The organism is Streptomyces sp. A0642 (genome assembly GCF_004795105.1).
Classification (GTDB): Bacteria; Actinomycetota; Actinomycetes; order Streptomycetales; family Streptomycetaceae; genus Streptomyces.
Map to the genome: position 1 here is coordinate 569577 of NZ_SSBL01000002.1, position 57671 is coordinate 627247.

At 72.1% G+C, this 57671-nt stretch carries 46 protein-coding genes and 1 tRNA gene (2 of these 47 cut by a window edge); 22 read left to right on the plus strand and 25 right to left on the minus strand.

What is annotated here, in order from left to right; all coding sequences use genetic code 11:
- A protein-coding gene (locus E6R60_RS06175; protein WP_136325373.1) for a glycoside hydrolase family 3 protein crosses the window boundary here: on the plus strand, window positions 1-1454 show its 3' portion. The gene continues 397 nt to the left of window position 1, outside the view; the window shows 1454 of its 1851 coding nt (coding positions 398-1851); the start codon falls outside the window, past its left edge; the stop codon is at window positions 1452-1454.
- Window positions 1455-1511: 57 nt separating this feature from the next.
- Here E6R60_RS06175 and E6R60_RS06180 read toward each other — a convergent pair whose 3' ends face one another.
- The 6 genes from E6R60_RS06180 to speB all read right to left on the minus strand — a co-directional run bounded on the left by E6R60_RS06180 (window position 1512) and on the right by speB (window position 11508).
- Window positions 1512-2987 carry a S28 family serine protease gene (locus tag E6R60_RS06180; protein ID WP_136325374.1) on the minus strand — a complete coding sequence of 492 codons (1476 nt, stop codon included), beginning with the start codon at window positions 2985-2987 and terminating at the stop codon, window positions 1512-1514.
- A gap of 100 nt (window positions 2988-3087) precedes the next feature.
- Window positions 3088-3504: a hypothetical protein gene (locus E6R60_RS06185; protein ID WP_136325375.1), complete on the minus strand. Its 417-nt coding sequence runs from the start codon at window positions 3502-3504 to the stop codon at window positions 3088-3090.
- A 140-nt stretch (window positions 3505-3644) separates the two neighbouring features.
- Entirely contained in the window at window positions 3645-7433 is a 3789-nt protein-coding gene (locus E6R60_RS06190; protein ID WP_136325376.1) for an ABC transporter ATP-binding protein, read from the minus strand.
- Window positions 7434-7545: 112 nt separating this feature from the next.
- Window positions 7546-8547: a serine hydrolase gene (locus tag E6R60_RS06195; protein ID WP_136325377.1), complete on the minus strand. Its 1002-nt coding sequence runs from the start codon at window positions 8545-8547 to the stop codon at window positions 7546-7548.
- A gap of 265 nt (window positions 8548-8812) precedes the next feature.
- Complete coding sequence (locus tag E6R60_RS06200; protein WP_136325378.1) at window positions 8813-10501, minus strand: thiamine pyrophosphate-binding protein; 1689 nt, start codon at window positions 10499-10501, stop codon at window positions 8813-8815.
- Window positions 10498-11508, minus strand: coding sequence for an agmatinase (gene speB, locus E6R60_RS06205; protein WP_136325379.1), 1011 nt, complete (start codon window positions 11506-11508; stop codon window positions 10498-10500). The genes E6R60_RS06200 and speB overlap by 4 nt, the downstream gene beginning before the upstream one ends.
- 248 nt (window positions 11509-11756) lie before the next feature.
- On the opposite strand from speB, the gene E6R60_RS06210 reads away from it, so the two are divergent.
- The gene (locus E6R60_RS06210; protein ID WP_136325380.1) at window positions 11757-13208 is read left to right on the plus strand and encodes a PucR family transcriptional regulator; all 1452 of its coding nucleotides are present in this window, start codon (window positions 11757-11759) and stop codon (window positions 13206-13208) included.
- A gap of 305 nt (window positions 13209-13513) precedes the next feature.
- On the plus strand, window positions 13514-14473 hold the full coding sequence (locus E6R60_RS06215; protein ID WP_136325381.1) for an SDR family NAD(P)-dependent oxidoreductase: 960 nt from the start codon (window positions 13514-13516) through the stop codon (window positions 14471-14473).
- Window positions 14474-14497: 24 nt separating this feature from the next.
- Here the strand turns inward: E6R60_RS06215 and E6R60_RS06220 are convergent, their stop codons facing one another.
- Together E6R60_RS06220 and E6R60_RS06225 are read right to left on the minus strand one after the other, a co-directional pair.
- Window positions 14498-16015 (minus strand): MDR family MFS transporter, encoded by a 1518-nt coding sequence (locus tag E6R60_RS06220; protein WP_136325382.1) that lies wholly within the window; start codon window positions 16013-16015, stop codon window positions 14498-14500.
- An 18-nt stretch (window positions 16016-16033) separates the two neighbouring features.
- On the minus strand, window positions 16034-16630 hold the full coding sequence (locus tag E6R60_RS06225; protein ID WP_136325383.1) for an NAD(P)H-dependent oxidoreductase: 597 nt from the start codon (window positions 16628-16630) through the stop codon (window positions 16034-16036).
- A 125-nt stretch (window positions 16631-16755) separates the two neighbouring features.
- Between E6R60_RS06225 and E6R60_RS06230 the strand changes: the two genes are divergently transcribed.
- From E6R60_RS06230 to E6R60_RS06245, 4 genes are all read left to right on the plus strand, one after another.
- Entirely contained in the window at window positions 16756-17505 is a 750-nt protein-coding gene (locus E6R60_RS06230) for a TetR/AcrR family transcriptional regulator (protein WP_136325384.1), read from the plus strand.
- A 170-nt stretch (window positions 17506-17675) separates the two neighbouring features.
- The gene (locus E6R60_RS06235; protein WP_136325385.1) at window positions 17676-18833 is read left to right on the plus strand and encodes an acyl-CoA dehydrogenase family protein; all 1158 of its coding nucleotides are present in this window, start codon (window positions 17676-17678) and stop codon (window positions 18831-18833) included.
- Window positions 18834-18852: 19 nt separating this feature from the next.
- Complete coding sequence (locus tag E6R60_RS06240; protein ID WP_136325386.1) at window positions 18853-19740, plus strand: acyl-CoA thioesterase II; 888 nt, start codon at window positions 18853-18855, stop codon at window positions 19738-19740.
- Window positions 19741-19799: 59 nt separating this feature from the next.
- On the plus strand, window positions 19800-20876 hold the full coding sequence (locus E6R60_RS06245) for a cation diffusion facilitator family transporter (RefSeq protein ID WP_136325387.1): 1077 nt from the start codon (window positions 19800-19802) through the stop codon (window positions 20874-20876).
- A gap of 87 nt (window positions 20877-20963) precedes the next feature.
- Here E6R60_RS06245 and E6R60_RS06250 read toward each other — a convergent pair whose 3' ends face one another.
- Both E6R60_RS06250 and E6R60_RS06255 read right to left on the minus strand, forming a co-directional pair.
- Complete coding sequence (locus E6R60_RS06250) at window positions 20964-21743, minus strand: phosphatase (RefSeq protein ID WP_136325388.1); 780 nt, start codon at window positions 21741-21743, stop codon at window positions 20964-20966.
- Window positions 21744-21817: 74 nt separating this feature from the next.
- Window positions 21818-22441, minus strand: coding sequence for a TetR/AcrR family transcriptional regulator (locus tag E6R60_RS06255; protein ID WP_136325389.1), 624 nt, complete (start codon window positions 22439-22441; stop codon window positions 21818-21820).
- 132 nt (window positions 22442-22573) lie between these two features.
- Here E6R60_RS06255 and E6R60_RS06260 point away from each other — a divergent pair, with 132 nt between their 5' ends.
- The 8 genes from E6R60_RS06260 (at window position 22574) to E6R60_RS06295 (ending at window position 31515) form a co-directional block, all read left to right on the plus strand.
- The gene (locus tag E6R60_RS06260) at window positions 22574-24181 is read left to right on the plus strand and encodes a carboxyl transferase domain-containing protein (RefSeq protein ID WP_136325390.1); all 1608 of its coding nucleotides are present in this window, start codon (window positions 22574-22576) and stop codon (window positions 24179-24181) included.
- A 13-nt stretch (window positions 24182-24194) separates the two neighbouring features.
- Window positions 24195-26282, plus strand: a complete 2088-nt coding sequence (locus E6R60_RS06265; protein ID WP_136325572.1) for a biotin carboxylase N-terminal domain-containing protein — start codon at window positions 24195-24197, stop codon at window positions 26280-26282.
- Window positions 26279-27238, plus strand: a complete 960-nt coding sequence (locus E6R60_RS06270; RefSeq protein WP_136325391.1) for a hydroxymethylglutaryl-CoA lyase — start codon at window positions 26279-26281, stop codon at window positions 27236-27238. The genes E6R60_RS06265 and E6R60_RS06270 overlap by 4 nt, the downstream gene beginning before the upstream one ends.
- A 7-nt stretch (window positions 27239-27245) precedes the next feature.
- Window positions 27246-28412, plus strand: a complete 1167-nt coding sequence (locus E6R60_RS06275; RefSeq protein ID WP_136325392.1) for an acyl-CoA dehydrogenase family protein — start codon at window positions 27246-27248, stop codon at window positions 28410-28412.
- Between the two features lie 109 nt (window positions 28413-28521).
- Complete coding sequence (locus E6R60_RS06280) at window positions 28522-29163, plus strand: GNAT family protein (protein WP_206309323.1); 642 nt, start codon at window positions 28522-28524, stop codon at window positions 29161-29163.
- Complete coding sequence (locus E6R60_RS06285) at window positions 29160-29513, plus strand: hypothetical protein (protein ID WP_136325393.1); 354 nt, start codon at window positions 29160-29162, stop codon at window positions 29511-29513. The genes E6R60_RS06280 and E6R60_RS06285 overlap by 4 nt, the downstream gene beginning before the upstream one ends.
- 107 nt (window positions 29514-29620) lie before the next feature.
- Entirely contained in the window at window positions 29621-30652 is a 1032-nt protein-coding gene (locus E6R60_RS06290; RefSeq protein WP_168713547.1) for an ABC transporter substrate-binding protein, read from the plus strand.
- Window positions 30653-30654: 2 nt separating this feature from the next.
- Entirely contained in the window at window positions 30655-31515 is an 861-nt protein-coding gene (locus tag E6R60_RS06295) for a siderophore-interacting protein (RefSeq protein ID WP_136325394.1), read from the plus strand.
- A gap of 278 nt (window positions 31516-31793) precedes the next feature.
- On the opposite strand, the gene E6R60_RS06300 is transcribed toward E6R60_RS06295, so the two are convergent.
- On the minus strand, window positions 31794-33443 hold the full coding sequence (locus E6R60_RS06300) for a beta-N-acetylhexosaminidase (protein WP_136325575.1): 1650 nt from the start codon (window positions 33441-33443) through the stop codon (window positions 31794-31796).
- 341 nt (window positions 33444-33784) lie between these two features.
- Here E6R60_RS06300 and E6R60_RS06305 point away from each other — a divergent pair, with 341 nt between their 5' ends.
- A complete protein-coding gene (locus E6R60_RS06305) occupies window positions 33785-34060 on the plus strand; it encodes a hypothetical protein (RefSeq protein WP_136325395.1) in 276 nt (91 codons plus the stop codon).
- Window positions 34061-34139: 79 nt separating this feature from the next.
- Entirely contained in the window at window positions 34140-35969 is a 1830-nt protein-coding gene (glmS, locus tag E6R60_RS06310) for a glutamine--fructose-6-phosphate transaminase (isomerizing) (protein ID WP_136325396.1), read from the plus strand.
- A gap of 105 nt (window positions 35970-36074) precedes the next feature.
- On the opposite strand, the gene E6R60_RS06315 is transcribed toward glmS, so the two are convergent.
- Entirely contained in the window at window positions 36075-36647 is a 573-nt protein-coding gene (locus tag E6R60_RS06315; RefSeq protein ID WP_136325397.1) for a GPR1/FUN34/YaaH family transporter, read from the minus strand.
- Window positions 36648-37088: 441 nt separating this feature from the next.
- Window positions 37089-37610, minus strand: coding sequence for a universal stress protein (locus E6R60_RS06320; RefSeq protein WP_136325398.1), 522 nt, complete (start codon window positions 37608-37610; stop codon window positions 37089-37091).
- Window positions 37611-38711: 1101 nt separating this feature from the next.
- Here E6R60_RS06320 and E6R60_RS06330 point away from each other — a divergent pair.
- The 3 genes from E6R60_RS06330 to E6R60_RS06345 all read left to right on the plus strand — a co-directional run bounded on the left by E6R60_RS06330 (window position 38712) and on the right by E6R60_RS06345 (window position 40917).
- Complete coding sequence (locus tag E6R60_RS06330; protein ID WP_136325399.1) at window positions 38712-39944, plus strand: helix-turn-helix domain-containing protein; 1233 nt, start codon at window positions 38712-38714, stop codon at window positions 39942-39944.
- A gap of 10 nt (window positions 39945-39954) precedes the next feature.
- Window positions 39955-40557 (plus strand): oligoribonuclease, encoded by a 603-nt coding sequence (gene orn / locus E6R60_RS06335; RefSeq protein WP_136325400.1) that lies wholly within the window; start codon window positions 39955-39957, stop codon window positions 40555-40557.
- A gap of 287 nt (window positions 40558-40844) precedes the next feature.
- Window positions 40845-40917 (plus strand) — tRNA-His (locus E6R60_RS06345).
- A 487-nt stretch (window positions 40918-41404) separates the two neighbouring features.
- On the opposite strand, the gene E6R60_RS06355 is transcribed toward E6R60_RS06345, so the two are convergent.
- The 8 genes from E6R60_RS06355 to E6R60_RS06390 form a co-directional block, all read right to left on the minus strand.
- Window positions 41405-41893 carry an isochorismatase family protein gene (locus E6R60_RS06355; protein ID WP_136325401.1) on the minus strand — a complete coding sequence of 163 codons (489 nt, stop codon included), beginning with the start codon at window positions 41891-41893 and terminating at the stop codon, window positions 41405-41407.
- A gap of 106 nt (window positions 41894-41999) precedes the next feature.
- Window positions 42000-42335, minus strand: a complete 336-nt coding sequence (locus E6R60_RS06360; RefSeq protein ID WP_168713548.1) for a hypothetical protein — start codon at window positions 42333-42335, stop codon at window positions 42000-42002.
- Between the two features lie 463 nt (window positions 42336-42798).
- Window positions 42799-43830: a LacI family DNA-binding transcriptional regulator gene (locus E6R60_RS06365; protein WP_136325402.1), complete on the minus strand. Its 1032-nt coding sequence runs from the start codon at window positions 43828-43830 to the stop codon at window positions 42799-42801.
- Window positions 43831-44158: 328 nt separating this feature from the next.
- Window positions 44159-45619, minus strand: a complete 1461-nt coding sequence (locus E6R60_RS06370; RefSeq protein WP_136325403.1) for a GH1 family beta-glucosidase — start codon at window positions 45617-45619, stop codon at window positions 44159-44161.
- 128 nt (window positions 45620-45747) lie between these two features.
- Window positions 45748-46668 carry a carbohydrate ABC transporter permease gene (locus E6R60_RS06375; protein WP_136325404.1) on the minus strand — a complete coding sequence of 307 codons (921 nt, stop codon included), beginning with the start codon at window positions 46666-46668 and terminating at the stop codon, window positions 45748-45750.
- 15 nt (window positions 46669-46683) lie between these two features.
- On the minus strand, window positions 46684-47682 hold the full coding sequence (locus E6R60_RS06380; RefSeq protein ID WP_136325405.1) for a sugar ABC transporter permease: 999 nt from the start codon (window positions 47680-47682) through the stop codon (window positions 46684-46686).
- 557 nt (window positions 47683-48239) lie between these two features.
- Window positions 48240-49568 (minus strand): extracellular solute-binding protein, encoded by a 1329-nt coding sequence (locus E6R60_RS06385; protein ID WP_136325406.1) that lies wholly within the window; start codon window positions 49566-49568, stop codon window positions 48240-48242.
- Window positions 49569-50319: 751 nt separating this feature from the next.
- The gene (locus tag E6R60_RS06390) at window positions 50320-51012 is read right to left on the minus strand and encodes a FadR/GntR family transcriptional regulator (RefSeq protein ID WP_136325407.1); all 693 of its coding nucleotides are present in this window, start codon (window positions 51010-51012) and stop codon (window positions 50320-50322) included.
- A gap of 175 nt (window positions 51013-51187) precedes the next feature.
- Between E6R60_RS06390 and E6R60_RS06395 the strand changes: the two genes are divergently transcribed.
- Window positions 51188-52978, plus strand: a complete 1791-nt coding sequence (locus E6R60_RS06395; RefSeq protein ID WP_136325408.1) for a 2-isopropylmalate synthase — start codon at window positions 51188-51190, stop codon at window positions 52976-52978.
- A 173-nt stretch (window positions 52979-53151) separates the two neighbouring features.
- Here E6R60_RS06395 and E6R60_RS06400 read toward each other — a convergent pair whose 3' ends face one another.
- The 3 genes from E6R60_RS06400 to E6R60_RS06410 form a co-directional block, all read right to left on the minus strand.
- The gene (locus E6R60_RS06400) at window positions 53152-54627 is read right to left on the minus strand and encodes a cellulose binding domain-containing protein (protein ID WP_136325409.1); all 1476 of its coding nucleotides are present in this window, start codon (window positions 54625-54627) and stop codon (window positions 53152-53154) included.
- 128 nt (window positions 54628-54755) lie between these two features.
- Window positions 54756-56207, minus strand: coding sequence for a HAMP domain-containing sensor histidine kinase (locus E6R60_RS06405; protein WP_136325410.1), 1452 nt, complete (start codon window positions 56205-56207; stop codon window positions 54756-54758).
- On the minus strand, window positions 56204-56914 hold the full coding sequence (locus tag E6R60_RS06410; RefSeq protein ID WP_136325411.1) for a response regulator transcription factor: 711 nt from the start codon (window positions 56912-56914) through the stop codon (window positions 56204-56206). The genes E6R60_RS06405 and E6R60_RS06410 overlap by 4 nt, the downstream gene beginning before the upstream one ends.
- Before the next feature lie 89 nt (window positions 56915-57003).
- On the opposite strand from E6R60_RS06410, the gene E6R60_RS06415 reads away from it, so the two are divergent.
- Window positions 57004-57549 (plus strand): hypothetical protein, encoded by a 546-nt coding sequence (locus E6R60_RS06415; RefSeq protein WP_136325412.1) that lies wholly within the window; start codon window positions 57004-57006, stop codon window positions 57547-57549.
- A 25-nt stretch (window positions 57550-57574) separates the two neighbouring features.
- On the opposite strand, the gene E6R60_RS06420 is transcribed toward E6R60_RS06415, so the two are convergent.
- Window positions 57575-57671, minus strand: partial view of a fused MFS/spermidine synthase gene (locus E6R60_RS06420; RefSeq protein ID WP_240802409.1) — the end only. It continues 830 nt past the right edge of the window; the window shows 97 of its 927 coding nt (coding positions 831-927); its start codon lies off the right edge, out of view — the gene reads right to left on this strand; the stop codon is at window positions 57575-57577.

Sequence of the window (57671 nt, forward strand, 5' to 3'; positions counted from 1 at the left end):
GGGCCGGGCTCGCCGGGCCGAACTCCGTGCCGCTCCTCATCTCCACCGACCAGGAGCACGGCATCGTCTGCCGGGTCGGCGAACCCGCCACGCTGATGCCGGGTGCGATGGCTCTGGGCGCGGGGGGCTCGCGGGCCGACGCGCGCCGGGCCGGGCAGATCGCCGGCGCCGAGCTGGCCGCGATCGGCATCCGGCAGAACTACGCACCCGACGCGGACGTCAACGTCAATCCGGCCAACCCGGTGATCGGCGTCCGCTCCTTCGGCTCCGACCCGCAGTCCGTCGCCGGGATGGTCGCGGCCCAGGTGAAGGGGTATCAGAGCGCCGGGATCGCCTCCACGGCCAAGCACTTCCCCGGCCACGGCGACACCAGCACCGACAGCCACACCGGTCTGCCGGTCATCGGCCACACCCGGGAGCAGTGGGCGGAGCTGGACGCGCCGCCGTTCAAGGCCGCCATCGCCGCGGGCATCGACTCGATCATGACGGCGCACATCGTGGTGCCCGCCCTCGACCCGGCCGAGGACCCGGCGACGCTGTCCAAGCCGATCCTCACCGGCATCCTGCGCGAGGAGCTCGGTTACGACGGGGTCGTGGTCACCGACTCGCTCGGCATGGAGGGCGTGCGGACGAAGTACGGCGACGAGCGGGTGCCGGTGCTGGCGTTGCAGGCGGGCGTCGACCAGCTGCTCAACCCGCCGAGCCTCGCGGTGTCCTGGAACGCGCTGCTGGCGGCCGTCAAGAGCGGTGAGGTCAGCGAGGCGCGCCTCGACGAATCGATCCTGCGCATCCTGCGGCTGAAGACGAAGCTGGGGCTGTTCGACGACCCGTTCGTCAGCCACCGGGGTGTGGACCGCATCGTCGGCACGCGGGCGCACCTCGCCGCCGCCGACCGGATCGCCGAGCACACCACCACGCTGCTGGCCAACGACGGCGCGCTGCTGCCGCTGTCGCGCCGCTCGCACAGGAACCTGCTGGTGGTGGGGGCCGATCCGGCCTCCCCGTCCGGTACGACGGGGCCGCCGACGACCACGCTGGCCCAGGCGTTCAACGAGCTGGGCCACTCGGCCACGGCCCTGTCCACCGGTACGGCTCCGACCCGGGCGGGCATCGACGCGGCGGTGGCGGCCGCACAGGGCAAGGACGCGGTGATCGTGGGGACGTACAACGTCTCGGCGACCAGTGCGCAGCGGACGCTGGTGAGCGAACTGGCGGCGACCGGAGTCCCGGTCATCACGATCGCGATCCGCAACCCGTACGACATCGCCCGGCTCGCCGGGACCGGTTACGCGGCGAGCCTGGCCTCGTACTCGTGGACCGACGTCGAACTGCGGGCGGCCGCCCGGGTGATCGCGGGCCGGGCGGAGCCGGAGGGCAGGCTCCCGGTGCCGGTGCAGCGCGCGGACGACCCCGCGCAGGTGCTGTACCCGGTGGGTTACGGGCTGACGTACTAGACGGTTCCCGCGCCGGCGGCGGCCCTGGCAGAGGGCGGCCGCCGGCGCGGGATTCCGCTACGGGCGCCTGGTGCCGAGGCGGTGCTCGGTCGTCAGGTCCTTCTTGTCGAGCCGCGCGTCGAACTTCGCGAGCGGCTTCGCCTTCGCCGGGTCCGCCTGGACGGCGGCCGGGGCGACGCCCGCCCAGCGCAGGATGGCGGCGGTGGCGGTGGCGTTCTCCGCCGGGGCGAGACCGGCCACGTTGGATCCGTGGTTGCCGCCGGGCACCGTGAAGACGTAGCTGTCACGGGCGCCCGCGCCGAGGCGGAACCGCTCGGCGCCCCACGGGTCGTTCTGCCCGTACACGTACAGCATGTGGCGGGCGTGGTGCTTCACCCAGGTGTCGACGTCGCGCATCGCCGAGGGCTGGAACGTCATCGGGATGGAGCTGGGCACGAAGTTGCGCGGCGGCTGGTAGCCGTAGCGGCTGAGCGCGCCGAGCCAGGGCTGCTTGATGTCGGGCGAGCCGAGCTGCGTGCCGGCCTGGTAGTAGTACGGCGTGTAGTTCGCCAGGCCCTGGTCCGCGTAGGCGGAGAAGCCCGAGATCGAGTCGATCGAGTCCCAGATCGCCTGGTCCGGAGCGGTCGCGGCGTCGGCCGGGATGGTGTCGCAGTCGGCGAGCAGGCTGTACTGCCAGAACGCCCAGACGTAGTCCATGACCACGGCCTCGTAGGCCTTGTCCAGGGTGCCGACGGTGGTGAAGGTGTAGCCGTTGTCGGCGGCGTACTGCTCGTACTTCTTCTCCAGGGGCTCCCGGCGGACCAGTGCCTCGCGCTGCACGCCCTCCAGCCGGTCGCGGCACTCCTTGGTGCCGACGCCGGCGAAGAACCGGTCGTACGCCGAGTCCTCCTTGTTGACCACGTCGTTGGGCGCGACGTAGGCGACGACGCCGTCCATGTCGTTCGGGTAGAAGCGCTCGAAGTACGTGGCGGTCATGCCGCCCTTGGAACCGCCGGTGGTCAGCCAGTTCTTGGAGTAGATCTGCTTCAGCGCGGTGAAGACCCGGTGCTGGTCACTGGCGGCCTGCCAGATGTCGAGCTTGGACCAGTCGGCGGGCGACGGGCGGGACGGGGTGAAGAACCGGTACTCCAGCGAGACCTGGTTGCCGTCGATGATGCGGGTCGGCTCCGAGCGGCTGGGGTTGGTGGAGACGTTGTAGCCGCTGGTGAAGAAGACCGTGGGGCGTGAGGTGTCCTTGTGCAGCAGGGTGATGCGCTGCTGGAAGGTGCCCTTGGACGGGTGCCGGTGGTCCACCGGCTGGGTGTAGTTGAGGACGAAGTAGCGGTATCCCGCGTACGGCTTCTCCTGGATGAGACTCATGCCCGGGATGGCCAGGATGCGGTCCTTGATGTCCGTGCTCGTCCCGCTGTCGCTGACGGCGGAACGGAACGCGGCCGGTTCTGCGGCGGTGGCCGCCCCGGCCGAAGCGCCCGTCGCACTCACCGTGCCGATGAGCACGGCGAGCGACAGGAAGCCTCTGAGCGCCTTACGCATACACACCCTCCCCTGGATTCACTTCAGACGTCGTGAACCTAGCGGGGCGATACCCGTACCACCAGACCCTGTTGCCCAGGCGTGCGCTCGCGTCACCCGGTCAGCACAGGATCCAGCCCGTGGTCGCGGTCTTCCCGGCGATCGTGCCCGAGGCCCGCACGCAGCGGTTGAGCGCGTGGACGGTCACCGGTCCGGCCTGCCGGGTGAAGGAGCCGCTGTCGACGACGGGACGGCCGCCGCGGGGCTGGATCTGTACGGACATCCTGCGCCGCTTGCCGGGCTTGGCGGCGACGACGGTGGCACAGGCATAGGCGCGGGTGCGGTAGACGCGCAGCTCCCCGCCCGAGAACGGGACCGTCTTCGCGGGACGTCCGGCGCACACCGAGGCGGCGCCGGCGCTGCTCGCCTCCACGCCGCCGACGACGAGCCCGAGGGCGGTCGTCAGAGCCAGGGCGAGCAGGCGGAACCCGAGCCCGCGCCGTGTACGCCCACCGTCTCTTTCGGTTCCTCTGGTCACCAGCAGCCCCATCGCCTCATCGAACGCACGTGTCCCTGTCCGACACCTGTACGCGTACACGCGTATCTGCGTACGACGCGCGGAGGCCGTCCGGAGGTTCCACCCGGCGCGGCATCCGCGCGTGAGTGCGCGAGACCGGCTCACACCCCCGCCGGCTCGTCCTCCCCTATGAAGGTGCGCCACAGCACGGCGTAGTGCCCGTCCCGGGCGAGGAGTTCCTCGTGGGTGCCGTCCTCGACGACGCGGCCGTGGTCCATCACCACGACCCGGTCCGCGCGGGCGGCGGTGGTGAGGCGGTGGGCGACGACGAGGGTGGTGCGCCGGCCGGCGATGCGGTCGGTCGCCTGGTTGACCAGGGCCTCGCTGGCGAGGTCCAGGGACGCGGTGGCCTCGTCGAGCAGCAGGATGTCCGGGTCGACGAGCTCCGCGCGGGCGAGCGCGATCAGCTGGCGCTGGCCGGCCGAGAGGTTGCGGCCCCGTTCGGCGACCTCGTGGAGGTAGCCGCCGTCCAGGGTGGCGATCATGTCGTGCGCGCCGACCGCCCGGGCCGCGGCCTCCACCTCGGCGTCGGTGGCCTCCGGCCGCCCGTACGCGATGGCGTCCCGCACCGTGCCCGCGAAGAGGTACGCCTCCTGCGGCACGACTCCGAGCCGGTGCCGGTACGCGGTCATGTCCAGCTCCCGCAGGTCGGTGCCGTCCGCCGTGACCCGGCCGCCCGTCGGGTCGTAGAAGCGGGCGACGAGCTTGACGAGGGTGGACTTGCCCGCGCCGGTCTCGCCGACGAACGCGACCGTCTGCCCGGCCGGGATGCGCAGATCGATGCCGGTGAGTGCCGCCTCCTCGTCTCCGTACGCGAAGGACACGTCCTCGAAGGCGATGTCGCCGCGCAGCGACGGCACGTCCAGCGGCTGGTCCCCGTCGGCGGTGGACGTCGGCTCCTGGAGGAGTTCCTGGATGCGGCCGAGGGAGACCGTGGCCTGCTGGTAGCCGTCGAAGACCTGGGAGAGCTGCTGCACGGGTGCGAAGAACAGGTCGATGTAGAGCAGGTAGGCGACCAGCGCGCCCGTCGTGAGCGTGCCGTTGTCGACGCGGCCCGCGCCGACGATCAGTACGGCCGCCGCGGCCACCGACGACAGCAGCTGCACGAAGGGGAAGTACACCGAGATCAGCCACTGACCGCGGACCCGGGCCTGGCGGTAGTGGTCGCTGCGCGCGGCGAACCGGTCGGCGCCGTCGCGCTCGCGGCGGAAGGCCTGCACGATGCGGAGGCCGGAGACGGACTCCTGGAGGTCGGCGTTGACGACGCTGATGCGTTCACGGGCCAGCTCGTACGCCTTGACGCTCTTGCGGCGGAAGAAGAACGTGCCGAGGACCAGCACCGGCAGCGTCGCGAAGACGACCAGGGCCAGTTCCACGTCGAGGACCAGCAGCGCGACCATGATGCCGAAGAAGGTGACGACGGAGACGAAGGCCGTGACCAGTCCGGTCTGGAGGAACGTGGACAGGGCGTCCACGTCCGTCGTCATCCGGGTCATGATCCGGCCGGTCAGTTCGCGCTCGTAGTAGTCCAGGCCGAGGCGCTGGAGCTGGGCGAAGATCTTCAGCCGCAGGGAGTAGAGCACCCGCTCGCCGGTGCGGCCCGTCATCCGCGTCTCGCCCGTCTGGGCCGCCCACTGCACGAGGACGACGACGAGGCCGAACGCGGAGGCCGCCCAGACGGCGCCGAGCGCCATCTGGGTGACGCCGTCGTCGATGCCGTTCCTGATCAGTACGGGCAGCAGGAGGCCCGACCCGGCGTCCACGGCCACCAGCGCCAGGCTGACCAGGAGCGGCAGTCCGAAGCCGCGCAGCAGCCGGCGGAGCCCGTAGGACTCCTCGGCGTGCACGGCGCGGGCCTCGTCGATGTCCGGGGTGTCGGTCGCCGGGGGCAGCGCCTCGACCTGGGCGAGGAGCTCGGGGGTCGCGGGGGTGCCGGCCGCGTCGGTCTCGCGCGCCTCCTCCTTGCGGACCCACAGCTCGGGCGTGATGCCGCGCTCGGCGTCGAACTCGGCGTCGAGCTCCTCCTGGAGCGCGCGGTCGTCGGCGGGGCCGGCGGCGGCCGCCCTGGCCAGGTGGCCGGGCGAGGTGCCGCCCAGCTCGTCCGGGTCGGTGAGCAGGCGCCGGTAGAGGGCTGAGCGGCGCTCCAGCTCCTCGTGGGTGCCGATGTCGGCGAGCCGGCCGTTGTCCAGGACGGCGATCCGGTCGGCGAGGCCCAGGGTGGAGCGGCGGTGGGCGATGAGCAGGGTCGTGCGGCCGGCCATGACGTGGCGCAGAGCGTCGTGGATCTCGTGCTCGACGCGGGCGTCGACGGCGGAGGTGGCGTCGTCGAGGAGGAGCAGCCGGGGGTCGGTGAGGATGGCGCGTGCGAGGGCGACGCGCTGGCGCTGGCCGCCGGAGAGGGTGAGGCCGTGCTCGCCGACCGTGGTGTCGTAGCCGTCGGGCAGTGCGGCGATGAAGCGGTCGGCCTGGGCGGAGCGGGCGGCCTGTTCGATCTGTGCGTCGGTCGCGTCGGGGAGGCCGTAGGCGATGTTGGCGCGGATGGTGTCGGAGAACAGGAAGCTGTCCTCCGGCACGAGTCCGATGGCGGCCCGCATCGAGTCGAGGGTCAGTTCGCGCACGTCGTGGCCGCCGACGAGGACGGCGCCGTGCGTCACGTCGTAGAACCGGGGCAGCAGCAGCGAGACGGTGGACTTCCCGCTGCCGGACGCGCCGACGACGGCGACGGTCTCACCCGGTTCGATGGTGAGCGAGAAGCCGTCGAGGACGGGGCGGTCCCGGGCTCCGCTTCCAGGGTCTCCGTCGACGGCGGAGGCGGAGCGCAGCGGAGCATAGCCGAAGCGCACGTTCTCGAACTCGACGCGGGCGGGGGCGTCGGCGGGAAGCTCCTTGGCGCCGTCCTGGAGGGACGGTTCGGTGTCGATCAGTTCCAGTACGCGTTCCACACCCGCGCGGGCCTGCTGGCCGACGGTGAGGACCATGGCGAGCATCCGGACCGGGCCGACGAGCTGGGCGAGGTAGGTGGAGAACGCGACGAAGGTGCCGAGCGTGATCTCGCCGCGGGTGGCGAGCCAGCCGCCGAGGGCGAGCATCGCGACCTGGCCGAGGGCGGGGACGGCCTGGAGCGCGGGGGTGTAGCGGGAGTTCAGCCGGATGGTGCGCAGCCGCCCGGCGAAGAGCCTGCGCCCGACCTCGCGCAGTTTGCCGGTCTCCTGGTCCTCCTGCCCGAAGCCCTTGACGACGCGGACGCCGGAGACGGCCCCGTCGACCACTCCGGCGACGGCCGCGGCCTGCGACTGGGCGTACCAGGTGGCGGGGAAGAGGCGGGTGCGGGAACGGCGGGCGATGAACCAGAGCGCGGGTGCGACGGCGACGGCGACGAGGGTCAGCAGCGGCGAGAGCCACGCCATGATCACCAGGGAGATGAGGAAGAGCAGGACGTTCCCGATGGTCATCGGGAGCATGAAGAGCAGGCCCTGGATCAGCTGGAGGTCGCTGGTGGCGCGGCCGACGACCTGTCCGGTGGAGAGTTCGTCCTGGCGTCTGCCGTCGAGCCGGGTGATCGTCCCGTAGATCTCGGTCCGCAGGTCGTGCTGGACGTCGAGGGCGAGCCGGCCGCCGTAGTAGCGGCGGATGTAGGTGGAGACGTAGACGAGGACGGCCGCCAGGATCAGCAGGCTCGTCCAGACGGCGAGGGACCGGGTGTGGTCGACGACCACATCGTCGATGATCACCTTGGTGACCAGCGGGACCAGGGCCATCACGCCCATTCCGGCGAGCGACGAACCGAGCGCCAGCAGCACGTTGCGCCGGTAGCGCCAGGCGTAACCGCACAGCCTCCGCGCCCAGCCGTGCGGCCGCCCGCCGCTCCTCTGCTCCCCTGCGTCCGACACGCGGTGCCTCCCGATCGTCCTGCTCTACCGGAAGGCACCAACGCGGTGGGCTGCGGATTTCATCCCGCCGCAACATATACGGGACCTTGGTCGTAGGTCCCGGGACGCCCCTCTAGCGCGGGGCCACGGTGAGCATCCGGCCGGCCGGTGCCTCCGGGACCGGCGGGATCGCCTCCTGGAGGAGGGGGGCCGGGGCGGGGAGCTCTGCCCGGTGCATGGTGCGGGCGGACATCCCGTGCATGACGCGCGGTTTCTCCGGGGGCAGGTTCAGGTCCGCGTGCACGACCCGGGCGACGGCCTGGATGGTGTTGACGCCGTCCGTCATCGTGGTGTTGTCCTGGGTGAGCACGGTGAGCACGTAGTCGTGGCCCTTGCCCGTGAAGGCGCCGATGCTGTGGACCCGCCAGCCGTGGGTGGCGCGCTGCAGCCAGCCGTTCTTGACCTGCACGGTGACCGAGGCCGGGGCCCCGGCGGGCGTGCCCCAGCGCTGCCCGGAGACGACCTTGCGCATCAGCCCGAGCTCGTAGGAGCGGGCGCTGTCGGTGAGCACGGAGTTCTTCGCGGTGAGCAGTGTCAGCAGCCGCTGCTCGTCCTGGGCGGTGATCTGCGTCAGGCCCCAGTACCCGTCGGAGCCGGGCACGGTGTGCGTCATCCCGGCCGCCTTGAGGAAGCCGTTGACCTTGGTGACCCCGAGCTGCTTCCACAGGGCGCTGGTCGCGTTGTTGTCGGACTTGGTGATCATCGCGGTGCTGAGGTCGATCTCGCGCTGGGTGAGGTGGCGGCTCCGCTTGGCGTTGTCCCAGAGCAGCGTGGCCAGCACGGTCGCCTTCACGACGCTGGCGGAGTCGTACCTCGATGTCGCCCGGAGTGTGCACGTGGTCTTCGTGGTCCGGTCGTACAGCGCCACCGCGGTGGTCGACCTGCGCCCCTTGAGCGCGGCGGTGATGTCCTTCGACAGCTTGGCGGCGAGTCCGGCCCTGCCGGAGGTGCAGCTCGCCGTCGGCGTGGCGGCCGCGGCGGGTGTCGCCGCGAGCGTCACGGGTGCGAGCACGCCGACGGCGAGCGCGGCACAGAACGCGCCGCGGACGCGCCGGGATATGTGGGGTGTCGTCATGTGTATGGGTTTCCGTCCCCTGGGTCTCGTGGGCGCGCCCCCCGGCGCGCCCACTGAGTTGACTCGTGACGGGGCGGAAAGTTGTACGGGGCAGGCGTACGGGGCTCGGTGCGGGGCGGCGGTACGGGCACGCGCCCACGCGCCGGCCGTCCGGCGTTCACCGTCCGGCCGGACCGGGAGCACGCGCAGGTGAAGGCGCTGGAGGCCGCGCCGCGCTGAGACAGGGCCGTGCCCGGGCCTTCGGGGCCCCGGGCACGGGGGCGTCCTACAGGTGCGTCGGCTCGAACATCCGCAGGACCGCCGGGAGTACGACGACGGAGGGGCCGGGCTCGGCGAGGGACCGGGCCAGGTCGTCGGCGAGCGTCCGGGGGCTCGTACGGACCGCGGGGACGCCGAAGGACTCGGCGAGGGCGACGAAGTCGGGGCGGGACAGTTCCGTGGCGTCGCCGCTATCGCCGAAGGCGTCGTTCATGTACGTGCGGAGGATGCCGTAGCCGCCGTCGTCGACGATCAGCCAGGTGACCGGGAGGTTGTACTGCCGGGCGGTGGCGAGTTCCGCGAGGGAGTACATCGCGCCGCCGTCGCCCGAGACCGCGAGGACGGGTTTCGTCGGGTCGGCGGCGGCCGCGCCGAGGGCCGCCGGGAAGGCGTACCCCAGGCCGCCGGCCCCCTGGGCGGAGTGCATGGTGTTGGGGCGGCGGGCGTCGAACGCGGCCCAGGCCCAGTAGGCGAGGATCGTCATGTCCCAGAAGCTGGGCGCCGAGTCGGGCAGGGCCGTCCTGACCGCGGCGACGAGGTCCTGTTCCAGGGTGAGTTCCTGGGCGGCGATCCGGTCCCGTACCCGGCCGAGCACCGTGGCGACGCGGGCGGCGGCGTCCGGGTCCCGGCGCGGGGCGACCGCTTCGAGGAGGTCGGACAGGGCATCGCGGGCGTCGGCGTGGATGCCGAGGGCCGGGTGGTTGGCCTCCAGCTTCCCGGCGTCGGCCTCGATCTGCACGACGCGGCCGCGGGGCGCGAACGTGTAGTAGTTCGAGGAGAGTTCACCGAGGCCGGAGCCGACGACGAGCAGGACGTCGGCGTCCTCCAGGAAGTCCGTCGTGTGCCGGTCCTCGATCCAGGACTGGAGGGAGAGCGGGTGCTCCCACGGGAAGGCGCCCTTCCCGCCGTACGTGGTGACGACCGGTGCGGCGGTCTTCTCGGCGAGCGCGCGCAGCTTGCCGGACGCGTCGGACCGTACGACCCCGCCGCCCGCGATGATCGCCGGCCGTTCCGCGTGCGACAGCAGATGGGCGGCGACGGCGATCAGCTCGGGGCGGGCGTGCACCTCGCGCGGGGTGGCGTCCATCGCCGTGACGACGGGCAGGGTCGTGGGGGCGCCGAGCACGTCCTGCGGGATCTCGATCCACACCGGGCCGTGCGGGGCCGTGAGCGCGGACTCCCAGGCGGCGGCGATCGCGGACGGGATCTGCGAGGCGGTACGGACGGTGTGCACCGACTTCACGATGTCGCGGAACGACGCCTGCTGGTCGCGGAGTTCGTGCAGATAGCCGTGGCGTCCGCCGCCCAGCCCGGCGGCCGGGACCTGGCTGGAGATCGCCAGCACGGGCGCGGAGGCCGAGGCCGCCTCCTGGAGCGCGGCGAGCGAGGTGAGCGCGCCGGGCCCCGTGGACAGGAGCAGCGGGGCGACCTCGCCGGTGATGCGCCCGTAGGCGTCGGCGGCGAAGCCCGCGTTGTTCTCGACGCGCAGGCCGACGTACGTGAGGGAGGAGCGGCGCAGCGCGTCGAAGATGCCCAGGGCGTGCTGCCCGGGCAGCCCGAAGACGGTGGTCGCGCCGAGGCCCTGGAGGGTCTCGATGACGAGGTCGCCGCCGATGCGCCCGGGCGGGGGGTCCAGGGCCGCGGCGATCTGCGCGGGGGTGAGCTCGGGCCGGTCGTCGTGGTGGTCGTGGCTCACTTCTGCCGGGCCTCCGCGGTCCCGCTCGGGCCTTCCGCACTCCGGTTCCGGGCCTCCGCGATCTGGCGGGTCATGATCGTCGTCAGTTCGTACGCGGTGTGGGAGGCGGCGACGGAGGTGATCTCTGCGTGGTCGTACGCGGGGGCGACCTCGACCAGGTCGGCGGAGACCAGGTGGCAGGAGGACAGGCCGCGCACGATCTCCAGCAGTTCGCGGGAGGTGAGGCCGCCGGCCTCGGGCGTGCCGGTGCCGGGCGCGTGCGCCGGGTCCAGGACGTCGATGTCGATGGAGATGTAGAGCGGGCGGTCGCCGATGCGCTGCCGGAGCTGGTCGGTGATCTCGTCGACGCCGCGCCGCATGACGTCGGCGGAGGTGACGATGCCGAAGCCCATCTTGGCGTCGTCGGTGAGGTCCTGCTTGCCGTACAGCGGGCCGCGGGTGCCGACGTGGGAGAGCGCGGACGTGTCGAGGATGCCCTCCTCGACGGCCCGGCGGAACGGGGTGCCGTGGGTGTACGCGGCGCCGAAGTAGGTGTCCCAGGTGTCGAGGTGGGCGTCGAAGTGGAGCAGCGCGACGGGCCCGTGCTTCTTGGCGACGGAACGCAGCAGCGGCAGTGCGATGGTGTGGTCGCCGCCGAGGGTCATCAGGCGGGCGCCGGTGCCGAGGAGGTCGTCGGCCGCGGCCTCGATCGTCTCGACGGCCTCGTTGATGTGGAAGGGGTTGGCCGCGATGTCCCCGGCGTCGGCGACCTGCGCGAGGGCGAACGGCGAGGCGTCCTGCGCCGGGTTGTACGGGCGGAGCAGCCGCGAGGCCTCCCGGATCGCGTTGCCGCCGAAGCGGGCGCCGGGCCGGTAGGAGACACCCGAGTCGAAGGGCACCCCGACGACGGCGACGTCCGTGGTGCCGACCTCGTCGAGGCGGGGCAGCCGGGCGAACGTCGCGGGTCCGGCGTACCGCGGGACGCGGGACGAGTCGACGGGGCCGCGCGGCGTTTCGTTGCTGCTCATGGGGCGGGTGGCCTTTCCTCGGTGCCTTCGGTTCTTCTGGTCCGCGGCTGACGCGCTGCTGCTTCGAGTGTGCCGGATCCGGGCCGGATCCCCCGAAACCGTGCCGGACCCCCGGCACTCCCGTGCCGGAGCCCCCTGCGGGGTACGCGACCAGGCGTGCGGGTCCGTGGACGACGCTAGGCGGCGGGGAGACGAGCCTGAAGTGTATGTTTCCTCCACACCCGGCTCATCGAACGGACGAAACATCCATGCCCGGCCTCGACTCCCCCGCGGGACCGCCCACCCCGCCCGTACCGCTGGCCGGGCTGCTGGCCCTGGAGGAGCTCGGGCTCCGCCTGATCGCGGGGCCCGCCGACGCCGAGGTGCTGTGGGTGCACACCTCGGAGATGGCGGACCCGTACCCGTATCTGCTCGGCGGTGAGCTGCTGCTGAGTGCCGGGGTGCTGCTCACGGACCCGGACACGTATGTGGCCCGGCTCGTGGAGGCGGAGGCGGCGGCGCTCGGTTTCGGGGTGCGGCCGGTGCACGACACGGTGCCTCCCGCCCTGGTCGCGGCGTGCGAGCGGTACGGGCTGCCGCTGGTGGAGGTTCCGCCGGGGACCCCGTTCACCGCGATCGCGCGGGCCGTGTGGGGGCTGATGGCCGCGGCGCGCCACCGTGAGCTGCGCCGGGTCACCCGGGCCCAGCAGGCCCTGGCCACGGCGGCCGCCCGGCCGGACCCGATCCCGGCGGTGCTCCACCAGCTGGCGGTCCGGCTGCCCGGCCGGGCGGCCCTGCTGACGGCCGACGGCGAGGAGCTGCACGCGGCGGGCCGGCCCCCGGCCCCGGAGGTGCGGGCGGCCCTGACGCGGCTCGCCGGCGTCCTCGCCCCGGCCGGCCGGCCCGGGCCCGCGTCGGCCACCGACACGGTGGGCGGGTGCCGGCTGTCGGCGTACGCGCTGGGCGGCGGGCAGGGGCTCGCCCTGACCCTGGCCACGGACCACCGCGAGCCGGGCGACCACACCGTCGTCGGGATCGCGGTCGTCCTGCTCTCCCTGCTGGCCGCCCCGCACCAGGGAGCCGACGCGGCGGACCGCTCGGCGGCGCTGGTCCGGCTGCTGCTCGGCGCGGACCCGGCGGACGTCGCACCGCTGCTGCACGGCGACGGGCCGTGGACGGTGGTGCACGCCCGGCGCAGCGACGGCACGGCGCCGGACCCGCTCACGGCCGGCGCGCTCGGTGCCGCCCTGGGCTCGGCACTCGTGGACGCGGGCCGGGACGCCGAGGCGGTACGGGTCCTGGTCCCGGGCGCCGGCCGGATCACCCCGCAGCCGGGCTGGACGCTCGGTGCCTCGGCCCCCGGCCCGGCCGACGCCCTGGGGGACGCGGACACCCGGGCCGCCCGCGCACTCGGCCGGGCGACGGCGACCCGCGCCCCGCTGGTCGCGGACACCCCGGTCACCGGCCTCGCCGCCCTGCTCCCGCCCGGCCCGGCAGCCGACCGCGCCCGCACCCTCCTCGCCCCGCTCACCGAGCCCCTCGCCGAGACCCTGCGCTGCTGGCTCTCCCTGCACGGCAGCTGGGACCGTACGGCGGTGGCCCTGTCCGTCCACCGCAACACCGTCCGCCAGCGCATCGCGCGGTGCGGGGCGCTGCTGGGCACGGACCTGGACGACATGGACGTACGTACGGAGTTGTGGCTCGCCCTGCGGCAGGAGTGATCCCGGAAGCGCTCGCGGATCACCGCTGTTTCCGCGGATCCCTCCAGCACGGCGGTCCGCCGGCTCCGCTGCTCGGCACCTGCGCCCGCCCGGCGCTGCCGGCGCTGAGGGGGGACGGGGGTACGGCGGTTGCACGGTCCAGGGGGTCAGGGAGCGGGCGATGCGGGGGCGTCCCGGGCGACTCGGCCGTGTGAAGGCGGGGACCCCCGCCGCGTGACCGGCGGTGCGGATGCGGCGGCCGGCATCGGGCGACCCCGCCGGCCGCCCTTGCCTTGGAGTGCGGTTCAACACCTACCGTGCGCCACATGACCACACCTCAGCACACGATCGGATCGGGCTTCGGCGCCCGCAGCACGGTGGACGACGTCTTGAGCGGGATCGATCTCTCCGGCAGCACCGCGATCGTCACCGGCGGCTACTCCGGGCTCGGCCTGGAGACGACCCGGGCCCTGGCGGCCGCCGGGGCGCGGGTCGTCGTGCCCGCCCGGCGACGGGCGGTCGCCCAGGAGGCCGTCGAGGGGATCGACGGCGTGGAGACCGACGACCTCGATCTGTCCGACCTCGACAGCGTCCGCGGTTTCGCCGAGCGGTTCCTGGCCTCGGGCCGCGACCTCGACATCGTGATCAACAACGCCGGAATCATGGCCTGCCCCGAGACGCGGGTCGGTCCGGGGTGGGAGGCGCAGTTCGCCGTCAACCATCTCGGCCACTTCGCCCTCGTCAACCGTCTCTGGCCGGCGATCGCCCGGGGTGGCGCGCGGGTGGTCGCCGTGTCCTCCGGCGCGCACGGCATGGGCGTCCGCTGGGACGACCCGCACTTCGAGCGCGGCTACGACCGATGGGCGGCGTACGGGCAGGCCAAGGCGGCGAACGTGCTGTTCGCCGTGCACCTCGACGCACTCGGCCGGGACGCCGGAGTACGGGCGTTCGCCGTGCACCCGGGCAGCATCCTCACTCCGCTGCAACGGCACCTGGCGAAGGCGGAGATGGTCGACGCGGGCTGGATCGACGAGAACGGGACCCCGGCCGATCCCACGTTCAAGACGCCCCGGCAGGGCGCGGCGACGCAGGTCTGGGCCGCGACCTCCCCCCGGCTGGCGGGCATGGGCGGCGTGTACTGCGAGGACTGCGACATCGCCGAGCCGGCCGCCGACGGCACGGAGGGCGGCGTGCACGCCCACGCGACCGACCCGGAGCAGGCCGCCCGGCTGTGGGCGCTGTCGGCCGGGCTCACGGGCGTCGACGCCTTCGCGGCGGCCCGCTGACAGCGCCCGGTGACGGCCGCCCCGTCACTCCCCCCGCGACGGCGCCTCCCGCATCAGCCAGGCCGCCAGGAAGATCACGGCCCCGAGCAGCGCGGCCCCCGCCAGTACGCCGTGGAGGCCCTCGGTGACCGCTGTCCGTACCGCCTCCCGGACCCCCTCCGGCATGCCGCGGACCGCCTCGGGCGTCCAGGCCGTGCCCCCGTCCGGCATGCCGGACGAGTGGAGACGGCTCGTGTAGACGGCCCCGAGCACCGCGATGCCGAGGGAGCCGCCGACCGTACGGACGAGGGTGGTGGTTCCCGTCGCGGCGCCCATGTCGCGGGGCGTCGCGCTGTTGATGGTGACCAGCAGCGTGCTCTGCATCAGCAGGCCCATGCCCGTGCCCAGGACGAGGGTCAGGGCGGAGGTCACCGCCGTGGGGGTGCCGGGGGTCACCGTCAGCAGCAGGACGAGCGCGCCCACGGCCGTCAGCGCGCCGCCGATGACCGGGTAGGGGCGGGAGCGGCCGCCGCCCGCGAGGAGCTTGCCGGCCAGGAGTTGGGCGCCGGACATCCCCGCCATCAGCGGGAGCAGCAGCATGCCGCCGGCCGTGGAGGACGCGCCTCGTACGAACTGCATGTACTGCGGCAGGTAGGTGGACGCCCCGAGCATCGCGGCGCCCGCCAGGAAGGTGAGGACCTGGGCGAGCGTGAAGTTGCGGTCGGCGAACAGGCGGGGCGGGATGACCGGTTCGGCGGCCCGACGTTCGACTCGGGCGAACCAGGCCAGGGCCAGGGCGCCCGTCGCCCCGAGTCCGATGATCTGCGGGGAGGACCAGGCGTACCGCGTGCCGCCCCAGCTGCCCACCAGGGTGAGGGCCAGGATCGCGGCGCAGAGGAGACCGGCCCCCGCGTAGTCGATCCGCGCCTTGATCCTCTCGGTGTGCAGGCGCAGGCGAAAACCGGTGACGAGCAGGGCGAGCGCGCCGATGGGGACGTTGACGTAGAAGACCCAGCGCCAGTTCAGCTGGTCGGTGAGGAAGCCGCCGAGCAGGGGTCCGCCGACGAGCGCGACCGGCATCATGGCCCCGATCATCGCCTGCGAGCGGCCCGCCCGAGAGGGCGGGAGCATGACGCCGATGAGGGAGATGGCGCCGACCATGAGGCCGCCCGCGCCGAGGCCCTGGACGGCGCGGAAGGCGATGAGCTGCCCCATGTCCCGGGCGAGCCCGGAGAGTACGGATCCGGCGAGGAACACCGAGATCGACCACATGAAGCAGCCCTTGCGCCCGTACAGATCGCCGAGCTTGCCCCAGAGGGGGGTGGAGAGGGAGGCGGTGAGCAGGTAGGCGGTCACCACCCAGGACAGGTGGTCGAGGCCGCCCAGGTCGCCGACGATCGTGGGCAGGGCGGTGCCGACGATCGTGCCGTCGAGCAGGCCGAGCATCAGGCCGAGGAGAAGGCCGAACAGGACGAGCTTCGACGGGCCGCCGCTCTCCTCGGCGGGTGGCGGGGCGGCCTCGGGCCGCGGCCGCCCGGGCGTGTCCTTCGTGTACTGGCTCATGGCTGCCGCCCTCGCGTCTCAGGCGGCGTACGGAGCGGAGGCCCTGGCGTCCCGCAGCGCGTGCCCCCACCAGGCGAGCTGGTCCAGCAGCGCCTTGGCGGCCGTGTCGGCCTGGGGGTCGTCCACGGCGCCGTCCTCGCCGAACCGGCCGTAGGCGTTGTGGAAGCTGACGGTGTTGCGGATGGTCGTGGCGTTCAGTTCGGCCATCACGACCCGGAGCTGCTCCACGGCGCGCAGCCCGCCGGAGAGGCCGCCGTAGGAGACGAAGGCGATCGGCTTGGCGTGCCACTGCTCGTTGTGCCAGTCGATGGCGTTCTTCAGCGACGCGGGAAAGCTGTGGTTGTACTCCGGCGTGACGAAGACGAACGCGTCGGCGGCCGCGAGGCGCGGCGAGACCAGGGCGAGGGCCTCCTCGGTGCCCGGCGCGGGCGGCTGCCCGAACGCGGGCATGACCGTGGGCAGCGGGGTCTCGGCGAGGTCGACGACATCCGTCGCCATGTCGTCGCGCTGGGACAGGCGCCCGCGCAGCCACTGGGTGACGACGGGCGCGAACCGGCCCTCGCGGGTGCTGCCGACGAGGACGGCGACGCGGAGCTGCGGGCGGGTGCTGGGCATGGGTTCCCCCGGGAGGCGGTAGATGTGTACAACGTATTTCTGTGCGTACAACGTATCCATGAGTGTGTACGTTGTCCACTGCCCGATACGTTGTACGCTGACCGTCCGTCGAGAGGAGTCCGCCCGTGGCCGGCCAGAAGAAGGACAGCGGCAAGGGTGCCGGGGCGGGGCCCGACCCGTCCCTCTGGCAGCGTCTCGAACAGCCGGCGGCCACACCCCGCACCTCGCTCACCCTGGAGCGCATCGGGACCGTCGCGGTGGAGATCGCCGACGCGGAGGGATTCGCCGCCGTCACCATGCGCAGACTCGCGACGGAGCTCGGCGTCGCCCCCATGGCCGCGTACCGCCACGTCACCGGCAAGGACGACCTGTGGGCGCTGATGGCCGAGCGGGTGACCGCCGAGATGCGGATCCCCGACGAGGTGACCGAATGGCGCGAGGTGCTGCGCGCCTTCGGGCTGCTGACCCGGGACATGATGCTGCGGCACCCGTGGGTGGGACAGCTGCCCACCCACCTCTTCGTGCTCACCCCCGGCCGGCTGGCGATCGCCGAACGGCAGCTGGCGGCGCTCGACGGGCTCGGGCTCGACGAGGACTCGATGATGGTCGCGTTCCGCACGGTCAGCGCGTTCGCCCATGGCGCGGCCCAGTCGGAGGTGGCCCTGCGGGAGTGGACCGAGGCGGCGGGCTGGTCCACCGGCGAGGAGACCCGCCTGGGCCTGGCGCCGCAGATGATGTACCTGATGGAGACCGGCCGCTATCCCACGTACGGGCGCTACGGGCTGCGGGCGACCCGCAAGGACGACGCGACCTGGGCGTTCGAGACGGGTCTCGACTGCGTGCTCGACGGGATCGCCGCGCGATTCGGCATCTGAGGGCGGCCCCCGGGCCGGCTTCGGCATCAGGGCTCCGGGCGCGGCACCCGCACTCCCCCCGGGCGTGCTCAGCATCACCCTGGACAGCTTCGGTGACCGCCGGGTAACTTTTAACCAAGGCTGAGCAAGCGCTTAGCCATGCAGAGCGCAGCCGACCAGGGAGGCACCCCGTGCGCCGTACCGTATTCAACGAGGACCACGAGGCGTTCCGGGAGACCATCCGCGCCTTCATCGCGGCCGAGGTCGTGCCCGTGTACGACGACTGGTTCGCGGCCGGACAGGCCCCGCGCGACTTCTACCTGAAGCTCGGCGAGCTGGGCGTCTTCGGCATCACGGTGGACGAGGAGTACGACGGCGCGGGCATCGACTCGCACAAGTACGAAGCGGTCATCTACGAGGAGACCGCGCGCGCGGGCGTCTCCTTCGGCGGCTCCGGCGTGCACACGCTGCTCGGCCTGCCCTACATCAAGATGCTCGCCACCGACGAGCAGAAGAAGCGCTGGCTGCCGAAGTTCACCACCGGCGAGGAGATGTGGGCCCTCGCGATGACCGAGCCGGGCACCGGCTCCGACGTCGCGGGCATGAAGACCACCGCCAAGCTCTCCGAGGACGGCACGCACTACGTCCTCAACGGCTCCAAGACCTTCATCACCGGCGGCGTGCACGCCGACCGCGTGATCGTCTGCGCCCGTACCTCCGCCCCCCGCGAGGACGACCGCCGCTTCGGCATCTCCCTCTTCGCCGTCGACACCAAGTCCGAGGGCTACTCGATCGGCCGCAAGCTCGACAAGCTCGGCCTGCGCGTCTCCGACACCGCCGAGCTGGCGTTCGTCGACGTGAAGGTCCCGGTCGAGGACCTGCTCGGCGAGGAGAACAAGGGCTTCGGCTACCTCGGCACCAACCTGGCCTCCGAGCGCTGGGGCATCGCCTTCGGTGCGTACGCGCAGGCCGCCGCCGCCGTCCGGTTCGCCAAGGAGTACGTGCAGGACCGCACGGTCTTCGGCAAGACCGTCGCCTCGTTCCAGAACACCAAGTTCGAACTCGCCGCCTGCCAGGCCGAGGTGGACGCGGCCCAGGCCGTCGCCGACCGCTCGCTGGAGGCCCTGGACGCCGGTGAGCTGACCGCCGCCGAGGCCGCCTCCGCGAAGCTGTTCTGCACCGAGGTCGCGCACCGCGTGATCGACCGCTGCCTCCAGCTGCACGGCGGCTACGGCTTCATGAACGAGTACCCGATCGCCCGCCTGTACGCGGACAACCGGGTCAACCGCATCTACGGCGGCACCAGCGAGGTCATGAAGTCGATCATCGCGAAGTCCATGGGGCTGTAAGAGCGGCTACGTTCTCTCCATGAGTTCAGCACCGGACGCCCTGCTCGATCTGCTCGACCTGCTCGACCTCGAGCAGATCGAGCAGGACATCTTCCGGGGCACCAGCCGTTCGGCGATCGTGCCCCGCGTCTTCGGCGGACAGGTCGCGGCCCAGGCGCTCGTCGCCGCGGGCCGGACCGTCCCCGCGGACCGGCCCGCCCACTCCCTCCACTCGTACTTCCTGCGGGCGGGGGACCCGGGCGCACCGATCGTCTACAGCGTCGACCGCATCCGCGACGGCCGCTCCTTCACCACCCGGCGGGTCGTCGCCGTCCAGCACGGACAGCCGATCTTCCACCTCTCGGCGTCCTTCCAGACGTACGAGGAAGGGCTGGAGCACCAGGCGGCCATGCCGGCCGCGCCCGACCCCGACACGCTGCCCACGGCCGCCGAGATGCTGCCGCGGTACGCGGACCGGTTCAGCGACCCCACGGTCGTGGACCGGCTGATCGAGGCCCGGGCCGCGGTCGATCTGCGGTACGCGGACGCCCCTCCGTTCGGCACCGTCGGGCAGCCCCGCGAGCCCCGCTCACAGGTGTGGTTCCGCACCAACGGGAAGCTGGCGGACGACCCGCTGCTGCACGTCTGCATGGCCACGTACGTCTCCGACATGACGCTGCTCGACTCCGTACTCCTCGCCCACGGGCGCGGCGGCTGGGCGGTCGGCGACGTGGTGGGCGCGAGTCTGGACCACGCGATGTGGTTCCACCGCCCGTTCCGCGCCGACGAGTGGCTGCTGTACGACCAGGAGTCGCCGTCCGCCTCCGGCGGGCGCGGGCTCGGCCAGGCCCGCATCTACACCCAGGACGGACGGCTGGCGATCACCGTCATCCAGGAGGGCGTGGTCCGGGTCCCGCGGGAGAGCTGAACGGACCCCACGGCCGCGCGTCGGACATGCCCGGCGCGCCTGTGGACATACTCCCCACCATGAGTGACGAGAAATCAGCTGGTGGGGAGTCGTCCGGCGGCGGGCCGAACGCGGCGGGCGGTGGGGAGTCCACCTTCACCGTCATCGTCGCGGCGGCCGCCAACCTCGGCATCGCCGTGGCGAAGGCCGTCGCAGGGCTGATCAGCGGGTCGAGCGCGATGCTCTCCGAGGCGGCCCACTCCGTCGCCGACACGGTGACCGAGGTGCTGCTGCTCACCGCGCTGAAGCGCAGCGAGAAGCCCGCCGACGAGGAACACCCGCTGGGCTACGGCCCCGAACGGTACATCTGGGCGATGCTCGCCTCGGTCGCCACGTTCGTCGGCGGCGCGGTCTTCTCGCTGTACGACGGCATCCACACCCTGACGCAGGGCGAGGAGCTGGGCGACCCGCTCATCTCGTACATCGTGCTGGGCATCGCCTTCCTCCTGGAGGGCTACTCCCTGCGCACCGGTCTGCGGCAGGTGCGCGGCGAGGCCGCGCGGCTGGGCGCCGCCCCCGCCCGGTACCTGCGCCGCACGCCCGACACCGCGGTCAAGGCCGTGGTGATGGAGGACTCGGCGGCCCTGGTCGGCCTGCTGCTGGCCGCCGGCGGGCTGCTCGGCGGCCAGCTGTCGGGCTCCGGCGTCTGGGACGGCATCGCGTCGATCCTGATCGGTGTGCTGCTCGTGTACGTGGCCTGGGTGCTCGGCCGTTCCAACGCCCAGCTGCTGATCGGCCGCCCGGTGCCCTCGTCGATGCGGACGGGGGTGCGGGAGGAACTGCTCACGGTGCCGCACATCATCGACGTACTGGAGCTGACCACGCTCATCCAGGGGCCGGCCGAGATCCTCATCGCCGCGAAGGTCGACTTCCGGGACGTGGCCACGGCCGAACAGGTCGAGTGGGCCTGTGAGGAGGCGGAGCAGCAGCTGCGGGAGCGGTATCCGTCGATCAAGCGGGTCTATCTGGACCCGACGCCGGGAGTGGCGCAGCGGCGCCGGGCCCGGGCCGAAGGGAATCCGGTGGTCGGGCCCGGGGACGGGAAGGGCAACGGGGACGGCGGAGGGCTGTTCACCGACCGCCTGGAGAACGGCTAGCGGAGGGTGCGGAAGAACGTGGTGCCGTCCTCGGCCGGCGGCTCCGGCTGTTCCGGCGAGAGGGCGCCCGCGCCCTGAGCCGCCCGTTCAGAGCAGTCCGGCCGCGTCCAGCAGGTAGTCGGTCATCGGGTCGTAGAACCGCGGGTCCAGCACGTGGTCGTCCATCGGGATGGCCACCTGGAGCGTTCCCTCGGACTCCCCCAGGAACAGTGCCGGGTCGTTGCAGTCCGCGTAGCCGATGGCGTCCAGGCCGCGCTGCGCCGCGCAGCCGGCCCAGCCGTGGTCGGCGACGACCAGGTCGGGCAGGGGGCGCCCCTCCCGTTCCAGGCCGTCCAGGATCGCCGCCATGGGCGCCGGGGAGTGGGTGTGCCAGAGGGTCGCGCCGCGCTCCTGCACGGCGACGTCGGCGAACTGGAAGACCATGCCCTCGTCGGCCGTGAGGCCGGACGGGATCCGCATGATCTCGCAGCCGGCGGCCCGCAGCGCGGCAGCGGTCTGCCGGTGGACGTCCAGGAGCCCGCCCGGGTGGCCGGTGGCGAAGAGGACCCGCTCGTTCGCGTCGGCCGCCTTGCGCAGCCGGGCCGCGGCCCGGTCCAGGGCGGCGACGGTCAGCTCGGGGTCGATGGTGTCCTGGCCGAACCGGTGCTCCGGGTCGTCGCTGACGCCGCACCGCTCGGCCATGACCGCCAGGACGTCCTGCTCGTCGCGCCACCGGTCGCCCAGTTCGAGCCCCAGCCAGAAGTGGCGGTCGCCGTTGGCGAGCTTGCGGTAGTGGGAGAGGTTGTTGTCGCGCGGGGTCGCGACGTCTCCGGCTATGCGCGTACGGACGAGGTGGTCGACGAGGGCGGCGCGGCTGGGTATCGGCATGAACCCATTGTGCCGTGGGATGTGCGCAGCGTGCTGGGCGTATTGAGGGGTGGGCGGACCCGGGCCGGGGCCGCTCAGCCCTCGTCCCGGGCCCCCGCCGCGGCGAAGGCCCCCCGGGCCAGCCGGTGCAGCAGCGCCGCGGTGTCCGTGCGGCCGGGCAGCGCGCCGGGGCGGCCGAGGTGGGGGGTGGAGTTCAGCAGGCCGAAGACGGCGTGGACCGTCGCGCGGGCCTCGTGCTCGGGGAGGGCCGGGTGGAGGTCGCGGACGACGGCGACCCACACCTCGACGTACTCGCGCTGGAGCCGGCGCACCCGCTTGCGGTCGGCCTCCCGCAGGCGGTCCAGCTCCCGGTCGTGCAGGGTGATCAGGGGGCGGTCGTCGAGGGCGAAGTCGATGTGGCCCTCGATGAGCGCGTCCAGGAGCGCTTCGGGCGACCCGTCGCCGGCGGCGTCCTCGGAGACCCGCCGCTGTCCGCCGGCCAGCAGCCGCTCGCTGATGCCCACGAGCAGCTCGGCCAGCATCGCGTCCTTGCCGGGGAAGTGCCGGTAGAGGCCGGGGCCGCTGATGCCGACGGCGGCGCCTATCTCATCGACACCGACGCCGTGGAAGCCGCGCTCGGCGAAGAGACGGGCGGCCTCCTTGAGGATCTGCTCGCGGCGGGTGGGGGCCGCGACGCGGGCGGCGGCATGGGTGCTCATGTTGAGTCATTCTAGACAGGCGCGTTAGCGGTCGTTAACCTGTGAGGACGTTAACGCTCACTAACAACTTCTCCCGTTACCGATCACGGGCGAGGTCGTCACACTGCGGTACGGGCAAGGGGGCTCGACAGGATGCAGCAGGCACCGGTGCTGGCGAGCGCGGCCGATCCCGCCTCGGAGGCCTGGCAGGCCAACGAGGCGGCGCATCACGCGCTCGCCGACGAGCTGCGCAAGCGGCTCGCCACGGCCAGGCTCGGCGGGGGTGAGAAGGCCCGCGCCCGGCATGTGGCACGCGGCAAGCTGCTGCCCCGGGAGCGGGTGGACACCCTGCTCGACGCGGGCTCGCCCTTCCTGGAGCTCGCCCCGCTGGCGGCCGAGGGGCTGTACGGGGGTGCGGCGCCCGCCGCCGGTGTGATCGCCGGGATCGGCAGGGTCAGCGGCCGGGAGTGCGTGATCGTCGCCAATGACGCGACCGTCAAGGGCGGCACGTACTACCCGATGACCGTGAAGAAGCACCTGCGGGCCCAGGAGGTGGCGCTGGAGAACCGGCTGCCGTGTCTGTACCTGGTGGACTCGGGCGGCGCCTTCCTGCCGATGCAGGACGAGGTGTTCCCGGACCGCGAGCACTTCGGGCGGATCTTCTACAACCAGGCCCGGATGTCCGGGGCCGGAATCCCGCAGATCGCGGCGGTGCTGGGATCCTGCACGGCCGGCGGGGCGTACGTCCCCGCGATGAGCGACGAGGCCGTGATCGTCCGGAACCAGGGGACGATCTTCCTGGGCGGACCGCCGCTGGTGAAGGCCGCGACCGGCGAGGTGGTGACCGCCGAGGAGCTGGGCGGCGGCGAGGTCCACTCCCGTACGTCGGGGGTCACCGACCATCTCGCGGAGGACGACGCGCACGCGCTGCGGATCGTGCGGAACATCGTGGCCACGCTGCCGGACCGGGGCGCGCTGCCGTGGTCCGTCCAGGCGGTCGAGGAACCGAAGGTGGATCCCGCCGGTCTGTACGGGGCGGTGCCGGTCGACTCCCGTACCCCGTACGACGTACGGGAGGTGATCGCCCGGGTCGTGGACGGCTCGCGGTTCGCCGAGTTCAAGGCGGAGTACGGGACGACGCTGATCACCGGTTTCGCGCACATCCACGGCCACCCGGTCGGGATCGTCGCGAACAACGGCATCCTGTTCTCCGAGTCCGCCCAGAAGGGCGCGCACTTCATCGAGCTGTGCGACCAGCGCGGCATCCCGCTGGTCTTCCTGCAGAACATCTCCGGCTTCATGGTCGGCCGCGACTACGAGGCCGGCGGCATCGCCAAGCACGGCGCCAAGATGGTCACCGCCGTCGCCTGCACCCGCGTCCCGAAGCTGACCGTGGTGGTCGGCGGGTCGTACGGGGCGGGCAACTACTCCATGTGCGGCCGGGCCTACAGCCCCCGCTTCCTGTGGATGTGGCCCAACGCGAAGATCTCCGTCATGGGCGGCGAGCAGGCCGCCTCCGTCCTCGCCACGGTCAAGCGCGACCAGCTGGGCGACGACTGGAGCGCGGAGGACGAGGAGTCGTTCAAGGCCCCGATCCGCGAGCAGTACGAGACCCAGGGCAACGCGTACTACGCCACCGCCCGGCTCTGGGACGACGGCGTGATCGACCCGATGGAGACCCGGCAGGTGCTGGGGCTCGCCCTGACCGCGTGCGCCAACGCTCCCCTGAACGACGCCGGCTTCGGCGTCTTCCGGATGTGAGGAACAGATGACGATGTTCGACACGGTGCTCGTCGCCAACCGCGGCGAGATCGCGGTCCGGGTCATCCGGACCCTGCGCGAGCTGGGCGTGCGCTCGGTCGCCGTCTTCAGCGACGCGGACGCGGACGCCCGGCACGTCCGGGAGGCGGATACGGCGGTACGGATCGGGCCCCCAGCGGCGTCCGAGAGCTATCTGAGCGTGGACCGGCTGCTGGAGGCCGCCCGCCGCACGGGCGCGCAGGCCGTCCACCCCGGCTACGGCTTCCTCGCCGAGAACGCGGGCTTCGCCCGGGCCTGCGCGGAGGCGGGGCTGGCCTTCATCGGGCCGCCCGCCGCCGCGATCTCGCTGATGGGCGACAAGATCAGGGCCAAGGAGACGGTCGCGGCGGCCGGTGTCCCGGTGGTGCCCGGCTCCTCGGGCAGCGGGCTCACCGACGGCCAGCTCGCGGACGCGGCGCGGGAGATCGGCATGCCGGTCCTGCTGAAGCCCTCCGCGGGCGGCGGCGGCAAGGGCATGCGGCTGGTGCGCGACGCGGCGCTGCTCGCGGACGAGATCGCCGCCGCCCGGCGCGAGGCCCGCGCCTCGTTCGGCGACGACACGCTGCTCGTGGAACGGTGGATCGACCGGCCGCGCCACATCGAGATCCAGGTGCTGGCCGACGGGCACGGCCACGTGATCCACCTGGGCGAGCGCGAGTGCTCGCTCCAGCGCCGCCATCAGAAGATCATCGAGGAGGCGCCGTCCGTCCTGCTCGACGAGAAGACCCGGGCGGCCATGGGCGAGGCGGCCGTGCAGGCGGCCCGCTCCTGCGGGTATGTCGGGGCGGGCACGGTGGAGTTCATCGTCCCGGGCAACGACCCGGCGTCGTACTACTTCATGGAGATGAACACCCGCCTCCAGGTCGAGCACCCGGTGACGGAGCTGATCACCGGCCTCGACCTGGTGGAGTGGCAGCTGCGGGTCGCGGCGGGCGAGCACCTCCCGTACCGGCAGAGCGACGTCACCCTCACCGGGCACGCGGTCGAGGCCCGGATCTGCGCCGAGGACCCGGCCCGGGGCTTCCTCCCCTCGGGCGGCACCGTGCTGGCCCTGCGCGAGCCGCAGGGCGGCGGAGTGCGGACGGACTCGGGACTCGCCGAGGGCGGCGAGGTCGGCAGCCTGTACGACCCGATGCTGTCGAAGGTGATCGCGTACGGCCCCGACCGGGCGACGGCGCTGCGCCGGCTGCGGGCGGCGCTCGCGGACACGGTGGTCCTCGGCGTCCCGACCAACGCGGGCTTCCTGCGCCGGCTGCTCGGCCACCCGGCCGTGGTGGCGGGCGACCTGGACACCGGCCTGGTGGAGCGCGAGGTGGACGCGCTGGTCCCGGACGGGGTGCCGGAGGAGGTCTACGCGGCCGCGGCGCTGCTGCGGGAGCACTCCCCCGGGCCGGCCCGCGCGGACGTCTGGTCCGACCCGTTCTCGGCCGCTGACGGCTGGCGGCTCGGCGGCACCCCGGCGCGGACGGTGCGGCACTTCCGGATTCCCGGCCACGACCCGGTCCAGGTGGGCCTGCGGCGGTGCGGCGGCGCGGACATGGAGCTGACCTTCGGCCATGTCGGCGAGGGAGTGCGGCCGCCGTCCCCCGAATCGGGCGCCTGCGGCCCGCTGGGCCCGCTTCCCGGCGGTGCGGAGGCGGCCAGGACCCTGTCCGTCGGCGAGGGCCGGATCACCCTCGAACTCGGCGGCGTCACCCACGCGTTCGCGTACGCCGTCTCCCCGGACGGCCACTGGCTCGGCCGCGACGGCGACGCCTGGCACGTCCGGGACCACGACCCGGTGGAGGCGTCGCTGTCCGGCGCCGCCCGCTCCGGGGCGGACACGCTCGCCGCGCCCATGCCCGGGACGGTCACCGTGGTGAAGGTGGCCGTCGGGGACGAGGTGGCGGCCGGACAGAGCCTGCTGGTGGTGGAGGCGATGAAGATGGAGCACGTCATCTCCGCCCCGCACGCCGGCACCGTGACCGAACTCGACGTGACCGCCGGGTCCACGGTGGCCATGGACCAGGTGCTGGCCGTGGTCGTCCCGGTCGCCGCCCCCACGACCGGGGAGGACGCATGACCCCCACCGGCCGCACCCTGCCGATGACCGTGGCCGCCCCCGGTCTGCCCGCCCGGGTCCGCATCCACGAGGTCGGCGCCCGTGACGGACTGCAGAACGAGCAGACGGTCGTGCCGGTCGGGGTGAAGGCGGAGTTCATCCGCCGGCTCGCGGTCGCCGGGCTGACCACGATCGAGGCGACGAGCTTCGTCCACCCCAAGTGGGTGCCCCAACTGGCGGACGCCGAGCAGCTGTTCCCGATGCTCGGTGACGTCGCGGACGTGGGTGACGTGGCGCTGCCGGTCCTCGTACCGAACGAGCGGGGGCTGGACCGGGCGCTGGCGCTCGGGGCGCGCCGGATCGCCGTCTTCGGCTCGGCGACGGAGACGTTCGCCGCCCGCAACCTCAACCGCACGATCGACGAGTCCCTCGCCATGTTCGCGCCCGTCGTGGCCCGCGCCAAGGCGGAGAACGTGCATGTGCGCGGTTACCTGTCGATGTGCTTCGGCGACCCGTGGGAGGGGCCCGTCCCGGTCCACCAGGTCGTCCGGGTCGCCCGGGCGCTGATGGACCTCGGCTGTGACGAGCTCTCGCTCGGCGACACGATCGGGGTCGCGACGCCGGGTCACGTACAGACGCTGCTGTCCCGGCTGAACGAGGGGGGCGTGCCCACCGACACGATCGGCGTGCACTTCCACGACACGTACGGGCAGGCCCTGTCCAACACCCTGGCCGCGCTCCAGCACGGCGTCACCACCGTGGACGCCTCGGCGGGCGGCCTCGGCGGCTGCCCGTACGCGAAGAGCGCGACCGGCAATCTCGCCACCGAGGATCTCGTGTGGATGCTCGACGGCCTCGGCATCGAAACCGGGGTCGACCTCGACGAGCTCACCGCCACGAGCGTGTGGCTCGCCGGACATCTGGGCCGACCGAGCCCGTCCCGCACCGTCCGCGCCCTCTCCCACAAGGAGCAGTGATTCCCCCATGTCCCTGGACCACCGGCTGACCGCCGAGCACGAGGAACTCCGACGCACCGTCGAGGAGTTCGCCCACGACGTGATCGCGCCGAAGATCGGCGACTTCTACGAGCGCCACGAGTTCCCGTACGAGATCGTGCGCGAGATGGGGCGGATGGGCCTGTTCGGGCTGCCGTTCCCGGAGGAGTACGGCGGGATGGGCGGCGACTACCTCGCGCTCGGCATCGCCCTGGAGGAGCTGGCCCGCGTCGACTCCTCGGTGGCGATCACCCTGGAGGCCGGGGTCTCGCTCGGCGCGATGCCGGTGTTCCGCTTCGGCACGGAGGAGCAGAAGCGGCGCTGGCTGCCGAGGCTCTGCTCGGGCGAGGCGCTCGGCGCGTTCGGCCTGACGGAGCCGGACGGCGGCTCGGACGCGGGCGGCACCCGCACGACGGCCGTGCGCGACGAGGCGACGGGCGAGTGGGTGATCAACGGCTCCAAGTGCTTCATCACCAACTCCGGTACGGACATCACCGAGTTGGTGACGGTCACGGCGGTGACCGGCCGCAAGGAGGACGGCGCCCCGCGCATCTCGTCGATCATCGTCCCGTCCGGCACCCCCGGCTTCACGGTCGCCGCCCCGTACTCCAAGGTCGGCTGGAACGCCTCGGACACCCGGGAGCTCTCCTTCACCGACGTGCGCGTCCCGCTGGAGAACCTGCTGGGCGAGGAGGGGCGCGGTTACGCGCAGTTCCTGCGGATCCTGGACGAGGGCCGGATCGCCATTTCGGCGCTCTCGACGGGCCTGGCGCAGGGCTGCGTGGACGAGTCGCTGAAGTACGCGGCCGAGCGCCACGCGTTCGGACGGCCGATCGGCTCCAACCAGGCGATCCAGTTCAAGATCGCCGACATGGAGATGCGGGCCCACATGGCACGGATCGGCTGGCGCGACGCGGCGTCCCGCCTGCTGGCGGGCGAGCCGTTCAAGAAGGAGGCGGCGATCGCCAAGCTGTACTCCTCGACGGTCGCGGTGGACAACGCCCGCGAGGCGACGCAGATCCACGGCGGCTACGGCTTCATGAACGAGTACCCGGTGGCGCGGATGTGGCGCGACTCGAAGATCCTGGAGATCGGCGAGGGCACGAGCGAGGTGCAGCGGATGCTGATCGCCCGGGAGCTGGGGATGTCGGCCTGACCCCGGGAGCCGGGGCACGGGCCTGACCTCGGAGCGGTGCACGGGCGGCGACGTGCACCGCCCCCGCAATTCGTTCGACAGCGGCAACCGGCTCCGGCAGAGTCGGTGCATGAAGCACCGGCCCTGGCCCCTGTACGGGCTCCGCATCCGCACCCCGCGCCTCGAACTGCGCCTTCCGGACCTGGAGTTGCTGGGAGAGCTGTCCGCCGTCGCCGCCGGAGGGGTGCACGCCCCGGACGCCATGCCGTTCACCGTGCCCTGGACCGACTGCCCGCCCGGCGAGCGGGGCCGCGCGGTGTTCCAGCACGTGCTGGGCACGATCGCCGGGTGGCAGGAGTTCGACTGGGCGCTGAGCCTCGCGGTCCTGCACGAGGGCCGGGTCGTCGGGCGCCAGGATGTGACGTCGAAGAGCTTCTCGGTGACCCGCGAGGTGAGCACGGGGTCGTGGCTGGGGATCGCGCACCAGGGGTGGGGCATCGGCACCGAGATGCGGGCCGCCGCCCTGCACCTGGCGTTCGCCGGACTCGGCGCCGGCACGGCGGTCTCGGACGCGATGACCGACAACGCGCGCTCGCTGGGGGTCTCGCGGCGGCTCGGCTACCTGCCGGACGGACTGACGGTCGCCACGCTGCGGGGCGAGCGCGTCACCCTCCAGCGGCTGCGCCTGGAGCGCGCGCGGTGGGAGGAGCACCGCACCGTCGCGGTCACGACCGAGGGGCTCGACGACTGCCGGGCGATGTTCGGCGCGTGAGCCTGCTGGTGCACACCTACGTCCGGGGCGCGAGCGGCACGAGGTACTTCCTGGACGACCCCGATGACAACCTCGCCGGTTTCGAGAAGAGCCGGACCAAACTGTGGGGTTCACAGGCCGCGCGCGACCTCGGGGCCCGGTTCTTCCCGCAGTTGGCCGCCTCCGACCTGTACGTGGAGCCGGAGGACGCCCGCGCCTTCCTCGCCGAGTGCGATCTGCTGGGCGATCACCTCGCGGAACTCGGCGAGCACAGCGGCTACGGCGCCGACTACGTGCAGGCGCGACTGGCGAACATCAGGGAGGCCGCGGTGCGGGCCGTGGACGTGGGCGGCGGCGTCATCGTCTGGTGACCGGCAACGGGGGCCCTCGGCGGCCTCGACAAGTCGTGAGGTTAGGCTAACCTTCCCTCGAACTTGTCATCGGCCGGTCTCCGGCTCGTACGAAAGCGGACTCCGTCATGCGCACTGCCCGAGTGTCCCGTCCCACCCGCCGCGGCCTGCTGGCCATGGGCGGCGCCGTCGGCCTGGGAGCCGTCCTCGCGGCCTGTGGTGACGGCGACTCGAAGGACTCCGGCTCCACCGGCTCCAAGAGCGCCGAGGCCGGCCCGTGGAGCTTCAAGGACGACCGCGGGCAGACCGCCGAGGCCACGTCGGCGCCGAAGAACATCGTCGCCTTCACCGGTGTCGCCGCCGCGCTCCACGACTACGGCGTCGAGGTCAAGGCCGTCTTCGGGCCCACGAAGACCAAGGACGGCAAGGCCGATGTGCAGGCCGGTGACCTCGACGTCAGCAAGGTCGAGATCCTGGGCAACGTCTGGGGCGAGTTCAACGTCGAGAAGTACGCGGCACTCGGCCCCGACCTGCTGGTGACCGCGATGTGGGAGAAGGACGCCCTCTGGTACGTGCCGGACGCGTCCAAGGACAAGATCCTCAAGCTCGCCCCGAGCGTCGCCCTGTGGGCGGCCCAGACCACCATCCCCAAGGCGATCCAGCGGCACGAGGACCTCGCCGCCTCACTCGGCGCCGACGTGCAGGCCAAAGCGGTCACGGACGCGAAGGCCCGCTTCGAGAAGGCCGCGGCCCGGCTGCGCGCCGCCGCGAAGTCCAAGCCGAACATCAAGGTGATGGTCGGCTCGGCCAGCCAGGACCTCTTCTACGTCTCGCTCGCCAAGACGTCCGCGGACACCCTGTACTTCCAGGAGCTGGGCGTGAAGTTCGTCGAGCCGAAGGTGAACGCGGCCGGCTTCTTCGAGGAGCTGAGCTGGGAGAACGTCGACAAGTACGACGCCGACATCATCATGATGGACAACCGGTCCTCGGCCCTGCAGCCCGCCGCCCTGACCTCCAAGCCGACCTGGGCCCAGCTGCCCGCGGTCAAGGCCGGCCAGGTCGTGCCGCGCACCACCGAGCCGATCTACAGCTACGACAAGTGCGCGCCGATCCTCGAAGACCTCGCGAAGGCCATCGAGGACGCGAAGAAGGTCGCCTGACCATGACGACCGCCGCCGGTGTCGAGCCCTTCCGGCTGTTCCGGCTGACCGTCCTGCGCACCGAACGGCTGGGGCCGTCCATGCTCCGGATCACCTTCGGCGGCCCGGGGCTCGACGGATTCGCCTCCGGGGGCCGCGATCAGAGCCTGTCGCTGTTCCTGCCGCACCCCGGACAGCCGGAACCAGTCGTTCCGGTCGATAACGAGGGCAACTGGTTCGGCGCCTGGCGCGCACTTCCGGCCGATGTGCGGGCGGTGCTGCGTTCGTACACGGTCCGCGCGCAGCGCCGCACCGCCGGCGGTCCGGCCACCGAGGTGGACATCGATTTCGCGCTCCACGAGGACGGCGGTCCGGCCTGCCGCTGGGCCGCCGCCGCCTCGCCGGGCGACGTCATCAAGGCGCTCGGCCCGGCCGTCGAGGACAACACGGCCGTCCGCTTCCGCCCGCCCGAGGACACCGACTGGGTGCTGATCTGGGCCGACGAGACGGCGCTGCCCGCCGCGACGGCCGCCCTGGAGTGGCTGCCCTCCCGGCTGCGCGCCCGGGTCTGGCTGGAAGTCCCGCACACCGGGGACCGCAGGGCGGTCGACACCGCGGCCGAGGCCCGGATCGACTGGCTGGTGCGGGAGGAGGCGGGCACCCCGGACGCCGTGGAGGCCGTGCGGGCGGCCGAACTGCCCGAGGGGACCCCGTACGTCTGGATCGCGGGCGAGGCGTCAACGGTGCGGGGGCTGCGCCGGCATCTGGTGCGCGAGCGCGGCATCGACCGCAAGCGGGTGACGTTCGTGGGCTACTGGCGCCGCGGCCTGAGCGAGGAACAGCTCCGCGAGGAAGCGGAAGCCGCCGCGCCGTCGGACGACTGACCTCGCCCGGCCCACCGAGCCCGCCCGGCCCGTCAGCCGTCAGCCGTCAGGCCATGGGGGACGCCCTTGACCGCCCGTCAGGCGATGGGGGACGTCCTCAACCGCCCGCCCTGCGAGTGGGGACGCCCTTGACCGCCCGCCCGGCGGTTGAGGACGTCCTTGACCGCGCGTCCGGTGATTGAGGACGTCCCTCGACCGCCCGCCCGGCTATCGCGGACGTCTTTGACCGCCCCGCCCGGGGCCGAGGGCGCCCACGCCCCCGCCCCGGGCGGGCCCGCTCACCCCGCGGCAGCCGGCTCCGCCGGCCACGGCACCTGGGGCGACCGGTAGTAGTCGATCCCCAGCGCGGTGAACCGCGGGCCGAGCGCCGCGAGCCGCACCTTGTACGTGTCCCAGTCGTGCGTCTCGGCCGGCGACCAGCCCAGCTCCGCCGCCCCGGGCAGCCGCGGGAAGGCCATCACGTCGATGTCGTCGCTGTCGGTCAGCGTCTCGGCCCAGATCGGCGCCTCGACCCCGAGCACCGCGTCCGCCGGGGTGTCGGCGAGGTAGGTCGCCGGATCCCAGTCGTACGACCGCTGCACCTCGACCAGACCGGCCCACTTCAGGCCCAGCACCGTCTGCTCGTTGTACTTCATGTCGAGGTAGACCCGGTCCGCGGGCGACAGCACCAGCTTGGTGCCCTTCTTCGCCGCGTCCGCCACCTTCTGACGGTCCGCCGCGCTGGTCCGGTCGTAGCCCCAGTACTGGGCGACCGCGCCCGCGACCGGCGTGGCCCCGGTGAGCTGGTGCCAGCCCATCACGGTCTTGCCGTACTTCCCGACGATGGCCTGCGCGCGCTCCATGATCCTGGCGTAGTCCTCGTGACTGGTGGAGTGCGCCTCGTCACCGCCGATGTGGATGTACCGGCCGGGGGTCAGAGCGGCCAGTTCCCGGATGACGTCGTCGATGAACTGGTACGTGACGTCCTTGGCCGCGCACAGCGAGCTGAAGCCGACCTTGATGCCCGTGTAGAGCGGCGGCGCGACGCCGTCGCAGTTCAGCTCCGCGTACGAGGCGAGCGCGGCGTTGGTGTGGCCGGGCATGTCGATCTCCGGCACCAGCTCGAGGTGGCGGGAGGCCGCGTACCGGACGATCTCCTGGTACTGGCTCTTGGTGTAGTACCCGCCCGGGCCGCCGCCCACCTCCGTGGAGCCCCCGTACGTGGCCAGCCTCGGCCAGGAGTCGACGGCGATCCGCCAGCCCTGGTCGTCGGAGAGGTGCAGGTGGAAGGTGTTCATCTTGTACAGGGCGATCTGGTCGATGTAGCGCTTGACCTCGTCGACCGAGAAGAAGTGCCGTGAGACGTCGAGCATGGCGCCCCGGTAGGCGTAGCGCGGCTTGTCGGTGACGCTTCCGCCCGCGACCTTCCACGGGCCCTTCTGGCGGCTGTCGCTCTCCACCTGGGCGGGCAGGAGCTGACGCAGCGTCTGGACGCCGTGGAAGAGCCCTGCGGGCTTGCGGGCGGTGATGGTCACGGAGCCGCGCCCCGAGGTGAGGGTGTAGCCCTCGTCGCCCAGTTCGCCCTCGCCGGACCGGAGCCGGAGGCGGATGCCGTTGGGGCCGGCCCGGCCGGTGACCGGCAGGGAGTATCCCGTGGAGGGGCGCAGCACGCCCGCCAGGTACTCGCCGATCCTGCGGACCTCGCCGGACGAGCCGTCGACGCGGATCCTCGTGGCACTCGTGAGGGAGTACGGGGATCCGCCGGGTCTCACGGAGGCGGGGGCGGGCACGACCTGGCCCAGGGGCCGGGGGGCCGACGCCGCGGCGTCCCCGCCCGCCGCGGACGCCGTGGGAACCGCGCAGGCGGTGGAGACGCCGGCCGCCGTGACGAGGAGCAGCGAGCCGAGAAGTCGGGGCAGAACACGGGGAAGAACACGGTGCCGCGGCATGTGCAGTCTCACAGCCGGATCCCTTTCTACTGGTTCACACCTGGATCTCCTGACCATTCGCACCGTCGCCATGCGTACCGCGCGCCTCACGGACGGTCAAGGTGTAGACCTCTTCCCGCATCGTCCGGGCCCGAACCTGGCCGACCGTCCGGGGCACCTGGCCGGATTCATCCCGTCGGCCCCGGGAGCCCGCCCGCCGAGTGGAGCTGGGGAGGCCCGAGGGCCCGGTTCTGGGCTCCCGAATCGCCCAGAACGGAAAAATGAGCGTCACTCGCCCGCACTTCTGCCCGATATCGGGCAGGATTGTTGCGCCGGAGCCCCTTCCGCCGCAATATCGACGAGTGCTCGAACGCCGCTCGTCGTACGACGACCTCATTGACCACCTGGTGCGCAGCACCGCGCTCCCACGCGGTGAGGCGGCCCGGGTGATCCTCGACGTCCTGGCCTACTTCGACGAGACGACCGACGCCTTCGTCCGCCGCCGCCACCGCGAGCTCCAGTCCGGCGGCCTGGTGAACACGGAGATCTTCGAACGGATCTCGGCCGAGCTGCCGCACCGGGCGGTCGCTCCGCCGGAGCTCTCGCTCCGCCAGCTGCGCCGCATCGTCTACGGCTGAGACCGGCGGACCACCGGCCCGCGGCCGGGCACCCACTTACTTGCTTGTACCTGTACGTCGATGGAGGGGCAGAGACTCTATGTGCGGAATCGTCGGTTATATCGGAAAGCGTGATGTGGCCCCGCTGCTGCTGGAGGGCCTGCAGCGGCTGGAGTACCGGGGTTACGACTCCGCGGGCATCGTCATCACCGGCAAGCCGGCGGCCGGCAAGCCCGCCGCGCTGAAGATGGTCAAGGCCAAGGGCCGGGTCCGCGAGCTGGAGTCCCGGGTGCCCAAGCGCTTCACCGGCACCACCGGCATCGCCCACACCCGCTGGGCCACCCACGGCGCCCCGAGCGACGAGAACGCCCACCCGCACATGGACGCCGACAACAAGGTCGCCGTCGTCCACAACGGCATCATCGACAACGCCTCCGAGCTCCGCGCGAAGCTCGTCGCCGACGGCGTCGTCTTCCTCTCCGAGACCGACACCGAGGTGCTGGTCCACCTGATCGCCCGCTCGCAGGCCGTCACGCTGGAGGAGAAGGTCCGCGAGGCGCTGAAGTCCGTCGAGGGCACGTACGGCATCGCCGTCATGCACGCCGACTTCAACGACCGCATCGTCGTCGCCCGCAACGGCTCGCCGGTGGTGCTCGGCATCGGCGAGAAGGAGATGTTCGTCGCCTCCGACGTCGCGGCCCTGGTCACGCACACCCGCCAGATCGTCACCCTGGACGACGGCGAGATGGCCACCCTGAAGGCCGACGACTTCCGTACGTACACCACCGAGGGCTCGACCACGACGGCCACGCCCACCACGGTGGAGTGGGAGGCCGAGTCGTACGACATGGGCGGCCACGACACGTACATGCACAAGGAGATCTCCGAGCAGGCCGACGCCGTGGACCGCGTGCTGCGCGGCCGCATCGACGACCGCTTCTCCACCGTGCACCTGGGCGGCCTGAACCTCGACGCCCGCGAGGCCCGCGGGGTCCGCCGCATCAAGATCCTGGGCTGCGGCACCTCGTACCACGCCGGCATGATCGGCGCCGGCCTCATCGAGGAGCTGGCCCGCATCCCCGCGGACGCCGAGCCCGCCTCCGAGTTCCGCTACCGCAACCCGGTCGTGGACCCCGACACCCTCTACGTCGCCGTCTCCCAGTCCGGCGAGACGTACGACGTGCTGGCCGCCGTCCAGGAGCTCAAGCGCAAGGGCGCCCGCGTCCTCGGCGTCGTGAACGTCGTCGGTTCGGCGATCGCCCGCGAGGCCGACGGCGGCATGTACGTCCACGCCGGCCCCGAGGTCTGCGTCGTCTCCACCAAGTGCTTCACCAACACCGTGGTCGCCTTCGCGCTGCTCGCCCTGCACCTGGGCCGCATCCGCGACCTGTCGGTCGCCGACGGCAAGCGGATCATCGAAGGGCTGCGCAAGCTGCCCGAGCAGATCGGTCAGATCCTCGAGTCGGAGGAGGAGATCAAGAAGCTGGCCGAGGAGTACGCGGGCGCCCAGTCGATGATGTTCATCGGCCGCGTCCGGGGCTACCCCGTCGCGCTGGAGGCCTCCCTGAAGCTCAAGGAGATCTCCTACATCCACGCCGAGGCCTACCCCGCCTCGGAGCTGAAGCACGGCCCGCTCGCGCTCATCGAGCCGGCGCTCCCCACGGTCGCGATCGTCCCCGACGACGACCTGCTGGAGAAGAACCGCGCGGCCCTCGAGGAGATCAAGGCCCGCAGCGGCCGCATCCTCGCCGTGGCCCACCGCGAGCAGGAGAAGGCCGACCACACGATTCTCGTCCCGAAGAACGAGAACGAGCTGGACCCGATCCTGATGGGCATCCCGCTGCAGCTGCTCGCCTACCACACGGCCCTGGCCATGGGCCGGGACATCGACAAGCCCCGCAACCTGGCGAAGTCCGTCACGGTCGAGTAGTTCCCCTCGCGGACGCCGAGAGCGGCCCCCCACCCACGTCCGTGGGTGCGGGGCCGCTCTCCCGTGCGGGCCGGTGCCGCCCCCGGACCGGCCCGGGCCGCTGCCTCAGCCGGTGGCCGTCACTCCTCGGCCGGCAGCACGCTTGGGCACCGACGTCGGCCAGTGGGCCAGCGCGGCGGTCGCCCCGTACCAGGCGGCCAGACCGGCGGCCGCGGCGAACCAGCCCCCCGCCTTGCCCAGGAAGCCGCTGTCCGCGAACTGCCCGAGACCCAGCAGCAGGAGCGCCAGGAACAGCAGTCCGTACGTCCCCTGCCCGAGCAGGCCGCGACCGGACGCGCCGACCGTCAGCGTGAGCGCGAACAGGGCCCAGAGCAGCAGGAAGAGCCCTGCCGCATGGTCCGAGACCTGGGCGCCGGCGCCGGTGCCCCAGGTGAACCAGAAGGCCCCCAGTCCGGCGAACGCGGTGCCGGCGAAGCCGTCGCCCGCGCGGAACTCCAGGAGCCCGGCGACGAAGAGCGCGATACCGCCGACGTACAACGCGAGCGAGACGGCATCGGCCGCCGTCACCCCGTCCACGGCCCCGGTGTGACCGATCCCGAATGCCAACAGCGTGAGTCCCAGGGCGAGATGGCCGAGGGTGGAGGTGCTGGTGTTTCCCGCAGAGACGTCGTTGTCCACGGCGGGCTCCCTTCGCATGCGATCGTGCTGTTTCCCGTGACGCTTATCTACCCTTCACAAACGCACAATCCACATCTACGGACCGGTAGCTTCGGCTTATCCGCTGTTTCCGTAGGCGAGTTGACGCCATGTCCGTCCGATCCGGACGGAAAGAGACCGGCCGCTGACCGAGTCGGATCAGGACGGGCGGGCGGATCCGGAAAGAGACCGCCCGTCCCCGGCTGACGCGGGAACGGGCGGGAAGATCACCGGGGCCTCGCGGGCGCCGGGGCGGGCGCCAAGGGCTGTCCCGCATTTCCTGGTGGATCAGTGCGTGGCGTCGGATGCGGTGCATGGCAAGGCGGAGAGGCGCCCGCATACGGGGTGCATCCGGGCGTTTCGACAACGCGGCGAGGTGCCGTAGCCGTCGTCGCGCGCCCGCCAGGAACTGCGGGACAGCCCTTAGGGGATGACGACGACCGGGCGCTGCGCGCGGCGCGCCAGCCGGCCCGCGACCGAGCCGAAGATCCGCCCGACGATTCCGTGCGTGGAACCGACGACGATCGCGTCGGCCGAGTACTCCCGGCCGACCTCCTCCAGCTCGTGGCAGATGTCCCCGCCGCGCTCGACGAGCACCCAGGGGACCTCGGAGAGGTAGTCCGCGCAGGCGAGCTCGAGGCCGAGGACCTCGGTGCGGTGATCGGGGACGTCCACGAAGACGGGCGGCTCGCAGCCGGCCCAGACCGTCGTCGGCAGCCGATTGGCGACGTGGACGATGATCAGGCCGGAGCCCGTCCGCCGGGCCATGCCGATGGCGTACGCGAGAGCCCGCTCGCTGGAGGTCGAACCGTCGAAACCGACGACCACCCCGTGCCGGAAGGCGGGATCACAGGAAGGGCGCGCGTCTTCGGCCGCCTGCTGGTCCGACCTGGGGTCGGCCACCTGCTTGCGGTCCGCGGGTTCGGGGATTTCGTAACCGGCCATCGGTGTCTCGGCGAAGAGAGTCCTCGTGAGGAGAGCGACGTGGGGAGCTGCGTCAGCGGGCGGTGTTGCGGTGTCCGGGAATCACTCTTCCCGACCCCTTACCCCCAAGGGTACGGCGTCACTCCTCCACTGCCCAGATCCGCGCAAAGCGCGTGCGACGTTTCAGGGAGCATGCCCGAGACCGCCCCGTATGGCAATGCCGGTTGCCCGATACACCGACGTCACGGCCCCCCGGACGGCCGCAATCGGTGACGGGGCGGGGCGCGGTCCGTCGACCCCCGTGTCCGCCGGCCGTACGCAGCCCCGCACCGGTCCCCGCGCGCCAGGGCGGGGGGTCCGCCGGCCGCCCCGTACCGACCGGGGCGCCCCCCCGGGCCGCCCAGGGAGAACCCCGGGCCCGCACCCGGTCCGCCCTCCCCTCCGGAACCCGCCGGACAGCCGGCGGGCGACGTGGTCCGCCGGGCGGTGTCCGGCTGCCCGCCGGTTCCGGTCGCCCTCCTGGCCCTCGGCGGCTCCGCCGGAGGGGCGGCGGCCGTCGCGCTCGGCCTGGCCGCCGTCACCGCGGCCTGCCGGGCCCTGCTCCGCCGGTCCGCCCCGGCGGCCGCCCTCGACGACCCCCGCACGGCCTCCCGCCCGGCCCCCGTCCGGCCTCTCGCCGGGCCGAGGGGGCGCACAGGAGTGACCACCCCGCTCGGGTCGTGCGCCGGTAGAACGACTGATTTCCGTACATGCGACCGTATATTTTCAGCCAACTTCAGGACCTGGTCGAATCCTTGTCGAATTGGCCGATCAACCCCCTTGCCAGCAGGCAGGAAGAGACCGAGCGGTACGCTTCCACCCCATGGGGACGGGCCATGAACGTCAGGCGCACTTCCCTGCACGACTCACGAGTGAAACGCTTCGTGATCGAATGCTTCCCGCCAGGTTGCCTTGTCGACATAAAGCCGACTGGTGAACTTGTCACGACGGCACCACGGGACGCAGTAGATTCGATCTTGAGTGTCGAAGGCGGGGGACTCGTGCACGACCGAGGGGACATGTGCAGGTGCGACAGGCCCGTAAGGACCAGGGAGACGCGAACACCGAGGGGGGCTTAGCGTCATGAGCCAGGACTCCGCCACCGCAACGGAGGCTGTACGGAAGCTCAGCGGACGCCGACGCCGTGAGGTCGTCGCCGTACTGCTGTTCAGCGGTGGCCCCATCTTCGAGAGCTCCATTCCGCTCTCGGTGTTCGGGATCGACCGCCAGGACGCGGGAGTTCCGCGTTATCGGTTGCTCGTGTGCAGCGGCGAAGAGGGACCGCTGCGCACCACGGGGGGACTCGAACTGACCGCGCCCTACGGGCTGGAGGCGATCAGCAGGGCCGGCACCGTCGTGGTGCCCGCCTGGCGCTCGATCACCTCACCGCCGCCCGTGGAGGCGCTCGACGCGCTGCGCCGCGCCCACGAAGAGGGCGCGCGCATCGTGGGGCTGTGCACGGGCGCCTTCGTGCTCGCCGCCGCCGGGCTGCTGGACGGCCGCCCGGCGACCACCCACTGGATGTACGCACCGACGCTGGCCAAGCGCTACCCGTCGGTGCACGTCGATCCGCGTGAGCTCTTCGTCGACGACGGCGATGTGCTCACCTCCGCCGGGACCGCGGCCGGGATCGACCTCTGCCTCCACATCGTCCGCTCGGACCACGGCACGGAGGCCGCGGGGGCGCTGGCCCGCCGGCTCGTCGTGCCGCCCCGGCGCAGTGGCGGCCAGGAGCGCTACCTGGACAGGTCTTTACCGGAGGAAATCGGCTCCGACCCGCTCGCCGAGGTCGTGGCCTGGGCGCTGGAGCATCTGCACGAGCAGTTCGACGTGGAGACGCTCGCCGCGCGCGCCTATATGAGCAGACGGACCTTCGACCGGAGGTTCCGCTCGCTCACCGGCAGCGCGCCGCTCCAGTGGCTGATCACCCAGCGGGTGCTGCAGGCGCAGCGGCTGCTGGAGACGTCCGACTACTCGGTCGACGAGGTCGCGGGCCGTTGCGGCTTCCGCTCGCCGGTCGCGCTGCGCGGGCACTTCCGGCGTCAGCTGGGCTCGTCCCCCGCCGCGTACCGGGCCGCCTACCGGGTCCGTCGTCCGCAGGGTGGTCCCGAGCCGGCGGTCACGGCCACCGAACCGGGGGTGCCCGCCCAGGGCGCCTCCGGGGCCCGGCGTGCTCCGCTGCCGGCTTCCGCGGGCCAGCCGGGTGCGTCGTCCACGGCCGCCGCGGACGCGGGGCGCGGGGAGCACGGGAAACCGGGCTCCGAGGCGTACGCCGCGAGCCGCCCGGCCCTGCCGGGACAGCGGAGCGCCCCGTAGGGTGGGGCGCATGAACGACCGCATGGTGTGGATCGACTGCGAGATGACCGGGCTCTCGTTGACGGAAGACGCACTCATCGAGGTGGCCGCACTGGTCACCGACTCGGAGTTGAACGTGCTCGGCGAAGGGGTGGACATCGTGATCCGCCCGCCGGACGCGGCGCTGGAGACCATGCCCGAGGTGGTGCGGCAGATGCACACCGCCTCGGGCCTCCTCGACGAGCTGGCCGCGGGCACCACCCTGGCCGACGCCGAGGAGAAGGTCCTGGCCTACGTCCGCGAGCACGTGAAGGAGCCCGGCAAGGCCCCGCTGTGCGGAAACTCGGTCAGCACCGACCGCGGCTTCCTCTTCCGGGACATGCCCGCGCTGGAGGGGTACCTCCACTACCGGATCGTCGACGTCTCCTCGATCAAGGAGCTGGCACGCCGCTGGTTCCCGAGGGCGTACTTCAACAGCCCGGACAAGAACGGCAACCACCGGGCGCTCGCCGACATCCGCGACTCCATCACGGAGCTGCGGTACTACCGCGAGGCGGTGTTCGTCCCGCAGCCGGGCCCGGACTCCGAGCGCGCGAAGTCGATCGCTGCCCGCCTGACGCAGCCCTCGGCCTAGGGCCTTTCGTTTGGATCAGGCCGGATCAGGGAGCGGGGTCCGGTGCGTGCAGCTGCAAGGCGGAGGAGGGAGTCAACGCGGAGCGTTGGCGACCGACGACAACGCGGCAGATGGGCGTGCCGGACCCCGCGAGCCCGGCCTGATCCAAACGAACGGCCCTAGGCTCCTGGGAAGCCGCTGGTCACAGCCCTTTCGGGGGCCGGGACCGGCGGCTGAACAATGGGGGCGCGAGCACCCTCTCGGACCCTGTACACTTTTTCTCGGCCGGTCGGAAACGCCCGGACATGGTGGGTATAGCTCAGATGGTAGAGCACCTGGTTGTGGTCCAGGATGTCGCGGGTTCGAGTCCCGTTACTCACCCTGAATGATCAAGCCCTGACCTGTGTGAACAGGTCAGGGCTTCTTCATGCCCCCCTCTTGGGAAACGTCGGGAGCACAGCACGGACCCCGGCTGCGGTCGTGATCTCCCTTATGGCGAGCATCGGGGAACGCCCCGAGAAACCGGCCGCGGGAAGAGACGAACGGCCGCGATGGTGCGTCCGGCCAGGCTCTGCCCCACCGGGTACAGCCTTCAGCCGCCCCGCCGTCCGACCCGGATGCGCCGGCGCGCCGGCGCGGGAGGCACTTTCGTCCCGCCGGGGTCGGGGGGGTGCTGGGCCCTGCACCGTGATCTGCGGCGATCTGATCAATTCGTGCGGCCAGGTCGAAGTCCGCGTCGGTCAGTCTGCGGCCTCGGCCGACGCCGCCGCTGAGCTCCCGCCCGTGGCTCTGCCGGCACAGGGCCGGGCGGAGCCCGGTCCGATAGGGGCCTTGGCCACAGCCTGGCGGGGCCGGCTACGGGCGGGCGTCAGATGTAGTCGGCGGTGTGACGCACCTCGCCGAAGCGCGGGAAGATCCGCTCCACGGCGAACTCGTGCTCGTCCGCGGCCAGTCCGGACATCGCGTCGGCCACGAACTCGACTTCGTAGCCGTGGTCCGCCGCGGCCCGCGCGGTGGACTCGACGCCCATCGTGGTGACCAGCCCGGCGATCACCAGGTTCTCCACGCCCAGTTTGCGCAACGACTCGTCCAGACCGGTGCCGTAGAACGCCCCTATGGTGCGCTTGACCACCACGAGGTCGCTGTCGTGTACCAGGCCCTCGGTGAAGTCACTGCCCGGCGGCTGCTCGGCGACGTTCGGGCGCTCCACTCGGACCTGCACCACCGGCCGCCTGCTCGCCCGGAAGGACTCGGCCAATTCTCGGCAACGCGCGAGCACTTCGTCCCCGGAGTACGGGGCGAGGGGGAGTGCGATGATGCGCGGCATCAGGTCGACGAGGATCAGTGCGGTGGTCATGGCGTGGATCGTATAGCCGCCCGATGCGCCGGAAGCCGGGTCGACCGCCGGGCACCCGGTGTGTGCCCGGCGGGGAGCCGCAGGGCGAAGGGCCCGAGCGGTCCGGTCAGTCGGCGTCGGGGGCGTCGACGATGCGGCCGTCCTTGTCGAGCGTGTGGGTGCGCCAGTACACGTCCCAGTCGTCGTCGACGTGCTTCGGCACCTTGCCTTCCGGGTACCGCGTATATCCCTTCGAGGGCTCCTCGCCGTTCTTCTCGCACGCGGAACCGGAGCCGCCCACGGTCAGCACGGGGTACTCGCCGTCGCTGCAGATGTCCTCCTCGTACGCGAGGCCGGAACATCCGGTGAGTGCCACGACCGCGGCCGCGCTCGCGAGAGCGGCGGCGATGACGCGGGCGGGGCGGATCCTGCCAGAGGGGCTGGTCCTGCGGGCGACGCGCATGATCTCTCCTGACTCCAGTTGTTCGTTACTGCCTCAACTATCGCCGCGGAACATCGCCGATCCCTGAGCACGCGTACTCAGCCACCACGCGCTCGGTTACTCAACCCGCTGACGAACTCGCCGTCGGCGAGGGGCCCTGAGCACGCGAGCGGGCCGCTCGCCGACGAGCCGGCCGCGGACGCGCCCGAGGCCGGTCAGGCCGGCGGGCAGACAGACGGGCGCCCGGGCAGGCAAGCGGGCGGGCAGGCAAGCGGGCGGGCGGGCAGACAGACAGATGGGCGGGCAGGCGAGCGGGCGGGCAGACGGGAAGTACCGGCCGCCCGGCCATGGTGCCGTGGGCGCGCCCGAGCCGCACGACGCACGAAGTGAAGTCGCGGAGGCGCCCGGGGGGGTCCCGGGGCCCCTCACGCGTGCAACGCCGACCGACGGCCCCATGCCACTGCGGGACGGGCGGACGGGCGGCTCACGACGAGTCGCGGACCACCAGTTCGGTCGGCAGCACGATCTGCGGGCGGTCGGTGTTCTCGCCCGCGATCTGGTCGAGGAGTACCCGGGTCATCGTGCGGCCCATCTCCTCGATCGGCTGGCGCACACTCGTCAGCGCCGGGTCCATGTGCCGGGCCACCGCCGAGTCGTCGAAGCCGACGAGGGCCACGTCGTCCGGAATGCGGCGGCCCGCCTCGCGCAGCACCTGGCGGGCGCCCGCCGCCATCAGGTCGGAGGCGGCGAAGACCGCGTCCACGTCCGGGCGGCGGGCGAGCAGTTCGCGCATGGCCCGGACGCCGGCCTCCTCGGAGAAGTCGGCGGGGGCGATCAGCCGTTCGTCGGGCTCGTGGCCCGCGTCGGACAGGGCCTTGCGGTAGCCGTCGAGGCGTCGCTGGGCGGCGTAGACGTCCAGCCGGCCGGTGATGGTGGCGATGGAGCGGCGGCCCCGGGAGACCAGGTGCTCGACGGCGCCGCGGGCGCCCTCGAAGTTGTCCGAGTCGACCGAGGGCAGCGGCTCGGCGACGGACCTGCGGCCGTTCATGACGGCGGGCATGCCGAGCTGTTCCAGCAGATCGGGCAGCGGGTCGTCGGCGTGCACGGAGACCAGCAGCACGCCGTCCACGCGGTGGGCGGTGAGGTACTGGGCCAGTCTGCGGCGTTCGCGGTCGCTGCCGACGAGGGTGAGCAGCAACTGCATCTCGGTGTCGGCGAGAGCGGCGCCCACCCCGCGGACGATGCCGGAGAAGTAGGGCTCCGCGAAGAAGCGGGTCTCCGACTCGGGCACGACGAGAGCGATGGCCTCCGTCCGGTTCCCGGCCAGGGCGCGAGCCGCGCGGTTGGGTACGTACCCGAGCTCGGCGACGGCCGCCTCCACCGCCTCGCGCGTGTGCGCGCTGACCCGTGGCGAACCGTTGATGACCCGCGAGGCGGTGCCGCGCCCCACCCCCGCCCGTGCCGCGACCTCTTCGAGCGTGGGCCGGCCCCCGCTCCGTACTCGCGCTGCCGTCATGGCTGCCTCCCGTTCGCGGTCAATTTCTCACAGTCGGATAACCAAACCAAGTCCTGGCGTTGGTTCGCTTGACACTCGGGGTGAGCGGGCCGCCGCTCCCCGAGCCGCACCGTGGGAGCGCTCCCACTCTACGCGCGTGGTCAAGCGGCCCGCACGGGCCCCGGACCGAGGGGGCCGGAAGGGGGGAGGAATGAGCTGCGGATACGCCTGAGACCCGGCACGGGGCCGGGTCTCAGGGGTCGCGCATCTCACGGTCTCGGGGCGGCGCCCGCCGCGCGGGCCGCGCCCTCCCCCCGAAGGGGCGGAGCGCGTCGGCAGGCGCTCCGGGTCAGGAGAGGCCGGGCTCCGGGAGGGCGTGGCGGCGGATCACGTCGGAGTACCAGTAGGCGCTCGCCTTGGGGATGCGGCGCTGGGAGGCGTAGTCGACGTACACCGTGCCGAAGCGCTTCGAGTAGCCGTACGCCCACTCGAAGTTGTCCATCAGCGACCACAGGAAGTAGCCGCGGACGTCCGCGCCGTCGGCCACCGCACGCTGCACGGCGTCGAGATGGCCGTGCAGGTACGCGATCCGCTCCGGGTCCTCCACCCGGCCCTCGGGCGAGACGTAGTCGTCGAAGGCGGCGCCGTTCTCCGTGACCATCAGCGGCAGGCCGGGGTGGTCGCGGGTGACGTCCATCAGCAGGTTGTAGAGCCCGTCGGGGTCGATCGGCCAGTCCATCGCCGTGCGCGCCTTGCCCTCGGCGAGGTGGAAGGCGACGTGCTCGGAGCCGGGCCACGGCGAGAACTGACTGGAGCCGTGGACATCGTTGCCAGAGCCCGCTTCGCCCTTCTCCGGGGTGGAGACCAGCGTCGGCGTGTAGTAGTTGATGCCGAGGACGTCGACCGGGCGGGAGATCGCGGCCAGGTCGCCGTCCTGGACCAGCTTCGACCAGTCCACCAGGTGCGCGGTGTCGGCGAGCAGGTCCTCGGGGTACTCACCGCGCAGCATCGGACCGGTGAAGACCCGGTTGCCGACGGCGTCGATCCGGCGTGCGGCGTCCGCGTCGGCCGCGCTCGCGGTCAGCGGGCGGACCTGGTGGAGGTTGAGGGTGACCGAGGTCTGCGCACCAGCGGGGAGTTGATCGCGCAGGACCTCGATCGCCCGGCCATGGGCGAGGTTGAGGTGATGGGCCGCCCGCAGGGCGGAGGCGGGCTCGGTGCGGCCGGGAGCGTGCACTCCGGAGCCGTATCCGAGGAAGGCCGAGCACCACGGCTCGTTGAAGGTCGTCCAGGTCGCGACCCGGTCGCCGAGCGCGCCCGCCATGATCGCGGCGTAGTCGGCGAAGCGGTCGGCGGTGACCCGCTGGGGCCAGCCGCCGGCGTCCTCCAACTCCTGGGGCAGGTCCCAGTGGTACAGGGTGGCGACGGGGGCGATCCCCGCTTCGAGCAGCTCGTCGACGAGCTTGCGGTAGAAGTCCAGGCCGCGTTCGACGGCGGGGCCGCGGCCGGTGGGCTGGACCCGGGACCAGGAGATGGAGAAGCGGTACGCCTTCAGCCCCAGCTGCTTCATCAGCGCCACGTCGTCGCGGTAGCGGTGGTAGTGGTCGGCGGCGATGTCACCGGTGTCGCCGTTGCGGACCTTGCCCGGGGTACGGCTGAACGTGTCCCAGATGGAAGGGGTGCGGCCGTCCTCGGCTGCGGCGCCCTCGACCTGGTAGGCGGCGGTGGCCGCTCCCCAGACGAAGCCCGTAGGGAATTTCGTGGCCGCGGGCGCCTGCTTCGGGGCGATGTCGGGTCGTACGGCAGTCATGCGGGAGCGCTCCCAGGGATGGACGGACAGGGGCGGGGAAGGGGTGGAACTCCGGAGCCCGTACGGCCCGCGGTCAGGTACGGGCCGTACGGGGGTTCCGGGAAGTGACGAGGAGGCTGGGGGAAACGTCAGCCCTTGACGGCGCCGGACATGATCCCGCCGACGATCTGCTTGCCGAAGAGGACGAACACCACGAGCAGCGGCAGCGTGCTGATCAGCCCGCCCGCCATCACGATGCTCTCGTCGGGGGTGTAGGAGGCCTTCAGCTGGCCGAGGGCCACCTGAAGGGTGGGGTTCTGCTGGTTCAGCGCGAGGTAGGGCCAGAAGAAGTCGTTCCACGCCTGGACGAAGGTGAGCATGCCCAGCACCATCATCGCGGGGCGGGCCACCGGAAGCACCACGCTGCGCACGATGCGGAAGTTGCTCGCACCGTCGATCTTGGCGGCCTCGATCAGCTCGTACGGCAGCGCCTCGGTCAGGTACTGACGCATGAAGAACACGCCGAACGCGCTGACCAGGGTCGGGAAGATCACCGACTCCAGGCTTCCGCTCCAGCCGAGGTCGGACATCATCATGAACAGCGGCACGACGCTGAGCTGCGGCGGGATCGTCAGGGTCGCGATGACCCCGGTCATCAGCGCGCCGCGTCCGCGGAAGCGCATCTTGGCGAAGGCGTAGCCGGCCAGGGTGCAGAAGAAGAGCGTCGCCAGCGTGATGCAGCTGGAGACGATGAAGCTGTTGAGGATCGCCTTGCCCAGGTGGGCCTGGTTCCAGGCGGCGTCGAGGTTGTGGAGCAGCCGGTCGCCGGGCAGGAACGGCGGGGTGGACGCCAGGACTTCGTCCTGGGTGTGGGACGCGGCCACCAGGGTCCAGTACAGCGGCAGCAGCGAGCCGATGCCGACGACGGTCAGCGCTATGTAGGCGAAGGGACCGCCCTTCAGCTGCTGCCCGGCACCGGGCTTGAAGCGGCTCGCACGCTTCGGCGCGCGGTGCACGGTGCGCGCCGGGAGGACGGAGCCCGGGACTTTGGTGGGGCTGGTGATGGTCATGGATATCGCTCCCGGTCAGACCGCGGATTTGCGTACGAAGCGGCCGATGAGCCAGTTGACCGCGGCGATGATCAGCAGGAGGGCGAGCATCGCCCAGGCCACTGCGGCGGCCGGACCGAGATGCCCCAGGTTCCAGCCGTAGTTGTAGAGGTAGATGCTGAGGGTCTCGTACTGGTTCTCGTTGCCGCCGATCGCGCCGAGGGTGCCGCCCTCCAGCAGCAGGGGCTCGCCGAACAGCTGCATGGAACCGATGGTTGAGATGACGATCGTGAAGAGGATCGTGGGCCGCAGCGAGGGAATGGTCACCTTGAGGAACTGCTGCCAGCGCGAGGCGCCGTCGAGGGAGGCGGCCTCGTACAGATCGGACGGCACGGCCTGCATCGCGGCGAGGTAGATCAGGGTGTTGTAGCCGGTCCAGCGCCAGATCACGATGACGGAGATGGCGATCTTGGACGTCCAGTGGCCGTTGGCCCAGTTGGTGTGGCCGAGGCCGACGAACTCCAGCGCCCAGTTCAGCAGACCGCCGTCGGCCCGGAAGACCAGGGCGAAGACGAGGGCGGCGGAGGCCACCGAGGTGGCGTACGGAGTGAGGATCACCGTCCGCCAGAAGGTGCTGGCACGCAGCTTGTAGTTCAGCAGGTGCGCCAGACCGAGGGCGACGAGCAGCTGCGGGACCGTCGACATGACACCGATCAGGAAGGTGTTGCTGACGGCGGTCCAGAACTCGGAGTCATGCAGGATCTTGTCGAAGTTCTCCCAGCCGACCCACTCCATCTGGTCCAGGCCGGTCATCTCCACCCGGTGCAGGGCGATCCAGCCGGTGTAGATCAGCGGGTAGAGCCCGAAGGCGCCGAAGACGAGGAAGAACGGGGCGATGTAGGCGTACGGGGACGCCTTGTCGTCGAACCGCCAGAGGCGGCTGCGCCATGTCTGCCGGCGGGGGCTGACCGGCTTCCGCCGGGAGCCGGGGGGCGGCGGGGCGTATACATCCCGGGTGGGAGACGAGGTGGCCACGGGCGATATTCCTTCCCTGGATTGCTTGGGTTACCCGGGTGGAAGCTGTTGTCCCACTCCCGACGGGACCGGCTCGGGGGCGGCCGGTGCGGTCGATCGCAAGGCGCCGGAGTGACCTCAAGGCGGAGCCGTGCGGGCAGTTCGGCGACGCGGCGAGCGTCGCACCGGGCGTCCGGGCCGGGCGGGTGTCGGACTACAGCAGCTGACGGGGGCCGGACGGGCGGCGCGTGCGGCGGACTTCCCGGGACGGCCGGGTCACCGGTCTCCCCGTGGAAGCCCACGGCACGCGGGCCTACTCGGCCCCTGGGCCCTGTCCGGGGTCGTGATCCGGCTCAGGGAGTGGGGCGTGGCGCGCGATCGCAAGGCGCCGGAAAGTCCTCGATGGGCCCCTCCCCTGCCCTTCGGGCTATGGGGAGGAGCTACCAGGATTTTTCGGCGACGCCGCGAGCGTGCCACGCCCCGTGAGCCCAGATCACAACTCCGGACGGGGCCCTGCCCCGTGAGGGGCGGGAACACGCAGGTGCGGGCGGCCCGGGGGCCGCCCGCCGCTACGACCGTCAGCCGATCGCCTTGTCGATCGCGTTGGTCGCTGCCTTCCACGCGTCGTCAGGCTTGGTGCCGCGCTGCTCCATGTTGTTGATCTGGGTGGAGATGGTGTCCTTGATGATGCCGTCCTTCGGGCCGAGGATCGTCTCGGGGATGGACTTGGCCTCGTCGGCGTAGATCTCACCGATCGGCGCGTCGTTGAAGTACGGGAGCTTGGCGCTCTTCACGTCGGGCAGGTCGTACGCGCCCTTGTTGGACGGGAAGCTGCCGATCGCCTTGAAGACGGCGGCCTGCTGCTCGGGGGCGGTCAGCCACTTGACGAGCTTGCCGGCCTCCTCGACGTGCTTGCCGGCCTTCGGGACTCCGAGGAAGGAGCCACCCCAGTTGGCGGCGGTCGCACCCGGGGCGGTGGTGATGTCCCACTTGCCCTTGTTGGCGTCACCGGCGTTCACCGAGATCTGACCGGCCATCCAGGCGGGACAGGCGACGGTGGCCATGGTGCTCTTGCGCAGAGCGGCCTTCCACGGGTCGCTGAACTGGGCGAGGCCCTGCGTCAGCTTCTTGTCCGCGGCCTCGGCCGCCAGGTTCCAGCCCTGCTCGACGCTGGGGCTGTCCTTGTAGATCGCCTCGCCGTTCTCGTCGTAGTACTGCTTCGCGTTCGAGCTGACGACGGCGTTGTACATGGCGCTGGCGGAGTCCATGAAGTACGTGCCGCTGGGGGCCTTCTTCTTGTACTCCTCACCGAGCTTGAGGTAGTCCTCCCAGCCACCGGCGATCTTCGCGGCGACTTCCTTGCGGTCGGTCGGCAGGCCGGCCTTCTTGAAGAGCTCGGTGTTGTAGCAGAGCGACATCGGGCCGATGTCGGTGCCCGCGCCGATCACCTTGCCGTCCTTCGTGGTGGCCTGCTTCTCCTTCCAGGACACCCACTCGTTGACGTCGATGACCTTGCTCAGGTCGGCGAACTGGTCCGCCTTCGTGTCGACGAGCTCCTTGATGCGCCCGACCTCGAGGCCCTGGACGTCGGCCAGCCCGCTGCCCGAGTTCAGCTGCTGGAGCAGCTTGGGGTAGTAGACCTTCTCATCGGCGGTGGTGTCTTCCTTCACCGTGATGTTCGGGTTCAGCTCGTGGTACTTCGCGAAGAGGCCGGCTTCCTTGTAACCGAACTGCCCGAAGTCGGCGACGGTCAGCGTGATCTTCCCGTTCGCATCGGAGGACGCGTCATCCGATGAGTCGGAGTCGCTGCTGCAGCCGGTCAGCAGCAGGGCCGAAGCGGTCAGGCCCGTGGTGGCCAGAACCGCGACTCTGCGGCTGCGACCGGCGACGGTGCGGGTGATACGCATTCCACTACTCCTTGTTCCAGGGTGGGACTGGCTCACTGCGTGGCATACGCGCTGGTGAGTGCGGGTGCCAGATGGTTCAGGGGGGAGGACACGGGCAGTGCCGTTCGCGCGAGAATTCCTCTTGCGATGTGGGAGCGCTCCCATGCGTCGATGTCGGAAGGTTGCTGCCTCAGGGGGGTGGGTGTCAAGAGTTGAAGACGCTTCCGTTGCGCGAGCGTGTCCTGCAAGTCACGAGACCGTGTCCGGCCGAAGGCTTGCCAAAGCTCGCCGCCAGGGGAAGCGGACGGAAGGCTTCCTGAATTTCCGCAGGTGAGAGCCTTGTTGGGAGTGGATCTTGCGCGTTACGGCGCGAAGGGAGCCCGACCGTCCCGGTTTCGCGACCACGCCCGGAAACACCCCCGGTCCGCCCCGATTCACGCGGCAGCGCCCGCCGGAAGGTGAACGGGACCTCGCACTCAGGGGGCGCCCAGGGGCCCTTCCGCGTTCTTTCCCCGAAGCCTCGCCACGGACGGTGGCCGAAACGGCGGCCCCCGGGGTGACCGGATCGGTCCACTGCGGGGCGGCCGGGAGGGTACGCAGGGGGCCACCGGGCGGTACGCCGACGGGCGGCCGGGACGGCGCCTGCGCACGAGCCCGACGAGGGGGCGCGAGGGCGGCCAAGGGGGCGAGAGCAGCGAGGGGCGAAGGCCGGCGAGCGCGGCGAAGGGCGGCGAAGGGGGCGAGGGGGGCGAAGGGCGGCGACCGAGCCGGCTCACGCCGCGCGCAGGCGGTCCAGGGTGTGCCGCAACTCCTCCTGGGCCGCCCGGCCCGCCGACTCCGCGTCGCCCGCGACCACGGCCGTGACCAGCGCGCGGTGTTGCGCGTCGCCGTGGTGGGGGTCGCCGCGGCGCAGCCCGAGCAACTCCACCAGGTCGATCAGGGCCTGCCGCAGGGCCGGGACGAACTCGCCGAAGAGATCGGTGAGTACGGGGTTGTGGGCAGCCGCCACGACCGCCCGGTGCAGGGCGATGTCGGCGTCCACGAAGGCGTCGTCCGGCCCGGCTCCCGCCGCCCGCCGGGCCACGAGGGCCGCATCGAGGGCGATCAGGTCCTCGTCGGTGCGGCGGACGGCGGCCAGGCGGGCGGCCTGGACCTCGATGAGCATGCGGACCTCGTAGACGTCGGTCACCGCGGCCCGCCGCAGCCGGACCGGCCACTCCTCGGCCTCGTGGTCGGCGATGACGAAGACCCCGGCCCCCTGGCGGGACTGGAGCAGTCCCAGCGTGGCGAGCGTGCGCACCGCCTCGCGCACGGTGGAGCGGCCCACGCCGAGCGTCTTGGCGAGCGTGGTCTCGCCGGGGATCTTCGTGCCGACCGGCCAGTGGCCCTCGGTGATCTGCGCGCGCAGATGACGCGTGGCCTGTTCGACCAGAGGGCTGGGGCGGAGCGGGCCGAGCGAGGACACGGGATTCACCTGTCAGGTTGTCTGAGGACTTGGTTTCTGGCTACTGTACCGGTCATGACGTACCGCGGTCTCCTCCTTCTCGGCTGCCGCGGCGGGGCCTGAAGCGATCGGCACCCCGCCGCGGGGTGCCGTGCTGTGCCGGTCGCATCCGGCGATGCGAAATGAGACCGCGTTCATGTCCGAGCTCACGTCCGAGTCCATGTCCGACGTCATGTCACCGATGCACGGCTTCCCCACGATCTGTACGCCCCGCGGGCCCGTGCCCGAGGCCGCTCCCCCCTGGAATCCTCAGCGCTCCAGCTCGATGCCCTCGCACCGCTACCGTCCGGCCTTCGACCGCGTGGACATCCCGCTGACCGGGCGGAGCTGGCCGCAGGCCCGTATCGACCGCGCCCCCCTCTGGGTCCCCGTCGACCTGCGTGACGGCAACCAGGCCCTGGCCGAGCCGATGGACACCCCGCGCAAGCGCCGGATGTTCGACCTGCTCGTCGCGATGGGCTACAAGGAGATCGAGGTCGGCTATCCGTCCGCGAGCCGGACCGACTTCGGCTTCGTACGGCATCTGGCGGAGAGCGGGGCGGTACCCGACGACGTGACCGTGGTGGTCTTCACCCCGGCCATGCCCGAGCTGATCGAGCGGACCTTCGAGTCCGTCGCGGGGATGGACCGGGTGGTCGTCCACCTCTACATCCCGACCGCTCCCGTCTGGCGGGACGTCGTCCTCGGACGCAGCCGGGCCGAGGTGCACGGCGTGGTGCTGGACGCCGCGCGGCAGATGGACCGGCTGGCGCGGGCCAGGCCCGGGGCGGACATCCGGTTCGAGTTCTCGCCGGAGGTCTTCATCCTGACCGAGCCCGACTACGTCCTGGAGATCTGCAACAGTCTCACCGCTCTGTGGGACGCCTCGCCGGACCGGCCGGTCATCCACAACCTGCCGGCCACGGTGGAGATCGCGACGCCGAACGTGTACGCGGACCAGATCGAGTACATGCACCGCCATCTGGACCGGCGCGGTTCCGTGATCCTCTCCGTGCACCCCCATAACGACCGCGGGACGGGTGTGGCCTGCGCCGAGCTCGCCGTGCTGGCGGGGGCGCAGCGGGTGGAGGGCTGCCTGTTCGGCAACGGGGAGCGCACCGGCAACGTCGATCTGGTCAATCTGGCCCTCAATCTGCACGCCCAGGGCGTCGACCCGATGATCGACTTCTCGGACATCGACGAGATCCGCCGCACGGTCGAGCACTGCAACCGGCTGCCGGTGCCACCCCGTCATCCGTACGGCGGCGACCTCGTGTACACCGCGTTCTCGGGCACCCACCAGGACGCGATCAGCAAGGGGTTCGCGCATCACGCGGAGAGCGGCTCGGAGCTGTGGTCGGTGCCGTATCTGCCGATCGACCCGGCGGATGTGGGGCGTACGTACGAGGCGGTCATCCGGGTCAACAGCCAGTCCGGCAAGGGCGGCATCGCCCACCTGCTGCGGAGCAACCACGAGGTGGACCTGCCGCCGGGGATGCGGGCGGACTTCTCCCGCACGGTGCAGGAGATGACGGACGACAGCGGCCTGGAGGCCACGCCGAAGGACCTGTGGAACCTGTTCGAGGCGGCCTACCTGGCCCCCGGGCGGGACGGCTCGGTCGCCCTCGCCTCCTGGTCCACGGACCGCGGCCCGGCGGGTCGGCACCGCTTCGTCTGCACGCTGCGGGTGGACGGGCGCGAGGGCGACTACGAGGGCACGGGCGCCGGGGCGGTGTCGGCGTTCACGGACGCGCTGGAGGGGGCCGGGGTGAAGGTCACGGTCCTCGACTTCGCGGAGCACGGCTCGCGCGGACCGAAGGCGCGGGTGACGGCGTACGCGCGGTGCCGGGTCGGCGGGACGGAGCACTGGGGCGCGGGCCAGGACGCGTCGGGTGTGGCGGCGTCGGTGGCGGCGGTGCTGTCGGCGGTGAACCGGGCGCGGGAGTGACGCGGGACGCGTCAGGCGTGAGCCGAGGGGGCGGCGCGCACCCCGGCCGGGGGGGGAACGTGGGGCGCGCACCCCGGCCGGGGGGGGAACGTGGGGCGCGCACCCCGGCCGGGTGGGGGGAGTGTGGGGGCCGGCCGGGATGCACGGGCGGGGGAGGGTGGCTGCTGGGGTGCCTACTTGTACGCGCCGAACGCCTTCGTGAAGGCGAGCGGTTCCTGGGCGATCGAGCTGCACGAGGCGTCCGCGGACGGCTTCGGCCCGCCCGCGCACGCCTTGTCCCGCGTGCCCGACCACATCGCGAGCCAGGCGAGGCCCTTCTGCTGGGCGAAGGCCACCAGCTGGGTGGCGTCCTCGACCTTGAAGATCTCCGTGGCCACGTCGTTCACGCCGATCATCGGCGTGACGGCGACGGTCTTCCACGCCTCCGCGTCGGAGAGCCCGAGCACGCCCTTGATCTGGGCCTGGGTGGCGGTCGCCGCCTGGATGGCGTACGCGCCCATGTCACCGCTGTACGAGGCGCCGTAGTCCATCGCCATGACGTTGACCGCCCCGACGTCCACGCCGTTCTTCTTCGCGTCGGCGATCAGGTCCACGCCCGGCTGGGTCAGGCCCTCGGGCATCACCGGCAGGGTGAAGGAGACGTCCAGGCCCGGGTGGGACTTCTGAAGCTGGGCGATGGCCTGGGAGCGCCGGGAGTTGGCGGCCGTGTCGGGCAGCGCCCCGCCCTCGATGTCGAAGTCGACCTTGGTCAGCTTGTACGTGTCGACGACCTTGCCGTACGCGGCCGCCAGATCGGCGGCCGAGGCGCAGTTCAGTGCCAGCTCGGAGCCGGAGGCGCCCCCGAAGGAGACCCGGACGTCGCCGCCGGCCGCGCGCAGGGCGCCGATCTGTGAGGCCACGTGGTCGTCGCCGAGCCCGGTGACGCCGCCCCAGAGCGGGGCGCAGCTGCCGCCGGAGGTGATGAAGGCGAGGTTGAACTGCTTCACACCGGTCTTGGTGGCGGTGTCGAGCAGGTCGTACGCCGGGTAGAGCGAGGTGTCGACGTAGGGGGCGAAGCCCGCACCGCCGGCCGTGCCGCCTCCGGTCTGGGTCGGGGTCGGCGTGGGGGTGGGTGTGGCGGTCGCGGTCGGCTTCTCCGTGGGGGTGGCCGAGGCGGTCGGGGCGGGGGTCGCGGTCTCGGTGGGGCGGCCGCTCGGCTCGGGGGTCGCGCCGGTGTCGACGGAGCACGCGGCGTCGTCGATGAGACAGCCGGTGGGGTCGGCGGCCGTGCCGTCGGAGCTGGTGACGAAGCCTACGGTGACGGACTTGCCGGGCGCGAGCTCCTTGTTCCAGCTCGCCGGTCCGACGGTGACGTGGTTGCCGCTGACGGTGTGCTCGCCGTTCCACAGTGAGCTGATCCTGGTGCCCGCCGGCAGGTCGAACTCGAGCGTCCAGCCGGTCTTGGCCGTGGCGGTGTCGTTGGTGACGACGTACTGCCCGGTGTATCCGCCGGTCCAGCCGCTGGTCCTCGTGTACGCGGCGCCCACCGCCGCGGCCTGGGCCGTGCCGGTGAGGGCGAAGACCGTGCCGCCGATCACGGCCGCGGCGACGACCGCGCCGATCGCCTTGGTCCTGGTGCTCGCCGTGCGCCGGTGCGTGCTGGTGCCCATCGCGTTCCTGCCTCGTGTACGGAAGTGGGGGATGCGGGAGCACGCTAGCGGCACCGAATCCGGCAAACGGCACGATCGGGACGGGGGTTGATGTTCTTAGGGTGCGCTTAAGGAGCGCATCGGCCGGTCTAAAGGTTCGGCCGCGCACCCGAGCGGAATGGGAGCTTTGCGCCGCGGCCGCCCAGTGCGCGCCGCTGCCGCCCCACCCGGTGGCCGCGCCCGCGCCGCTGGGGCCGCTGTCCGTCGAGCCCGATCCAGATGCGCACCTCCGTGCCGCCGAGCACGGAGCGCCCGATCCGCACATCGCCCCCGGTGGACTCGGCGACCCGGCGGACGATGTCGAGGCCCAGCCCGGTCGAGCCCACCGCTCCCCCGGCTCCCCCGCGCCCGCTGCCGCCGCGTGCCAGCGCGGCCTTCGGATCGGCGATGCCGCCGCCGGCGTCCGAGACGAGCACGATCACCGCGTCACCGCTGTGGTGGACGTCGACGGCGAAGGCGGTGCCCTCCGCGGTGTGGCGGAAGACGTTGCCGAGCAACGCGTCGAGTGCGGCGGCGAGTTCGGGGCGGGCCACCGGAATGCGCACCGTACGGTCGACGCCCGCGAGGCGCACCTCGCGGCCCTCGTCCTCGGCGAGCGCGGACCAGAAGGCCATCCGCTCGCGGATCACCTCGGAGACGTCGCAGCCGGCCCCGGGCCCGCCGTTCGGGCCCTGGGTCTGGGGGCGCTGTTCGCGGGCGGTCCTGATGATCGTGTCGACCTCGTGCTCCAGCTGCTGGACGGCCGCCCGGGTCTGCTCGGCCGCCGGCCCCTCGCCGAGTGAGGCGGCGTTGAGCCGGAGCACGGTGAGCGGGGTGCGCAGCCGGTGCGAGAGGTCGGCGGCGAGTTCGCGCTCGTTGGCCAGGAGCTGGACGACCTGGTCGGCCATGGAGTTGAACGCGACGGCCGCGGACCGCAGTTCGGTCGGCCCCTCCTCCGGCACGCGGGTGCCGAGCCTGCCCTCCCCCAGGTCCTGTGCGGCGCCCGCCAGGCGGCGGGCCGGCTGCACCATGCGTACGCCCAGCCGGTCGGCCACCGCGACCGAGCCGACGATCAGCGCGATGCCGACGCCCGCCAGCATCAGCCAGGCCGTGGCGACCCCGTTGGACACCTCGTCCTCGGGCACGAAGACCTCGACCACGGCGGTGCCGCCGGAGCCCAGCACGGTCGGCTGGAGCAGCGCGGAGCCGCCCGTCACCTCGGTGATGGAGGCGCGCCCCGATTCCCGTACGGTCTCCAGGTCCTTGCGGGTCGCACGCCGGCTGCCGATCTCCACCGCGACGCTGCCGGCCTTGCCGGACGCGGGGACGTGCACGGCCATCCGGCCGGCTGCTCCCGGTTCGGTCGTGAGGACGGCCGTTTCGAGTTCGGCGCGGTCGGTGGTGATGGAGAGGGTGGGGCCGATCGTCGCGGCCTGCCGCTCGGCGTCGGAGAAGGCGCGGTCGCGCGCCATCTCCTTGATGACGAGGCCGAGGGGGACGGCGAAGGCGATGACGACCATCGCGGTGACAGCCAGGCAGACCTTGACCAGGGCCCATCTCATGCGGGCTGCTCCGGGGGCGCGGCGGGCGGCTGGAGCTTCACGCCGACGCCGCGCAGGGTGTGCAGATAGCGGGGCCGGGCGGCGGTCTCGCCCAGTTTCCGGCGCAGCCAGGAGAGGTGGACGTCGATGGTCTGGTCGTCCCCGTAGGACTGCTGCCAGACCTCGGCGAGCAGTTCCCTGCGTGCGACGACGACGCCCGGGCGGCCGGCCAGAAACGTCAGCAGGTCGAACTCGCGTCGGGTGAGGTCGAGTTCGGCGCCGTCGAGTTGGGCCTGGCGTCGCAACGGGTCGATGGAGAGCCCGCCGACCTGGATGACGCGCGGCGGCGGGGCCTCGCCGCCGGCCGCCCGCGAGCGGCGCAGCACGGCGGCCATCCGGGCCGAGAGGTGCTCCACGGAGAACGGCTTGGTCAGGTAGTCGTCGGCGCCGTCGTTGAGCAGCCGGACGATCTCGCTCTCGTCGTCGCGCGCGGTCGCGATGATGACCGGCACGTCGGTGATGCCGCGCAGCATCTTCAGCGCCTCGGCCCCGTCGAGGTCGGGCAGCCCGAGATCGAGGATGACCACGTCGAACCGGAAGTGGGCGACCTCGCGCAGCGCCTCGAGCGCGGTCCCGACGCTCCGCACCGTATGGGAGGCCTCGGTCAGGTGCCGGATGAGGGCGGAACGTACGAACTGGTCGTCCTCGACCACGAGCACACTTGGCATGGGCGGCACCGTACGCCATCGGACGTCGCCCGGTCCGGCCGGTGGCGGTAGTGGGACAGCGCGGGGACCGGTGGTGCAGGATGTGCCGGATGCAACGAGGTCTCGTACACGCGCTCGCGTGGTCGCTCGCCACCGGCGCGGCGGTCACGCTGTCGTGGTGGGGTGTGCACACCGTGATGGCGGGCACGGCGTACGACCCGCCGCGCGCGGTGCCGATCGCGGCGGGTGCCCGGAGCGAACGGGACGTCACCGAGAACCTGTCGTCCTCGACGCACCGCCCGCGACCGGCCCCTTCGAAGAGCCCGCCGGCTTCCCGCCGGCCCGCCCCGAAGCCGTCCGCGTCCCCGTCCCGGACGCCGTCGCGCCTCCCGGCGGCCACTCCGCGGCCGACGGCCACGGCCACCGCGTCGGGGACGGCGAGGAGTTACCGGACGGACGGCGGCCGGATCGTCTTCGAGCTCGGCACCGACGCGGCGAAGCTGGTGTCGGCGACTCCGGAGCAGGGCTGGTCGGTACAGGTCTGGACGAACACGACGTGGATCCGGGTGAACTTCACCAAGGACGACGGCACGACGGTGTCGGTCTACTGCACCTGGAACGACCACCCGCCGATGGTCGAGATCGTGAACTCCTGACGCCGGAACGCCGATCGCGTCGCGGTCAGTCGAAGGCGGACGCCGGGGGCGCGGGCGACGGCCGGGCGTCCGCGTCGTGCACGGCGGCCGCGCCGCCGGTGAAGTCGGCGAGCGCCCGCCCG

Coding starts and splice junctions, on each gene's coding strand:
- E6R60_RS06330 (WP_136325399.1), top strand. CDS start 38,712: ATGAGCCAGGACTCCGCCACCGCAACGGAGGCTGTACGGAAGCTCAGC.
- E6R60_RS06360 (WP_168713548.1), bottom strand. CDS start 42,335: ATGCGCGTCGCCCGCAGGACCAGCCCCTCTGGCAGGATCCGCCCCGCC.
- E6R60_RS06400 (WP_136325409.1), bottom strand. CDS start 54,627: ATGGGCACCAGCACGCACCGGCGCACGGCGAGCACCAGGACCAAGGCG.
- E6R60_RS06225 (WP_136325383.1), bottom strand. CDS start 16,630: ATGCCCAGCACCCGCCCGCAGCTCCGCGTCGCCGTCCTCGTCGGCAGC.
- E6R60_RS06300 (WP_136325575.1), bottom strand. CDS start 33,443: ATGCCGCGGCACCGTGTTCTTCCCCGTGTTCTGCCCCGACTTCTCGGC.
- E6R60_RS06410 (WP_136325411.1), bottom strand. CDS start 56,914: ATGCCAAGTGTGCTCGTGGTCGAGGACGACCAGTTCGTACGTTCCGCC.
- E6R60_RS06295 (WP_136325394.1), top strand. CDS start 30,655: ATGACGACCGCCGCCGGTGTCGAGCCCTTCCGGCTGTTCCGGCTGACC.
- E6R60_RS06250 (WP_136325388.1), bottom strand. CDS start 21,743: ATGCCGATACCCAGCCGCGCCGCCCTCGTCGACCACCTCGTCCGTACG.
- glmS (WP_136325396.1), top strand. CDS start 34,140: ATGTGCGGAATCGTCGGTTATATCGGAAAGCGTGATGTGGCCCCGCTG.
- E6R60_RS06320 (WP_136325398.1), bottom strand. CDS start 37,610: ATGGCCGGTTACGAAATCCCCGAACCCGCGGACCGCAAGCAGGTGGCC.
- E6R60_RS06195 (WP_136325377.1), bottom strand. CDS start 8,547: ATGACGACACCCCACATATCCCGGCGCGTCCGCGGCGCGTTCTGTGCC.
- E6R60_RS06280 (WP_206309323.1), top strand. CDS start 28,522: ATGAAGCACCGGCCCTGGCCCCTGTACGGGCTCCGCATCCGCACCCCG.
- speB (WP_136325379.1), bottom strand. CDS start 11,508: ATGAGCAGCAACGAAACGCCGCGCGGCCCCGTCGACTCGTCCCGCGTC.
- E6R60_RS06255 (WP_136325389.1), bottom strand. CDS start 22,441: ATGAGCACCCATGCCGCCGCCCGCGTCGCGGCCCCCACCCGCCGCGAG.
- E6R60_RS06405 (WP_136325410.1), bottom strand. CDS start 56,207: ATGAGATGGGCCCTGGTCAAGGTCTGCCTGGCTGTCACCGCGATGGTC.
- orn (WP_136325400.1), top strand. CDS start 39,955: ATGAACGACCGCATGGTGTGGATCGACTGCGAGATGACCGGGCTCTCG.
- E6R60_RS06275 (WP_136325392.1), top strand. CDS start 27,246: ATGTCCCTGGACCACCGGCTGACCGCCGAGCACGAGGAACTCCGACGC.
- E6R60_RS06395 (WP_136325408.1), top strand. CDS start 51,188: ATGTCCGAGCTCACGTCCGAGTCCATGTCCGACGTCATGTCACCGATG.
- E6R60_RS06215 (WP_136325381.1), top strand. CDS start 13,514: ATGACCACACCTCAGCACACGATCGGATCGGGCTTCGGCGCCCGCAGC.
- E6R60_RS06355 (WP_136325401.1), bottom strand. CDS start 41,893: ATGACCACCGCACTGATCCTCGTCGACCTGATGCCGCGCATCATCGCA.
- E6R60_RS06370 (WP_136325403.1), bottom strand. CDS start 45,619: ATGACTGCCGTACGACCCGACATCGCCCCGAAGCAGGCGCCCGCGGCC.
- E6R60_RS06245 (WP_136325387.1), top strand. CDS start 19,800: ATGAGTGACGAGAAATCAGCTGGTGGGGAGTCGTCCGGCGGCGGGCCG.
- E6R60_RS06365 (WP_136325402.1), bottom strand. CDS start 43,830: ATGACGGCAGCGCGAGTACGGAGCGGGGGCCGGCCCACGCTCGAAGAG.
- E6R60_RS06270 (WP_136325391.1), top strand. CDS start 26,279: ATGACCCCCACCGGCCGCACCCTGCCGATGACCGTGGCCGCCCCCGGT.
- E6R60_RS06265 (WP_136325572.1), top strand. CDS start 24,195: ATGTTCGACACGGTGCTCGTCGCCAACCGCGGCGAGATCGCGGTCCGG.
- E6R60_RS06180 (WP_136325374.1), bottom strand. CDS start 2,987: ATGCGTAAGGCGCTCAGAGGCTTCCTGTCGCTCGCCGTGCTCATCGGC.
- E6R60_RS06375 (WP_136325404.1), bottom strand. CDS start 46,668: ATGACCATCACCAGCCCCACCAAAGTCCCGGGCTCCGTCCTCCCGGCG.
- E6R60_RS06385 (WP_136325406.1), bottom strand. CDS start 49,568: ATGCGTATCACCCGCACCGTCGCCGGTCGCAGCCGCAGAGTCGCGGTT.
- E6R60_RS06240 (WP_136325386.1), top strand. CDS start 18,853: ATGAGTTCAGCACCGGACGCCCTGCTCGATCTGCTCGACCTGCTCGAC.
- E6R60_RS06210 (WP_136325380.1), top strand. CDS start 11,757: ATGCCCGGCCTCGACTCCCCCGCGGGACCGCCCACCCCGCCCGTACCG.
- E6R60_RS06260 (WP_136325390.1), top strand. CDS start 22,574: ATGCAGCAGGCACCGGTGCTGGCGAGCGCGGCCGATCCCGCCTCGGAG.
- E6R60_RS06290 (WP_168713547.1), top strand. CDS start 29,621: ATGCGCACTGCCCGAGTGTCCCGTCCCACCCGCCGCGGCCTGCTGGCC.
- E6R60_RS06220 (WP_136325382.1), bottom strand. CDS start 16,015: ATGAGCCAGTACACGAAGGACACGCCCGGGCGGCCGCGGCCCGAGGCC.
- E6R60_RS06415 (WP_136325412.1), top strand. CDS start 57,004: ATGCAACGAGGTCTCGTACACGCGCTCGCGTGGTCGCTCGCCACCGGC.